Annotated in this window: 45 protein-coding genes; 27 read left to right on the top strand and 18 right to left on the bottom strand. The window is 45.3% G+C overall.

Features of this window, described 5'->3' with window-relative positions:
- Nucleotides 1–381 precede the first annotated feature (381 nt).
- Together DWU89_RS07260 and DWU89_RS07255 are read left to right on the top strand one after the other, a co-directional pair.
- Entirely contained in the window at nucleotides 382–1,293 is a 912-nt protein-coding gene (locus tag DWU89_RS07260) for a substrate-binding domain-containing protein (protein WP_115499027.1), read from the top strand.
- Between the two features lie 7 nt (nucleotides 1,294–1,300).
- The gene (locus DWU89_RS07255; protein ID WP_115498979.1) at nucleotides 1,301–2,680 is read left to right on the top strand and encodes an ATP-binding cassette domain-containing protein; all 1,380 of its coding nucleotides are present in this window, start codon (nucleotides 1,301–1,303) and stop codon (nucleotides 2,678–2,680) included.
- Here DWU89_RS07255 and DWU89_RS07250 read toward each other — a convergent pair.
- A complete protein-coding gene (locus DWU89_RS07250) occupies nucleotides 2,677–4,185 on the bottom strand; it encodes a PAS domain-containing sensor histidine kinase (RefSeq protein WP_115498978.1) in 1,509 nt (502 codons plus the stop codon). The two genes, DWU89_RS07255 and DWU89_RS07250, sit on opposite strands and share 4 nt — an antisense overlap.
- Nucleotides 4,186–4,344: 159 nt before the next feature.
- Between DWU89_RS07250 and DWU89_RS07245 the strand changes: the two genes are divergently transcribed.
- Entirely contained in the window at nucleotides 4,345–6,471 is a 2,127-nt protein-coding gene (locus DWU89_RS07245) for a Tex family protein (protein ID WP_115498977.1), read from the top strand.
- 3 nt (nucleotides 6,472–6,474) lie between these two features.
- On the top strand, nucleotides 6,475–6,990 hold the full coding sequence (ybaK, locus tag DWU89_RS07240) for a Cys-tRNA(Pro) deacylase (RefSeq protein ID WP_115498976.1): 516 nt from the start codon (nucleotides 6,475–6,477) through the stop codon (nucleotides 6,988–6,990).
- Here ybaK and DWU89_RS07235 read toward each other — a convergent pair.
- Nucleotides 6,947–7,330: a GtrA family protein gene (locus tag DWU89_RS07235; RefSeq protein ID WP_115498975.1), complete on the bottom strand. Its 384-nt coding sequence runs from the start codon at nucleotides 7,328–7,330 to the stop codon at nucleotides 6,947–6,949. The genes ybaK and DWU89_RS07235 overlap by 44 nt on opposite strands.
- Nucleotides 7,331–7,433: 103 nt before the next feature.
- On the opposite strand from DWU89_RS07235, the gene DWU89_RS07230 reads away from it, so the two are divergent.
- The 5 genes from DWU89_RS07230 to DWU89_RS07210 all read left to right on the top strand — a co-directional run bounded on the left by DWU89_RS07230 (nucleotide 7,434) and on the right by DWU89_RS07210 (nucleotide 11,809).
- Entirely contained in the window at nucleotides 7,434–7,928 is a 495-nt protein-coding gene (locus DWU89_RS07230; protein WP_115498974.1) for a TlpA family protein disulfide reductase, read from the top strand.
- Nucleotides 7,929–8,025: 97 nt separating this feature from the next.
- A complete protein-coding gene (locus DWU89_RS07225) occupies nucleotides 8,026–8,937 on the top strand; it encodes a DUF6268 family outer membrane beta-barrel protein (protein ID WP_115498973.1) in 912 nt (303 codons plus the stop codon).
- 42 nt (nucleotides 8,938–8,979) lie between these two features.
- Nucleotides 8,980–10,053, top strand: coding sequence for a sensor histidine kinase (locus tag DWU89_RS07220; RefSeq protein WP_115498972.1), 1,074 nt, complete (start codon nucleotides 8,980–8,982; stop codon nucleotides 10,051–10,053).
- Nucleotides 10,050–11,087: a sensor histidine kinase gene (locus tag DWU89_RS07215; protein ID WP_222940342.1), complete on the top strand. Its 1,038-nt coding sequence runs from the start codon at nucleotides 10,050–10,052 to the stop codon at nucleotides 11,085–11,087. Before DWU89_RS07220 ends, DWU89_RS07215 begins: the two co-directional genes overlap by 4 nt.
- Nucleotides 11,084–11,809, top strand: a complete 726-nt coding sequence (locus DWU89_RS07210; RefSeq protein ID WP_115498971.1) for a LytR/AlgR family response regulator transcription factor — start codon at nucleotides 11,084–11,086, stop codon at nucleotides 11,807–11,809. Before DWU89_RS07215 ends, DWU89_RS07210 begins: the two co-directional genes overlap by 4 nt.
- Before the next feature lie 297 nt (nucleotides 11,810–12,106).
- Here DWU89_RS07210 and DWU89_RS07205 read toward each other — a convergent pair whose 3' ends face one another.
- From DWU89_RS07205 to hypD, 7 genes are all read right to left on the bottom strand, one after another.
- On the bottom strand, nucleotides 12,107–13,450 hold the full coding sequence (locus DWU89_RS07205; RefSeq protein WP_115498970.1) for a citrate/2-methylcitrate synthase: 1,344 nt from the start codon (nucleotides 13,448–13,450) through the stop codon (nucleotides 12,107–12,109).
- A 294-nt stretch (nucleotides 13,451–13,744) separates the two neighbouring features.
- Nucleotides 13,745–15,004 carry an NADP-dependent isocitrate dehydrogenase gene (gene icd, locus DWU89_RS07200; RefSeq protein WP_115498969.1) on the bottom strand — a complete coding sequence of 420 codons (1,260 nt, stop codon included), beginning with the start codon at nucleotides 15,002–15,004 and terminating at the stop codon, nucleotides 13,745–13,747.
- On the bottom strand, nucleotides 15,001–17,259 hold the full coding sequence (locus DWU89_RS07195) for an aconitate hydratase (RefSeq protein WP_115498968.1): 2,259 nt from the start codon (nucleotides 17,257–17,259) through the stop codon (nucleotides 15,001–15,003). The genes icd and DWU89_RS07195 overlap by 4 nt, the downstream gene beginning before the upstream one ends.
- 169 nt (nucleotides 17,260–17,428) lie before the next feature.
- On the bottom strand, nucleotides 17,429–19,069 hold the full coding sequence (locus DWU89_RS07190) for a bifunctional aspartate transaminase/aspartate 4-decarboxylase (RefSeq protein WP_115498967.1): 1,641 nt from the start codon (nucleotides 19,067–19,069) through the stop codon (nucleotides 17,429–17,431).
- Nucleotides 19,070–19,141: 72 nt separating this feature from the next.
- Nucleotides 19,142–20,842 carry an aspartate-alanine antiporter gene (gene aspT / locus DWU89_RS07185; protein WP_115498966.1) on the bottom strand — a complete coding sequence of 567 codons (1,701 nt, stop codon included), beginning with the start codon at nucleotides 20,840–20,842 and terminating at the stop codon, nucleotides 19,142–19,144.
- A gap of 118 nt (nucleotides 20,843–20,960) precedes the next feature.
- Nucleotides 20,961–21,866, bottom strand: a complete 906-nt coding sequence (locus DWU89_RS07180) for a glycyl-radical enzyme activating protein (RefSeq protein WP_115498965.1) — start codon at nucleotides 21,864–21,866, stop codon at nucleotides 20,961–20,963.
- Nucleotides 21,867–21,900: 34 nt separating this feature from the next.
- The gene (gene hypD / locus DWU89_RS07175) at nucleotides 21,901–24,339 is read right to left on the bottom strand and encodes a trans-4-hydroxy-L-proline dehydratase (RefSeq protein ID WP_115499025.1); all 2,439 of its coding nucleotides are present in this window, start codon (nucleotides 24,337–24,339) and stop codon (nucleotides 21,901–21,903) included.
- Nucleotides 24,340–25,400: 1,061 nt separating this feature from the next.
- Here hypD and DWU89_RS07170 point away from each other — a divergent pair.
- Together DWU89_RS07170 and DWU89_RS07165 are read left to right on the top strand one after the other, a co-directional pair.
- Entirely contained in the window at nucleotides 25,401–26,249 is an 849-nt protein-coding gene (locus tag DWU89_RS07170; RefSeq protein ID WP_115498964.1) for a DUF3737 family protein, read from the top strand.
- Nucleotides 26,250–26,261: 12 nt separating this feature from the next.
- Entirely contained in the window at nucleotides 26,262–27,422 is a 1,161-nt protein-coding gene (locus DWU89_RS07165) for a MalY/PatB family protein (protein WP_115498963.1), read from the top strand.
- Nucleotides 27,423–27,426: 4 nt separating this feature from the next.
- Here the strand turns inward: DWU89_RS07165 and DWU89_RS07160 are convergent, their stop codons facing one another.
- Complete coding sequence (locus DWU89_RS07160; protein WP_115498962.1) at nucleotides 27,427–28,257, bottom strand: endonuclease VIII; 831 nt, start codon at nucleotides 28,255–28,257, stop codon at nucleotides 27,427–27,429.
- 122 nt (nucleotides 28,258–28,379) lie between these two features.
- Between DWU89_RS07160 and DWU89_RS07155 the strand changes: the two genes are divergently transcribed.
- The 4 genes from DWU89_RS07155 (at nucleotide 28,380) to DWU89_RS07140 (ending at nucleotide 33,596) form a co-directional block, all read left to right on the top strand.
- The gene (locus DWU89_RS07155; protein ID WP_115498961.1) at nucleotides 28,380–29,393 is read left to right on the top strand and encodes an N-acetylmuramoyl-L-alanine amidase family protein; all 1,014 of its coding nucleotides are present in this window, start codon (nucleotides 28,380–28,382) and stop codon (nucleotides 29,391–29,393) included.
- A gap of 74 nt (nucleotides 29,394–29,467) precedes the next feature.
- A complete protein-coding gene (locus DWU89_RS07150; RefSeq protein ID WP_115498960.1) occupies nucleotides 29,468–30,703 on the top strand; it encodes an anaerobic sulfatase-maturation protein in 1,236 nt (411 codons plus the stop codon).
- An 8-nt stretch (nucleotides 30,704–30,711) separates the two neighbouring features.
- Complete coding sequence (locus tag DWU89_RS07145; protein ID WP_115498959.1) at nucleotides 30,712–32,244, top strand: TldD/PmbA family protein; 1,533 nt, start codon at nucleotides 30,712–30,714, stop codon at nucleotides 32,242–32,244.
- A 32-nt stretch (nucleotides 32,245–32,276) separates the two neighbouring features.
- On the top strand, nucleotides 32,277–33,596 hold the full coding sequence (locus DWU89_RS07140; protein ID WP_115498958.1) for a TldD/PmbA family protein: 1,320 nt from the start codon (nucleotides 32,277–32,279) through the stop codon (nucleotides 33,594–33,596).
- A 179-nt stretch (nucleotides 33,597–33,775) separates the two neighbouring features.
- Here the strand turns inward: DWU89_RS07140 and trhA are convergent, their stop codons facing one another.
- Genes trhA through DWU89_RS07125 form a run of 3 tightly spaced genes read right to left on the bottom strand, consistent with a single transcriptional unit; the run spans nucleotide 33,776 to nucleotide 36,872 of the window.
- The gene (trhA, locus tag DWU89_RS07135; RefSeq protein WP_115498957.1) at nucleotides 33,776–34,429 is read right to left on the bottom strand and encodes a PAQR family membrane homeostasis protein TrhA; all 654 of its coding nucleotides are present in this window, start codon (nucleotides 34,427–34,429) and stop codon (nucleotides 33,776–33,778) included.
- A gap of 4 nt (nucleotides 34,430–34,433) precedes the next feature.
- Nucleotides 34,434–34,640 carry a heavy-metal-associated domain-containing protein gene (locus tag DWU89_RS07130; protein WP_115499024.1) on the bottom strand — a complete coding sequence of 69 codons (207 nt, stop codon included), beginning with the start codon at nucleotides 34,638–34,640 and terminating at the stop codon, nucleotides 34,434–34,436.
- Nucleotides 34,641–34,661: 21 nt separating this feature from the next.
- Nucleotides 34,662–36,872 carry a heavy metal translocating P-type ATPase gene (locus tag DWU89_RS07125; protein WP_115498956.1) on the bottom strand — a complete coding sequence of 737 codons (2,211 nt, stop codon included), beginning with the start codon at nucleotides 36,870–36,872 and terminating at the stop codon, nucleotides 34,662–34,664.
- Nucleotides 36,873–37,061: 189 nt separating this feature from the next.
- On the opposite strand from DWU89_RS07125, the gene DWU89_RS07120 reads away from it, so the two are divergent.
- The 11 genes from DWU89_RS07120 to DWU89_RS07070 all read left to right on the top strand — a co-directional run bounded on the left by DWU89_RS07120 (nucleotide 37,062) and on the right by DWU89_RS07070 (nucleotide 49,219).
- Nucleotides 37,062–37,514 (top strand): YhcH/YjgK/YiaL family protein, encoded by a 453-nt coding sequence (locus tag DWU89_RS07120; protein WP_115498955.1) that lies wholly within the window; start codon nucleotides 37,062–37,064, stop codon nucleotides 37,512–37,514.
- 361 nt (nucleotides 37,515–37,875) lie between these two features.
- A complete protein-coding gene (locus DWU89_RS07115) occupies nucleotides 37,876–38,238 on the top strand; it encodes a response regulator transcription factor (RefSeq protein WP_115498954.1) in 363 nt (120 codons plus the stop codon).
- A gap of 5 nt (nucleotides 38,239–38,243) precedes the next feature.
- On the top strand, nucleotides 38,244–39,407 hold the full coding sequence (locus DWU89_RS07110) for a sugar transferase (RefSeq protein WP_115498953.1): 1,164 nt from the start codon (nucleotides 38,244–38,246) through the stop codon (nucleotides 39,405–39,407).
- A gap of 18 nt (nucleotides 39,408–39,425) precedes the next feature.
- Nucleotides 39,426–40,229 (top strand): TolC family protein, encoded by an 804-nt coding sequence (locus DWU89_RS07105; RefSeq protein ID WP_115498952.1) that lies wholly within the window; start codon nucleotides 39,426–39,428, stop codon nucleotides 40,227–40,229.
- Nucleotides 40,229–42,391: a GumC family protein gene (locus DWU89_RS07100; RefSeq protein WP_115498951.1), complete on the top strand. Its 2,163-nt coding sequence runs from the start codon at nucleotides 40,229–40,231 to the stop codon at nucleotides 42,389–42,391. The genes DWU89_RS07105 and DWU89_RS07100 overlap by 1 nt, the downstream gene beginning before the upstream one ends.
- A 3-nt stretch (nucleotides 42,392–42,394) precedes the next feature.
- The gene (locus DWU89_RS07095; RefSeq protein WP_115498950.1) at nucleotides 42,395–43,843 is read left to right on the top strand and encodes an O-antigen ligase family protein; all 1,449 of its coding nucleotides are present in this window, start codon (nucleotides 42,395–42,397) and stop codon (nucleotides 43,841–43,843) included.
- A gap of 9 nt (nucleotides 43,844–43,852) precedes the next feature.
- Nucleotides 43,853–45,082, top strand: coding sequence for a glycosyltransferase (locus DWU89_RS07090; protein WP_115498949.1), 1,230 nt, complete (start codon nucleotides 43,853–43,855; stop codon nucleotides 45,080–45,082).
- 16 nt (nucleotides 45,083–45,098) lie between these two features.
- Entirely contained in the window at nucleotides 45,099–46,223 is a 1,125-nt protein-coding gene (locus DWU89_RS07085; protein ID WP_115498948.1) for a glycosyltransferase family 4 protein, read from the top strand.
- A 7-nt stretch (nucleotides 46,224–46,230) separates the two neighbouring features.
- Nucleotides 46,231–47,430: a glycosyltransferase gene (locus DWU89_RS07080; protein WP_115498947.1), complete on the top strand. Its 1,200-nt coding sequence runs from the start codon at nucleotides 46,231–46,233 to the stop codon at nucleotides 47,428–47,430.
- Nucleotides 47,427–48,287, top strand: coding sequence for a glycosyltransferase family 2 protein (locus tag DWU89_RS07075; RefSeq protein WP_115498946.1), 861 nt, complete (start codon nucleotides 47,427–47,429; stop codon nucleotides 48,285–48,287). Before DWU89_RS07080 ends, DWU89_RS07075 begins: the two co-directional genes overlap by 4 nt.
- Nucleotides 48,284–49,219 (top strand): phosphoribosyltransferase family protein, encoded by a 936-nt coding sequence (locus tag DWU89_RS07070; protein WP_115498945.1) that lies wholly within the window; start codon nucleotides 48,284–48,286, stop codon nucleotides 49,217–49,219. The genes DWU89_RS07075 and DWU89_RS07070 overlap by 4 nt, the downstream gene beginning before the upstream one ends.
- A gap of 75 nt (nucleotides 49,220–49,294) precedes the next feature.
- On the opposite strand, the gene DWU89_RS07065 is transcribed toward DWU89_RS07070, so the two are convergent.
- The 5 genes from DWU89_RS07065 to DWU89_RS07045 are packed head-to-tail and all read right to left on the bottom strand — an operon-like array spanning nucleotide 49,295 to nucleotide 55,899.
- Complete coding sequence (locus DWU89_RS07065; protein WP_147292099.1) at nucleotides 49,295–50,440, bottom strand: polysaccharide pyruvyl transferase family protein; 1,146 nt, start codon at nucleotides 50,438–50,440, stop codon at nucleotides 49,295–49,297.
- A gap of 9 nt (nucleotides 50,441–50,449) precedes the next feature.
- Nucleotides 50,450–51,970 carry an oligosaccharide flippase family protein gene (locus tag DWU89_RS07060; RefSeq protein ID WP_115498943.1) on the bottom strand — a complete coding sequence of 507 codons (1,521 nt, stop codon included), beginning with the start codon at nucleotides 51,968–51,970 and terminating at the stop codon, nucleotides 50,450–50,452.
- On the bottom strand, nucleotides 51,967–53,772 hold the full coding sequence (locus DWU89_RS07055; protein ID WP_115498942.1) for an asparagine synthetase B family protein: 1,806 nt from the start codon (nucleotides 53,770–53,772) through the stop codon (nucleotides 51,967–51,969). Before DWU89_RS07055 ends, DWU89_RS07060 begins: the two co-directional genes overlap by 4 nt.
- A 16-nt stretch (nucleotides 53,773–53,788) precedes the next feature.
- Entirely contained in the window at nucleotides 53,789–54,949 is a 1,161-nt protein-coding gene (locus DWU89_RS07050; RefSeq protein ID WP_115498941.1) for a glycosyltransferase, read from the bottom strand.
- Between the two features lie 11 nt (nucleotides 54,950–54,960).
- Nucleotides 54,961–55,899 carry a UDP-glucuronic acid decarboxylase family protein gene (locus DWU89_RS07045; protein WP_115498940.1) on the bottom strand — a complete coding sequence of 313 codons (939 nt, stop codon included), beginning with the start codon at nucleotides 55,897–55,899 and terminating at the stop codon, nucleotides 54,961–54,963.
- Between the two features lie 207 nt (nucleotides 55,900–56,106).
- Here DWU89_RS07045 and DWU89_RS07040 point away from each other — a divergent pair, with 207 nt between their 5' ends.
- On the top strand, nucleotides 56,107–57,291 hold the full coding sequence (locus DWU89_RS07040) for a glycosyltransferase family 2 protein (protein WP_392391923.1): 1,185 nt from the start codon (nucleotides 56,107–56,109) through the stop codon (nucleotides 57,289–57,291).
- The last annotated feature ends 380 nt before the right edge of the window (nucleotides 57,292–57,671 follow it).

The following is a 57,671-nucleotide window of genomic DNA, read 5'->3' as shown; positions in this document are numbered from 1 at the left end:
CAGAAAACGCCAATTTGGGACAAAAAAATAGCCGGGAGGCACTGTCCCCGGCTATTCTATAACAAGTAGGCATCAATAAGTTATGCCTTAAATCATAATATGTTAATAATCAGATTTGTACAGAAATAAATGGCAGTATATTTTGCTATATTCTAAATATTGCCTACATTTGTATATGAGTTATTTGAAACTATGCAAAGCAGTGTAACCCGAAGCAAGACTTCCATCACCAAATCGTTACCTGCATCTTTTAAACTCTCTATATTTACTTTATCTTCAGATAGTTACAACAAAATACATTGTTTCTCCTAAGTAGAAAAAGTTGAAACTTTTTTATCCATCGCAAGTTTTTGCTTAAGTTTGCCGGAAACTTATGAAGCGATGACATTTCTCAGATGCCTTTGTTTGCTGTTTATTTTATGCTGTTGTAACAGTCCGAAGAAAGAAGCCGAAGCGATACGCGTCTCCGTCCTTCGCGGCCCGTCTGCCATTGCTTTTGCGGAATGGATGGAAAATGCGCCGGAGATAGACGGCAAGCCGGTTGTTGTACGGCTGGTCGATTCTCCAGACTTGATGCAGGCTGAAATGATTAAGGGAGAAGCCGATATTGCCGTACTGCCTATGATCAGCGCCGCCAACCTGTATAATAAAGGTGTACAATACCATTTGGCCGGATGTCCGATATGGGGCACTCTTTACCTGGTCGGCAAACCCACCAAAGAAACTTCCGAAGAGAATAAGCCCGTTTTGCATATATTCGGTGCAGGAACTACGCCGGATATCCTCACACGTTATTATCTCGACAGGCATAAACTCGATTATTCCCGAAATTATACATTCACGACTGCGCGCGAAGTGATGCAAGGACTGCTGGCCGGAAAAGTGGACAACGCCGTCTTGGGGGAGCCATTCCTGAGTATGGCTTTGCGTAAGGACAGCACGCTGCAAATCCTGGCAGACCTTAACAGGCCGGATTCCGCCTTTTCCGGGTTCGCCCAGACAGCGGTGCTCTATGCTCCTGCCCTGAAAGAGAAACAGGCTGAAATAGACAGCCTGCTCCAATCTTCCTGCCGCTTTGCAACCAGACATCCGGAACAGGCGATCCGCATACTGGAAACAGAAGGTGTCTTCGCACTGGGAATGCTGACTCCCGAAAGCGTCGAACGGTGTAAGATCGATTATAAGCCTGCCTCCGAAGCAAAAGAAAGCATAGTCCGTTTCTTGCAATTGATAGAAGAATATGAACCGAAAGCCCTCGGCGGGAAACTCCCGGACGAAGGCTTTTATAAATAGCCGGATCATGAAGAAAAGCGTCTTTACACTCATATCGATTGGCCTTTTATTGCTCGCCTGGCAACTGCTGGCAATGCTTGTCGGCTTGCCGGATCTGGTGCCGTCCGTGCCCCGCCTGTTGGAGACACTTGTTATGCTTTTCACATCCGGATCGTTCTATCAGTCTGTTGCAGCCACTCTGTTACGGGGCATTACAGGCATGTTGATCTCTTTAATCGCTGCTACGGGAATCGCTTTCCTGTTCAATAAGCGGGAATGGATATACGAACTGTTTCGTCCCTTATTGGCAATCATGCGGTCTGTTCCGGTTATTTCCTTTATCCTTCTGGCACTGATTTTCCTCCGCCCGGAAAGTATTCCCCTGATGATTGCTTTCCTGACCATGTTTCCGCTCCTTACGGAAAACCTGACAAAAGGAATCCGCAACCAGCGGAAAGAACTTTCAACCATGGCCCGCCAATTCCGGATCGGACGGTGGAACAAGTTGACGCAAGTCATCTATCCACAATTGAAACCATTCCTGTATAGCGGTCTCGCTTCTGCATCCGGCTTTGGCTGGCGTGCCATTATTATGGGAGAAGTATTGGCGCAATGCAGCCCGGGTATCGGCGGAGAGATGAAACAGGCGCAAGTCTTCATTGCCGTTCCCGAACTGATGGCGTGGACGATTGTCGCGATACTGATCAGTTATCTTTTCGATAAAGGAATCAGTTGGTTGGGGAGACAACAATTTCCTATATGTTATAACAAGCATACCTCCGAATTGCCGGCACCGGAGGGTTGTTGCGAAATCCGGATGGACAATGTTTCATTCCAATACGGCACACAGCCTGTGTTGTCCCATTTCAGCTATACCTTTGAGAAAGGAGTTGTCTACGGAATCACAGCCCCTTCCGGAACCGGCAAGACAACATTGCTCAATCTTGCCGGTAGCATTTTGCAACCGGCACAAGGAGAGATCGAAAAGGCCTGTAAAGAAGGGATAGCCTGTGTATTCCAAGAGCCGGAACTGCTTGACCAACTGACAATAACAGAAAACATCGCTTTCCCTTTAGCGGCTCATTTAAAGAAAGAGACCGCTTTGCAGCAAGCCGTTTCCTTACTAAAAGAGATGGAATTAGAGGGGCTGGAAAACCGTTTTCCGTATGAATTGAGTTTCGGGCAACAACAACGGGTTGCAATCGCCCGCGCCCTCGCCTATCCTTCCCCGCTCCTGCTGATGGACGAACCGTTCAAAGGATTGGACGAAGCTTTGTGCAGCCGGATTATCGGACGTATTCGCCAGCGGCAGGCCATAAGCGGTCAAACAGTCCTTTTCTCCTCCCACAATCCGGAAGAACTGCGTTTACTGGCTGACCGGATCATCCGGCTGAACCAGCCGGATTAGGAAACTTTTATTGGCGTACAGGGAATCGCAAACCAGAAGGTAGACCCTTTTCCGACCTCCGACTCGACGCCTATTTCCCCTTTCAACATCGAAATAATGGTTTTGCAGATGGAAAGCCCGAGCCCTGTTCCCTGTTTAAACATATCCAGTTTGACAAAGCGGTCAAAGACAGATGACAGATGTTCTTTCGCGATACCGGTTCCCGTATCTGTGACATACGCATAAATTCCCGTTTCCGTAATCCTATATCCGAAGCGGATGGAACCGGAAGAGGTAAACTTTATCGCATTAGACAGGAAATTGGTAATCACCTGCGTTAACCGCGTCTTTTCCGATTCGATATAATAATCATTGCCATCGGTCTCGAAACAGACCTTCACATCCGGTTCGGCCCGAAGAGAAAAGGCCCGCTCCTGCGGTTGGAATATCTCATTCAGGCGGAAAGTAGTGTACACGAACTCCAATTTGCCGGATTCGATCTTGGAGATGTCCAGAATATCCCCGATCAGCTGCAATAGGAACTCGTTGCTCGACTGGATAATCTGCAGATACTCCTGCTTCTCTTCTTCCGTATCGGCCTGTGCCAGCAGAGTAGAGAAACCTACGATCGCATTCAACGGCGTACGGATTTCGTGGCTCATATTTGCGATAAAGGCCGATTTCATCCGGTCGCTTTCCTCTGCCAGATGTTTGGCCCGGACATCTTCCTCATGTTGCTTGTCCACTGTGATATCACGCAGAATACCAATTGCTTTGGATGGCTTGCCGTCCTTATCATATTCATAGACCTCCCCTATCTTTTCCAGCCACACATATTCGTCAGAGAAATAATGGCAACGGAAACTCAGGCGGAGCGAATCGGTTTCTCCCCGTGCAAAAGCATTCACCACATCCCGGTACATTTGTTGCTCATCCGGATGTATCTTTTCAGTAAAACTCTCATGGGTAATAAACGTATGAATAATCTCTCCGTCTTTGGCAAAAGAGAGCTCGGCTGTCTCATTGATCACATCCCAAATCCAGGGATATATCTTCCCGGCCTGACAGGAAAGAGCCAGACGCTTGTTGTTTTCCTGCTGCTCCTCTTCGATCTGTTGCTGACGGGTAATATCCCAGGACATTCCCAACAAATAAGGGGCTTTTCCTTCACGGGGAACCAACATCTTCATCGTATCGATCGAACGAAGGACACCCTCCCTATCTATCATTTGCTCAATAAACCGCTGTGTTTTCCGGCTTTTCAACACATCCAGATCCTTATCCCGGAAAGCTTGTGCCACTACAGGATCGTTAAATAGTTCAAAATCAGTTTTTCCGACAATATCTCCGTGATACTGCCCAAATAACTGTTCCATCATCGGACTGGCATAAACATAGCGGAAATCATTACCCGTATCCTTCACAAAGAGATACATCGGGACGGAACTAACGATATTTGAAAGCAAACCGGATAAATCCTTATATTCTTGTTCTAATACTTTTTCATCAGGAAAGACTGACATCATATATGCAAAATTTTATGAGATAAGAAAAACATTCGAGTGACAAATGTCTTGAAAATAAACGTCACTTGCAAATATTTAGAGAAAGAACTCGTGAGCGGAAGCTAAATAAACGCCAAACTATTATCTTTGCGACTTAAACATAAAGAATTTAAAAGCTATATGATCACATCATTCCATGCACTCATCTCACGCATCCTGAACATCCCCGCCGGACAGGTGGAGCGAACCATCGGATTGCTGAACGAAGGTGCAACCATCCCTTTCATCAGCCGTTACCGGAAAGAAGTGACCGGAGGACTGGATGAAGTACAGATCGGAAATATCAAGGACCAGCTGGATAAGCTGACCGAGCTGAAAAAGAGAAAAGAGACGATCCTCTCCTCTATAGAAGAACAAGGGAAGCTGACCCCCGAACTGAAAAAGCGTATCGAGGACTCGTGGGACAGTACGGAAATAGAAGACATCTACCTTCCCTATAAACCCAAGCGCGTCACTAAGGCGGAGATAGCCCGCAAGAAAGGTCTCGAACCGCTTGCCAAGGTCGTGATGATGCAAAACGAACCGAACCTGCTCGCACGGGTAAAAGCATTCATAAAGGGAGAAGTAAAAAACGCCGAGGAAGCCTTGCAGGGAGCCCGCGATATCATTGCCGAATGGGTGAACGAGAACGAAGAGGCCCGTAACGCCGTACGTAATTCCTTTTCGCACACAGCAATCATCACCTCCAAAGTGATCAAAGGAAAAGAGGAAGAAGGAGCCAAATATCGTGATTACTTCGACTTCAGCGAACCATTGAACCGGGCCAGTTCGCACCGTCTGCTGGCACTTCGACGGGGAGAGGCCGAAGGCATCCTGCGTGTCGGCATCTCACCGGATACGGATAACTGCCTGGACCGCCTGAAACGCCGTTTCGTACGGGGACGGAATGAAGCTTCCGAACAGGTAGCGACCGCCGTGGACGACTCGTTCAAACGTCTTCTGAAGCCTTCCATCGAAACCGAGTTTGCCAATCTCAGCAAGGCGAAAGCCGATGAAGAAGCGATCCGCGTGTTTGCCGAGAACCTGCGCCAACTGTTGCTGGCTCCCCCATTGGGACAGAAACGTGTGTTGGGAGTCGATCCCGGTTACCGGACCGGCTGTAAACTGGTCTGCCTCGACGCACAAGGGGCGTTGCTGCACAACGAAGCCATCTATCCGCATCCGCCCCAGAACGAAAAGGGCAAGGCTGCGGCAAAAGTGGCCCAGCTGGTTTCGACCTATGCCATCGACGCAATTGCTATCGGCAACGGGACGGCAAGCCGCGAGACGGAACAGTTCATTACCAACATCCGTTACGACCGTAAGGTGCAGGTGTTCGTTGTCAGCGAGAATGGCGCCTCCATCTATTCGGCGTCCAAGATAGCCCGCGACGAGTTTCCGCAATACGACGTGACGGTTCGCGGTGCCGTCAGTATCGGCCGCCGCCTGATGGACCCGCTTGCCGAATTGGTTAAGATCGATCCGAAAAGCATAGGTGTGGGCCAATACCAACACGACGTCGAACAAGGCGCGCTGAAAAAGAGCCTCGACCAGACCGTCGAAAGCTGTGTGAACCTGGTCGGTGTCAATGTCAATACGGCCAGTAAGCATCTGCTCACTTATATTTCCGGCCTCGGTCCAACGCTGGCGCAGAATATCGTGGATTACCGTACCGAGCACGGTCCTTTCCAATCCCGCCGCGAACTGATGAAAGTTCCCCGTATGGGTGAAAAGGCATTCGAACAGAGCGCCGGTTTCCTCCGTATCCAGGAAGGTAAGAATCCGCTGGATAATTCGGCTGTACACCCGGAGAGTTATCCGATCGTGGAACAGATGGCAAAAGATTTGAAATGTACGGTTGCCGAACTGATCTCCAACAAGGAGTTGAAGAAGAAGCTCGACCTGAAAAAATACGTCACGGACAAAGTCGGTATGCCGACACTGCTCGACATCATGGAAGAGCTCGACAAACCGGGACGCGATCCCCGCCAGGCCATCCAGGTGTTCTCTTTCGACCCGACGGTCAAGACGATCGAAGACCTGAAAGAGGGACAAGTCCTGCCGGGCATCGTCACGAACATCACAAACTTCGGCTGTTTCGTCGATGTAGGCATAAAGGAAAACGGGTTGGTGCACATCTCCGAGTTAGCTGACCGTTTCGTCAGCGATCCGACCCAGGTCGTCTCGATCCACCAGCATGTAAAAGTAAAGGTTTTAAGCGTTGATCTCGTCCGCAAGCGGGTTCAACTTTCTATGAAAGGAATATAAACAATGAAAATTAACAAGACAAACGTAGCACGCCTGCTGGATAAGGCCAAAGTAGCCTACCAGCTGGTTCCCTACGAAGTAGATGAAAACGATCTGAGCGCAACACACGTTGCCGCTCAGTTGGGCGAGAATGTAGCACAGGTTTTCAAAACGTTGATCCTGCATGGCGATAAAAACGGTTATTTCGTCTGTGTCATCCCCGGAGCCAACGAGGTCGATTTGAAGAAAGCCGCCAAAGTCTCCGGTAACAAAAGTTGCGAAATGATCCCCGTCAAAGAGCTGCTCCCGCTTACCGGTTATATTCGCGGCTGCTGCTCCCCCATCGGCATGAAGAAACATTTCCCGACTTACATCCACCACACAGCCGAACAATTCGACCATATCTATGTAAGCGCCGGACAACGGGGCTTGCAGATACAGCTTGCCCCTGCCGATCTAATCCGGGAGGCACGGGCGGAGGTGGCGGATATTATAGTTACCGGTGCAAGAACGTCACCCGTTTGTTCATCAGATAATTGACAGCTCCATACACGAAAAGCCCCAGGAACTGTGCCAGGTATTCATTCAGGTCGAGCACTTCGACCATCACGAGCAGGGCAAGGAATTGGGCGAAATAGGCACAACCGAAAGCGATCAGGAACAAGGGGACCTCGCGGCGGAATTTCCCTTCGCGGGAAGTAAATATCCAGTATTTGCTCCAGAAGAAGTTATTGATCTGGGCAATGATGTAGGCGGTGATATTCGTTGCAATATAATTGCAGTCGAATTCATCCATCATCAACCAGACTACAGTGACCGTAATCAGCGCATTCAATGTACCAATCAGCATAAACCGGACTACAGGTGTAACTTCTGCCATTTTACTATTCTTGTTAGAAATCGAGAGGCAAATATACAGGAAATATACAAATAACCATGCAACAAGATATGAAGTATAACGATTAAACTATATATTTGTCGCTATGAAACACCTTTTATTCTGCATAATCAGCCTGTTATCTTTCCAGGCTTGTGTCCGGGAAGATGTACCTTCTTCCGGCAACTTTGCCTTGAAGGAAGGCGACCTGTTACCCGCGTTCAGCATTGCCAACCGGCATGAAACGATATCGGTAAATGATTTGAAAGGCAAGACAGTTCTGATCATATTCTTCAGCACAAGCTGTCGGGATTGCCAGCAGGCTTTTCCGGATATAAACGCCCTATATAAAGAATATGAAGACAACCCGTCCGTCCGTGTCCTCCTGATTGCGCGCGACGAAACGGAGGAACAAGTCTCGGCCTATTTCCGGGAACACAGCTATGATATGGAATTTTTCATGGACCCGGAACGAAAAGTCTACTCCCTTTTTGCCGATAACACCATCCCCCGCGTCTTCCTTGCCGACCAGACCGGCACGATCATCCTGATACAAACAGAAAAGGTCGATGCCGGAGAAATCCGGGCGAAAGTATATTAAAACAGGTATTTCATCTATGTATTTCCCCTTTTCATCTCTTTAAAATAACAGCGTTGTAGACTTTTATAGTTTTGCAGACACGTTATAAAGAAAGAGTATGAAATATTTAGTAGGAAGTTTTATTCTTGCCGCCCTGACAGGCAGCCAACCGGTAATGGCACAGGCATTTCTGAAAGCAGAGTATATGTCTGCAACAAATTTCCGGGACGTAGACAACAATAAGACCGGAGGAAAAGGAGATGCCAAAGTCGTGCAGGCCGGCTTTAATATCCCGATCGTTGCGAAAACAGACGAGCATGATAAATTGATCTCTGCATGGGGCATTACGTGCGGAGGATCATATACGACGATGAATAACGACGGACTGGCCGCCGAAATAAACCTCTCTTCCATCCTCGATGTGCAAATCGGGCTGATGCATACGCGTCCGATCAGTGAAAAATGGTCGTTGATCGCCTCCGTCGGGATCGGGATTTATACGGATGCCGGCAAGTTCTCCAAATTCTCTTTCAAAGACTTGATGGGAAACGGAGGCGTTCTCTTTGTCTGCCACCTGAAGGAGAATCTCGATCTGGGCGGAGGGATCATGCTGAACAGTACGTTCGGTTATCCGATGGTTTTCCCGGCCTTTTACCTGAACTGGATACTTACGGGACGTTATACGGTGGAAATATCCATGGTGAGTGCAATCGAGATGTCGTGCGGCATGCGGCTCAACAAGTTGTTCAACCTGAAACTGATTGCCTCTATGGACGGGATGCTTGCCTTTACGGAACAAGACAATAAAAAGCAGATGTTCACCCAGCAATATATCGTAGCCGGGCTACAACCGGAATTTGTATTGGGTAAAAACCTGACGCTCCCTGTTACGCTCGGCGTCTCCCCTTACCGGACAGCGTTCTATACAGACCGTACTTTAAAAGCCTTCTTTAAGGATACGGGAAAAGATTTCGATCCGCATTTTTCGCTTTCCCCTTATATTAGTGCGGCAATCAAGTACGGGTTCTGAGAAAAATAACCATCTTTATCGGATATATAAGACAAGACAAATATGCTGACAAGACAAAAGATTTCAGACGATATACTGATGAACTTCCTGATGGCGCCACGCTACAGGATATACAGGCATCTGATCCTTATTTTCTTCGTAATGATGATCTCGATCAACCTGGCGCATTTCACATTCTATGAAGACAACGTCTTTTTCCGTCGCGCCATCCTGCTTGAAAGTGCCGGTTCCCTCATGCTCTTTCTTGCGGCGATCTACCTGAATATATATGTGCTGATCCCCCGGTTGATGCTGAAGAAAAAGTACGGGCTGTACGGGCTGACACTATTCTTAGTCGTTTCAGTCCTGCTATCGGCCGCTTTTCTATACGATTATTATACCTATACATCATACGGGGTGGAGTTCGGGCAATATTCCTATTTTTATAAGAACCGCTTCTTTCCGTTGGAGATTGTCTCGAACTTTCTGCTATTTCTGATTTGCTGCATCGGTCCTTCGATGATCACGTTGCTTCGTCACTGGCTGGACTACGGGCAACGGGCAAGCAAGCTGAAAAAAGAAAAGCTCCATTCAGAATTAGAACAGTTGAAGAACCAGGTCAGCCCGCAGTTTCTGCTGAATATGCTATCTAAGGCAACGGAATTGGCTGTCGTAGACCCGCGACAAACATCCGCTATCCTCGTCCAATTGGGAAAGCTGCTCCGCTATCAACTCTACGACAGCAGCCGGGAAAAGGTATTCTTTTCGGCCGACCTCTCTTTTTTGGAAAACTTCCTGAATCTGGAAAAGATGCTGAACCCGATGCTGTGTTTTACAATCACGAAAGAAGGACCGGTGAATTATTTGCTGGTCCCGCCCCTGCTTTTTATCCCGTTCGTCGAATATTTCATCTATCAAAGCGAACGGATAGAGAAAGAATACTACATCCATCTGGCCTTCCGGGTGGAAAAAGGAGAACTCCTCTTCAGCTGTGCCAGTTCCGTCCGGCATCGCGATATTTCCAAGCTCGATAATATCCGCCGCCGGTTAGAACTGTTGTACGAAACATACTCCTTAGAAGAAGTACAAGGCGATACGGAAAACAGGATTAATATGCACTTAACTTTAAGCCGATGAATGCAATCGTAGAACTTCTGATCAGCCGTAAATACCATATCCTCCGCCACTCTTTACTGTTGGCAGTGAGTCTTATTATGGCAATTGCAAATTTCTATAACGAATATCCCTTCGGAGATCATCCCATAGTCGGCTCCCTTTTGATGGCGGTATTTCTGATACCGATCTATGCAAACGTGTATATATTGGTTCCGCGCTTGTTGTTCAGGAATCGGTTCTTTTCCTATCTGATGATGATGGGGGCGGTGGTTTTTATGACCATCCTGTTGGTTATATGCCTGCAATTGATTTCGAACAATGATCTTCAAAAGAATTTACAGGAAGCGGATTGGTCGATTATTATCCTGAACTTCTTTTCTTCGGTCTTTTCGCTGGCGTTGACGATTGCCGGTACGACTTCCATTCTGCTTTTCCAGCATTGGGTCATTTATGAACAGGAGATACGGGAGTTGGAAGAAACCACGATGCAGTCGGAACTGGAACAACTGAAGAACCAGATCAACCCGCATTTTCTTTTTAATATGCTGAATAATGCCAATGTGCTGACGCAGGAAAATCCGGAGGAGGCGGCGAAAGTCCTTCGCAAGCTGAATGAACTGCTAAAATATCAGCTGAACGACCGGTACGCCGTGTCCGTCCGGCTGGAAGATGAGATTCATTTCCTGACCGATTTCCTCAATCTGGAAAAGTTGAGACGGGATAACTTCAATTTTATCATCACCCGCGAAGGTCCGGTCGAAGAAGTATCGCTCCCTCCGCTTCTGCTGATACCGTTTGTGGAGAACGCGGTGAAGCACAACAACGATAACTGCAATCTCTCGTATGTCCATCTCCTTTTTAGGGTGGAAAGAGGATGCCTGCAGTTTATATGCGTCAATTCAAAGCCCACTTTCAGTCAGGAGGAAAAACGGGACGGAGGCTTAGGGCTTGCCAATATCAAACGGCGTCTGCAACTCCTGTATGGGAAGGACCATACGCTGCGTATAGAAGAAAACAAGATAACATATACAATCGATTTACAAATAAAATTATGAATTGCATTATAGTAGATGATGAACCGTTAGGCCGCAAAGCCATCGAATTGCTGATACAGGAAACCCCTGCATTGCATCCGGCAGGCAGCTTCGGCGATGCCGCCACGGCAGGGCTGTTCCTGCAACAACATCCGGTCGACCTGGTCTTTCTGGATATTAAGATGCCGGGTATCAATGGACTGGATTTTGCCCGCACGATCCACCGCAACACGCTGGTGATCTTCACGACTGCCTACGTCGAATATGCGTTGGACAGTTATGAAGTGGATGCCATCGACTACCTCGTCAAACCGATCGAACAGGAACGTTTCCGGAAGGCGGTGGAAAAGGCCATTGCCTATCATCGCCTGCTGACAGTGGAGACGCCAAGCAGCAGTATCGAATCGGTAATAGACGACTGTATGTTCGTGAAAGCCGAACGGCGCTTCTTCAAAATCTTCTTCCGGAATATTCTTTTCGTTGAAGGGCTGAAAGATTATGTCGTGATACAGACTGTCGACCAACGCATCATTACCCGGATGAGCCTGAAGTCGATCAACGAGCTGCTCCCGCATAACACCTTTCTGAGGATAAACAAGTCTTATATCGTCAACACGACGCATATCGAGTCGTTCGATAATAATGATGTCTTTATCGGAAAATACGAAATTGCGATCGGCAACAGTTACCGGGAGGCGTTTATAGAGGAATACATAAAAAAGAACGGCATCAATCTCTTGTAATGCCGTTCCTTCTTAAAGATTAATTTTTATAGCATCAATACCATGACGGGATATGTCTAAAGTAAGTTTTAATGCTTTAGCATGTCATTGCGGGATGTGTCAAAAGTAAGTCCTAACGCTTTAGCGTGTCATTGCGGGCTTGACCCGCAACCTCATACTAATTACTGTAAGTCAGTTTAGTATGAGATGGCGGGTCAAGCCCGCCAGGACATAGACGCTATAAATGAAACTTTAACAAGCCCGCCAGGACACAGACGCTATAAATGAAACTTTAACATACGGTCGTACATACAGCGTTTACCTTTCGGCAATCGGCGTATAAGTCTGCTCTTCGAGTACATTCTTGTAGGCCGGGCGGATGATGCGCTTTCCTTCGAAGTTCAGTTCTTCGATGCGGTGGGCGGTCCAGCCGACGATACGGGCCATGGCGAACAACGGCGTGTAAATTTCCTGTGGAAGCCCAATCATTTCATAAACGAAGCCGGAATAGAAATCGACGTTCGAAGAGACGCGTTTCTTCGTTCCCTTATGCTTGGCGAAACATTCGATGGCACGTTCTTCGAGCAATTCGAGGAAGGCAAACTCTTCTTCGCGTCCTTTCTCCTTCGCCAGATCGCGTGCCAACTCTTTCAGGACGACGGCGCGGGGGTCGGAGATCGTATAGACGGCATGGCCGATACCGTAGATCAAGCCGGTCTTGTTATAAGCGTCTTTATTCAGCATCCGCATGAAGTAGGTATCTATCTCGTCGATGTTCTTCCAGTCGGCGATGTTTTCCTTCAAGTGGTGGAACATATCGACTACCTGGATATTGGCGCCTCCATGCAACGGGCCTTTCAACGAGCCGATACCGGCGGCAATGGATGAATAGGTGTCCGTACCGGTGGAACTGGTCACGCGGACAGTGAAAGTCGAGTTATTACCGCCGCCGTGTTCAGCCTGCAAGACAAGCAACAGGTCCAGTGTGCGTGCCTCCAGGTCGGTAAAGTCTTTCTTGAGCATATGGAGGAAGTTCTCGGCAATCGACAGATTCTCGTGCGGGTGGCGGATATGCAGCGAACGGCCCTGCTGGCTGTGACGGTAAATATTGTAGGCATAGGCGATGATGGTCGGGAAGCGCGAGATCAGTTCGATCGACTGACGCATCAGGTTGTCGCGCGACGTGTCGTCGGGGTTCGGATCGAAGGTGTACATTTCAAGCACGCTGCGTGCCAGTATGTTCATGATATTCTGTCCTTCGAGGTCGAGGATGTTCATCTTCGTTTTCTGTTCGAGCGGCATGCTGTCGCAGATTAGTTCCCTGAAACCCGCCAACTCTTCCTTGTCGGGAAGCTTTCCGGAGAGGAGCAGGTAGGCAACCTCTTCGAAACCAAAACGTTTTTCCTTGATCAGACCATGCGCGATGTCTTCCACGTCGTATCCGCGGTAAAAGAGTTTTCCGGGGATTGCTTTCAAGCCGCCTTCCGGTAAGCGTTCGTAGCCGACAACGTTACCTATTTTTGTCAGACCTACCAGTACGCCTGTACCGTCTTCGTTACGAAGCCCGCGCTTCACATTGTATTTTGGAAACAAATCGTTGTCTATTTTGCAAGCCTCTTTGGATGCGTCAGACAGTTTGTAAATGATATATTCCTTTTTCATCGTAGTAAATTTAAATTACATTCATATTATAAAAAACTTATTGCATTATCCGTAAAACACGTTTTATAGTGCTATGTCACGCGATTTAGTACTGTAAAACGTGTTTTATGGTATGAAAGCATATACTTTTGCTCTGTAAAACGTGTTTTATGGTATGAAAGCATATGCTTTTGCACTGTAAAACGTGTTTTATGGTATGAAAGCATATGCTTTTGCACTGTAAAACGTGTTTTACGGTATGAAAGCACGTACTTTTGCACTATAAAACGTGTTTTACGGAAATTACCGACAGCTTTATAGTATCGACATTACATATTCACCGAACTCTCTTGTTCCGAGTGAATGACCGTTCGGCATAAAACGTGCCAGATCGTGTGTTGCCCGTCCTTCGGTAAAAGCGTGTTCGAGTGCGGCGGTGATCAATCGTCCGGCTTCGTTCCAGCCCATATATTCCAGCATCATGACGGAGGAGAGCAGAAGTGAACAGGGGTTGACGATGTTCTTGCCGGCAATGTTAGGCGCTGTCCCGTGGGTTGCCTCGAAGATGGCGTAACCGCTGTCGTAATTAATATTGGCTCCCGGAGCGATGCCGATGCCGCCAACCATTGCCGCAAGCTGGTCGGAGACATAGTCGCCGTTCAGGTTCAACGTGGCGACGACGGAATATTCTTCCGGAATCAGCAGGGTGTTCTGCAGGAAAGCGTCGGCTATCACATCCTTGATGACAACCCGTCCGGCTGCTTCCGCCTCCAAAAGAGCGGCTGCGGCGGCGTCTTCTCCCCGCTCCTTCTTGATTTTCTCATATTGGGGCCAGGTAAATGTCTTGTCGGCAAACTCGCGTTCAGCCAACGCGTAGCCCCAGAGTTTGAAACCGCCTTCGGTAAACTTCATGATATTGCCTTTGTGTACTAACGTGACACTTGGCAGATGGTTCGTGATGGCAAACTCGATGGCGGCGCGGACCAGACGTTCCGTTCCTTCCACAGAAACCGGTTTTACACCGAACGAGGAGCTTTCGGGAAAACGGACCTTCGTCACCCCCATCTCTTCGGTCAGGAAGCGGAGGAATTTGCTGGCCTCGGGCGTCCCCTGCTGCCATTCGATACCGGCATAGATGTCTTCGGTGTTCTCGCGGAAGATATACATATCGACCTTTTCGGGCGCTTTGACAGGCGTCTCCACCCCGCGGAACCAGCGCACGGGACGCAGGCAGACGTATAGATCGAGCGTTTGCCTGAGGGCGACGTTGAGTGAACGGATACCACCACCGATAGGTGTCGTGAGCGGTCCCTTGATCCCGATCATGTACTGGCGGAAGGCGTCCATCGTCTCGTCGGGCAACCAGCTACCGGTTTGCTTGAAAGCTTTCTCACCTGCCAACACTTCCTTCCATTCGATTGCCCGCTGCCCGCCATAGGCACGGCCGATCGCTTCGTTGACAATACGCTGGCAGATCGGGGTGATCTCGGCGCCGACGCCGTCACCCTCGATAAAGGGAATCGTTACTTTATCGGGAACGACCAAGCGCCCGTTTTCTTTTGTTATTCTGTTCATATGCTTAACTGTTTATTTGTATTCAACGCCGAACCTGCTTTGAACCATTTTATTTGCAAGTCGTTATAGGTATGATTGACGGCGAAGGATTCTTCCGTGCCGTCGGCATGGTAGAGGATGGCGGTCAATGGGCGGCCGGGAGCAAAGTCTTTCAAGCCGATGATCGAGAGCTTGTCTTCTTCGCGTACCCTGTCATAATCACGCTTGTCGGCAAATGTAAGGGCGAGCATTCCCTGTTTCTTCAGATTCGTTTCATGTATGCGGGCGAAGCTTTTGGCAAGGATTGCTTTCACATTCAGGAAACGGGGTTCCATGGCGGCATGTTCGCGGGAAGAGCCTTCCCCATAATTTTCTTCCGCTACGACGATAGAGGAGATGCCTTTCGATTTATATAGTTTCGCAACGGCGGAGACGGCTTCATATTCACCGGTCAGCTGGTTCAGCACGCTGTTTGTCTTTCCTGTGAAAGCGTTCACGGCTCCCATCAGCATATTGTCCGAAATGTTTTCTAAATGTCCGCGGAAGCGAAGCCAGGGGCCGGCCATCGAGATATGGTCGGTCGTGCATTTGCCTTCGGCTTTCAGCAGGAGCGGCATATCGATCAGGTCCTTTCCGTCCCAGGCGACAAAAGGCTTCAAGGCCTGCAGGCGGTTTGATTCGGGATTGATTACGACTTCGATGTTCCCGCCTGTCGGAGCTAAATAGCCTTTGTCTTTCACGTCGAAGCCATTTGGCGGGAAGTCCGTTCCTTCCGGTTCTTTCAGCTTGACTTCGCGGCCGTCGGCAGTCTTTAAGGTATCGGTCAGCGGATTGAAACAAAGGTCTCCCGCGATGGTCAGCACCAGTGTCAGTTCCGGGGAAGCGACAAAAGCATGCGTGTTCGGATTGCCATCCGCACGTTTGGCGAAATTTCTGTTAAAGGAGGTAACGATGGAATTTTTGCGGGTGTTATCGTCGGTATGCCGTTTCCATTGTCCGATGCACGGACCGCAGGCGTTCGCCATGATCGTAGCGCCGATCTTCTCGAAATCTCCGATCAGCCCGTCGCGCTCGGCGGTATAGCGGATCTGTTCGGACCCGGGGTTGATGATAAGCGGGGCGGCCACCGGAATCTTATCGTCAGCTGCCTGACGGGCAATCGAAGCGGCGCGGCTAAGGTCCTGATAGGAAGAGTTCGTACAAGAACCGATCAGCCCCACTTCCATCCGGCGGGGCCAGCCGTTTTCTTTTACCTTTGCGGCAAACTCGGATATCGGCGTGGCGGCATCCGGCGTGAACGGGCCGTTGATATGCGGCTCCAACTCGGAGAGATTGATGACGATCACGCGGTCGTAGAAGGAGTCCGGCTGTGCCTTTACGTCCATATCGGCTTCCAGGTCATCGGAGATGGCGGTTGCCCATTCGGCTACGCTGTCGCGTCCCGTAGCACGCAGATAAGTGGCCATGTTCAGGTCGAAGGGGAAGAGGGAAGTCGTGGCTCCTACCTCGGCGCCCATATTGCAGATCGTCGCTTTTCCGGTTGCAGAGAGGGAGGCCGTTCCAGGACCGAAGTATTCGATGATAGCGTTCGTCCCGCCCTTCACAGTCAGAATCCCTGCTAATTTCAAAATCACGTCTTTCGGCGAGGCCCATCTGCTGAGACTGCCGGTGAGCTTGACGCCGATCAGTTTCGGCATCTTCAATTCCCACTCCATGCCGGTCATCACATCCACGGCGTCAGCGCCTCCCACTCCGATGGCGATCATTCCTAAGCCACCGGCATTCGGTGTGTGCGAGTCGGTTCCCACCATCATGCCTCCGGGGAATGCATAATTCTCCAACACGACCTGATGAATGATCCCGGCTCCGGGTTTCCAGAAGCCGATGCCGTATTTGTCGGAGACGGACTTCAGGAAGTCATAGACCTCGCTGTTGCTTTGTGTAGCGGTGGCAATATCGGTCTTAGCTCCCATATTTGCCTGGATCAGATGGTCGCAATGCACGGTCGCCGGAACGGCTGATTTTGCCTTTCCTGCATTCATAAACTGGAGCAATGCCATCTGTGCGGTAGCATCCTGCATCGCCACACGGTCCGGCCGGAAGTTCACATAGTCTTCACCGCGACGGTATGCGTGGATATCCGATTCATTATACAGATGTGCATATAGGATTTTTTCAGCCAGGGTCAACGGGCGGCCAAGGTGTTTACGGGCGGCATCCACCCGTTTCGGGAAATTAGAATAAAAGCTTCTCAGCATGTCAATGTCGTACACCATATCTATTCGTTTTAATTGTTAATCATGTAAGTGTTGTAAAAATAGTATATAAACAGATACCTTTCAGTCAATAATTTCTATGGTCTGATAAAGGATATCTATAAACAGGGATTCCCGCGACGTCTATTAATAGAACGTGGCGGGAATCTGTTTTGTTCAATGACTTCATTTATTTCTCCAACGACTCTTTCCATTTAGCCGCATAACTGTGCAGGATGGAGGCGATCCCCTGCCCGATACGTACGTAATCTTCCCGCTTCAGGTTGGCAAGCGAGCAACGGATGGACCATTCAGGCGCATCGAACCCGCCGCCGTTCAGCAGCACCAAAGAGGTTTCCTGCGCAAGCCGGAATACGACGTCGACCGGCTCGTAGTTCTCTTGCAGATACTCCACAAAGCCGTCTCCGTAGAACTTCTTCGCCCAGACCAACATATCGATCTCGCTGTAATAGCCTGCCCGGAGCGGATCGTCGAGCAAGACGAAGCCGGTGTTCTCCCAAAGCGTGTGCAGGCGGTCGTGTATGACCTGTTGCATCTTTTTCTTATAAGCGTTCTCATGATCTAACAAGGAGAACGAGGCGAACAGGGCCATCTGTGTTTGTTGCGGTAAAGAGAGTCCGGCTGTATGATTCAGCGCCACCTGGCGGCTGTCGGCAACCATGCGGTCGATGAAGCGTATCTTTTCCGGATGCAGGGAGAGGCTGCTGTAACGCTTCTTCAACTGTTCCTGGCGTTCTGCCGGCAACTCCTTGATCATCCGGTCGTAAATATTGTTCTCATGCAGGGCGATAACGGCCAGACGCCAACCTGTCGCTCCGAAATATTTGGAGAAGGAATAGACGCAAAGAGTGTTTTCGGGCAGTTCCGCCATAATGGAACGAAAGTCCGGGATGTATGTGGCGTAGACATCGTCCGTGATGATCATCAGATTGGGATTATCGTGGCGGACAATGTCGACAATACGCTGCATCAGCTCCGGCGTCAGTCCGTACGAAGGCGGATTGCTCGGATTGACGAGGAAGGCGGCCTTGACGGCGGGATCTTTCAGGACATCGAGGTCTTTTTCCAGATATTGCCAGGTGTGATAGCCTTCGTGAGTCATTTTACAGGCATGGATTTCGGTTACATCGAACAGGTAGCGGGCTTGTTCCGGAATCTCTATGTAGGGAGTGAATACCGGAGCAAACAAAACGATCTTATCTCCGCGGTTCAGCAGGAAATTTTGTTGGAGGGAATCGAAGATATAGCACATGGCTGCCGTCCCTCCTTCTGTCGCAAAAAGATCGAACCGGCCTTTCGGCGGGCGGTTATTGCATAGTTCCTGTTTCAGGTAGTCTTCGACAAGGACTTCTGTATATTTCAGGATGCGGTCGGGAACGGGATACTGGTCACCGATGACTCCCTCCGCCCATTCGTGCACCAAGTCGTTTTCATCAATTCCCTTTTCATTCACCAGGTAATCGTATGTATCTTTCAACAGCGCCATACCGGGAGAGCCGGCGTGTTTGACCAGGAATTGGGTGAAACGGGAAGCGATGCGTTTCTTATCGGGGACGCCGGCAATGCCGACCATCCCTTCGCTAAACTCAGTGCTACGGGCACATTCTTCCAACCCGAACTGCCCGAGCAGGAAGAAGGCTTCGCGGGGGACGGTGCTGATCCAGTTCGGGTTGCCGCGTCCGGCGTTCAGCATGATATGGGTACTTTTGCGGGCGCTCTCATCCGCCAGCTCTATCAGGATATTCTTCAGCTCGAACGGGCTGATCTCCGACATCTTCTTTTCGTATTCACGAGTGATTTTGTGTTGCATAAGGAATAAATTAATGAATATATTATGTATTTGGTAGAGACGCACGGCCGTGCGTCTCTACACACAGATAAATCAGGTCATCAAAAGGACAATAACAACACCCCAAATGATCAGAAGCGTATTGCCGACAGCATATGTGACCGTGTAGCCCAATGCCGGCGTCTGACTTTCGACTGCATCTTCGACGGCTCCTAAGGCAGCCGTTGTGGTACGGGCGCCGGAGGTGCAGCCTAACGTGATAGCGGGGTGGAACTTGAAAACATACTTTCCCAACAGTACACCGACAAGCAACGGAATAGCCGTAGCCAATGCCCCGATAAAGAAGAGGCTGATTCCAACTTCCTTCAACCCGGTGACAAAGCTGGGGCCGGCGGTAATCCCGACAACGGCAATGAACATATTCAACCCAACATTATTCAACACCCAAAGCGATGGCTCCGGAATACGGCCGAAGGTCGGATGCTTCGAACGCAGCCAGCCAAAGAACAGTCCGGCTATCAGCGCACCGCCGCTCGTACTCAAACTGATGGGCACTCCTCCGAAATGGATGGCTAACGAACCGACCACGCCTCCCAGGAAGATACCGAGCCCGACAAAGATCATATCCGTCTGGTTCGTCGGACGGTCGGCATAGCCTAACATATCGGCGGCGGCGTTTACCTCCAGTTTAGTACCGACCAGTTCCAGCATATCGCCCGGATCGATCCGGGTAGCAGGCAACACAGGGATGCTGACACCTGCCCTCTTGATGCTTTTGATACTGACGCCGTGCATAACAGGCTGTTTGCGGAGTTTGGCGACTGTCATGCCGGCGAATTTCTTGCGGGAGACCAACACAGGTAATGTCTCCGCCGGGAAATCTAACAGGTCGATATCGTTCACTTCGTCCCCAATCCAATTCTCCTCGCCAATCACAAACTCGCGACGGCCGCTCAACACGATCTCATTGCCTTCCAGAAGCATTTGATCCGGTTTTGCATCACGGATCACATGGTCTATGCGCACCCGTTCCACAAAAAGACGTCTGCCCTGTTCTTCCAGGTAATCTTCCAGTTCCTTGACTGTCTTACCGGCACCGAACCAATCGTTACTGATCTTGTAAGCCCGGAATGTGATCGGACGGGCGGCAGGCATAAAACCGGGTTGCTCGCTCTCGTCGTCAGTACCCATCTTCGCTTCCAGTTCGCGACAGGCCTTCTTGACCGATTCGATCCCGCCTAACAGACGGGGAGCCACATCGCTCATAATCCAGGCGGAACCTGCCGTACCGAAAATGTAAGAGACGGCATAGGCCACCGGCATCACATTTATCATACTCGTTTTGTCGGCATCCGGTATCCCTAATTGGTTAATCGTATCTTCCGCCACCCCTAACACTGCGGAGATCGTTTGCGAACCGGCCAACAGACCGGCTGCCTCGCCAGCCGAATAGCCCATGATCTTAGCCAGAACAAAAGGGGCGATCAGACAGAACAGACACATAACGACCGCAAACAGAACCTGCGGCAATCCCTCCTTCCTCAATCCCCGGAAGAATTGCGGGCCGACACTGTAGCCGACGGCGAACAGGAACAGCAGGAAGAAAACCGATTTCAACGGAGCACCTATCTCGATATGTAATTGTCCGATCAGGACACCGACCAGCAACACACTGGTGACCGTCCCCAACGTAAACTTTTTAATCTTAAACTTACCGATCCAGAAGCCGAAGGCCAAGGTGAGAAAGATAGCAAGCTCCGGATAATGTCGGAGCAAATTGGCAAACCATTCCATATATATCAATTTTTTGGCGTTAATAAAATTGATAATGAAACACAACAGGATAAAGAGTTGTTGTGTTAAACGGAATGAAACCTAAGTTAAAGCTTCTGGTGCACGCACAAATAATAAACTATCCTCCTATTGCCGTCTCGATCCCATAGTTGGCAAATATCCCGCGGCAACGTTCAACAGTCTCGTCCGATGGCGTAGCGAAAGCACAATGCCCGGGATTATAGATCGTTCCTAACTTCTCATGTTTCCCTTTCCCTATATCATGATATAGCAGCAGGTTCACCGTCCGGTATTTCCAGGGAAGGGACGCTAAAAACTCCGCGCTGCGGGTTATATTCTCTTCGTCCGCATTCACTCCTTCTATCAATGGGATACGCAGGTAAAAATCATGTCCCGCTTCGGCTATCATCCGGAGATTGGCGAGTATCGGCTCGTTCGGTACGCCGCAGAAATGCTTGTGCTTGGCCGAATCCATCTGTTTCAGGTCGACCAGGAAAAGCTCGCAGTTATCCATCACCTTCCGTACGATCTCGGGCCGGGCAAACAACGTCGTGTCGACAGCCCGGTGGATGCCCTGTTCGCCACAACGGCGCAACAGTTCGAGGAGTGGCTCCGGATGCAACAGCGGTTCTCCACCGCAAAACGTGACGCCCCCCTCCGAGCGGTCCATAAAGACCGTTTCTTTCTCTATCTCCTTCATCAACGCATCGGTTGAATACTCCGTGCCGGATATCTCCATTGCCAAAGCCGGACAGACTTCAGCACAGGTTCCGCAGAGCGTGCAACGCGTGCGATCCGTCACAATTCCATCCGGCGTCAATGTCAGCGCCTGTTCCGGACACGCCTTGACGCAAGTCTGGCAACCGATGCATTTCTTCTTCGTATAGAGCTTCTCTTTCCGGCTGGAAAGCCCTTCCGGATTATGGCACCACACACACGACAGGGGGCATCCTTTCATAAAGATCGTAATCCGGATGCCCGGCCCGTCGTTGATCGCATATCTCTTTATATCAAAAACCAGCATCTTTAATTATCAATTGTTAATTGTCAATTGTCAATTAAAACGCTTCCTGTTCCGTCCGCATAATCACATCCGCCTGCAGGTCGGCATTCATATCGTTAAAATAATCGCTGTATCCGGCAACGCGGACCAGCAAGTCACGGTAATCTTCCGGACATTTCTGAGCAGCATAAAGCGTCTCCGTATCAACAATATTAAACTGGATATGATGCCCGCCCAAAGCAAAATAACTGCGGATCAGGGAGGACAGCTTGGAAATGTCTTCTTCCCGCTTCAACAGGCTCGGAAGGAAACGCTGGTTGAGCAAGGTTCCGCCACTCTTCACCTGATCCAACTTGCCGAGCGATTTGATAACGGCAGACGGTCCGTGCGTGTCGGCACCATGCGACGGAGAAGTACCGTCCGAGATAGCCCGTCCGGCCAAACGTCCGTTCGGGGTAGCCCCCATCACCTTGCCAAAATACACATGGCAGGTCGTTGACAACATATTCAGGTGGAAACATTCGCCTTTCGTATTCGGCTTGCCCTCGATCGTATCATACAGGTCGTCGAAGACCTTAACCGCGATGCTGTCGGCATATTCATCGTCATTGCCGAAGAATGGCGTACGGTTCAAGATCATCTGCCGCATCGCTTCAGCCCCTTCGAAATTGTTTGCCATCGCTTTCAACAACTCGTCCATCGACCAGCGCTTATCTTCGAATATATGTTTCTTCAACGTAGACAGGCTGTCGGTAATCGTGCCGAGGCCGGTGCACTGGATATAGGTCGTGTTATAACGCGGACCACAGTTATAGTAATCACGTCCTTTCGCGATACAGTCATCAATAAAGAGGGACAGGAAAGTGGCAGGCGCATATTTGGCAAACATACGGTCTATATAGTTGCTGACGCGGACTTTCATATCCACGAAGTAACGGACCTGTTTCATAAAAGCGGCGTACAACTCGTCATAACCGGCAAAGCTGCGCGGATCGCCCGTCTCCAACCCGACCTTACGGCCGGAAACCGGATCGACGCCATTGTGCAACGTCACCTCTAAAATCTTCGGTACGTTCAGATACCCCGTCAGCACGTATGCCTCCTTACCGAACGCCCCGACTTCGATGCAGCCGCTGCAACCGCCTTCACGCGCGTCCTGCAGGGATTTCCCCTGGCGCATCAACTCCTGGATATACACATCCGGATTGAACACGGAAGGATAACCATGCCCCTGGCGGATCACCTTACATCCGGCACGCAGGAAACGTTCAGGCGTTCGGGCACTGATATGAATCGCACTGCCGGGTTGCAGGATATGCAGCTCTTCTATCGTCTCGAGCATGATGTAGGAGACTTCGCTCACACCGTCACTGCCATCGGATTTCACGCCACCGATATTCAGGTTCGTAAAGTCGTTATAAGTTCCGCTTTCCTTAGCCGTAATGCCTACTTTGGGAGGAGCCGTATGGTTGTTTACCTTAATAAAGAAGCAGGACATCAACTCTTTCGCCCTGTCACGCGTCAACGTGCCGTCGGCAATATCCTTTTCATAGAAAGGGGCCAGATGCTGGTCGAAATGACCTGGATTCATGGCATCCCAACCATTCAGCTCGGTAATCGTTCCCAGGTGGACAAACCAATACATCTGGATCGCTTCCCAATAATTACGCGGAGCATGAGCCGGTACCCATCGGCAAACTTCGGCGATACGGCGCAGTTCGGCGGCCCGTTTCGGGTCTGCCTCCGTCAGCGACATTTCGTCGGCCAGGTCTGCATGCCGTTCGGCTAACAGGATAGCGGCATCACAGGAGATAGACATAGCGGTCAACTCTTCCTGTTTGTCGGTTGCTTCGGGATCATTCATAAAGTCGAGGCTGTCGAGTTCCTTTTGGATACGCTCTTTCAAGTCCAGCAGGCCATATCGATAGACCTTGCCATCCAGAGCCGTATGCCCCGGAGCGCGTTGTTCCATAAATTCGGTGAACATGCCGACTTCATACGCATCTTTCCATTCTTGCGGGACATGGCTGAAGATACGTTCCCGTTGCGTACGCCCTTTCCAATAAGGGATCACTTCGCGTTCATAGGTATCGATATCTTCCTGGCTGATCGTATAACGTTGCAGTTCGCGGGTGTTCAGGACATGCAAATCCTCTACGCTATGGCAGGTCAGTTCGGGGAAAGTCGGTACACATTTAGGTTTCGGTCCGCGTTCCCCTACGATCAGTTCGTCCTTACCGATATAGATTGTCTTTTGCTTGCATATCTCATAAAAATTCATGGCCCGGAGAATCGGAATCGGATACTTTCCGTAGTTTTCCTGGTAGAAACGGGTTTCTATCAAGGCGCGTTCAATAGACAGGGAGGGCTCGGCATCGAACGTTTCCTGACGAAGACGTTTGATCCGGTCGTTCATTCCATAAGCGTTTGCCTCTACTGCAGGGGCAAAATTTGAGGCACTATGCGGTGCACGCTGAGCTGTGATTGTTGTCATATTTATATAAGGCTTTTCGCTGGCAACAGCCAACGACATTGTGTTTATTAAGTACATAAATAGAATTGATCTTCTACCGGGAAGTGGTAAAAGGGAAAAAAGAAAAACTGCCTGTTAAGCAATCAGGCAATTGAACAGCCGTCTATAAGATTTAACGAGCATATTACAATAGTTTAAAACCAACACCTTACATTAAGTGCATGGACTGCCGCAAATATATACATTTTTCGGAATAAGACAATAAAAGAGTCTAAAATTAATGATGAAAACCCAGAGTGTCAGTTCCACTCTTACAAAATTAAGAGAGAAGGGTGAGACGCGACACAGGGGGGCTTATTGTATAAAACGCATTTTTCAGCTCCAAAAGACCTCCGAAACCAAACAAATGTTAATCCGTTTTTTTGGCCTCAAAAAGAGACTTTTTCCTCTTTTTCGAGCATTTTCCGCCATTACGACCGTCCTAATCTCCATTACGACCGTGCTAATGTGTAGTGCACTCGGCACCTCGCGAAGATTAGGACGGTCATAATGGCGATTTGGACGGTCGTAATTGAAAAGAGGACCGTTTTCAGGGCAAAAAAGTACCTGAATTTCCTTGCGATATTTGGGACGCCGTCCGTTTTATTTTCAAATATTCGATTCTCCGGGAGTTAAGGTTTATCACTTTATCGGTGTTTATGCCTTCCGGCAATCAAAAAGAATGCTTTTCGGAACGGGCTGCGCACCTCACCCCGCCTATTGTCAGACAGGAAGGGATAAACATGGAAAAAAGTCAAACCAAAATCGATCAAGATTTCGGACGAAATAGAAAAACCGCCAAAAAGAGGGTTATTGTAAATTCCGTGTTAGAAACATTGCAATATCCTGTAATAAATACTATAATTTGTCTATCAAGAATACGTGCGACACAATCTCCTTCAACAATCAGTAATATAGGTAATAATACCTGTAATTTGTCTACAAAGCAAGAGAATGCTTTGGTGTACATTTGCAATGTAGAAAGCAGGATATCATTTTAAAGAATATCCGGAATAAATAAATTAATAATGAGTAATTGAATAATGGAACAGATTAAAAACAGGGAATACGGAGGTGAACGCCCCCTATTCGCCACCCATGATCTTCAACTGGAAAACGTAATAATCCATACGGGGGAATCCGCATTAAAGGAATGTAGTAATATCATCGCTGTAAACTGCCGTTTTGAAGGGAAATATCCTTTTTGGCACAATGACGGATTTGTCATCAAGAACTGCCTCTTTACGGAAGGCGCACGCGCCGCACTCTGGTATTCCCGAAACCTGCAAATGACAAATACGATAGTAGAAGCTCCGAAAATGTTTCGCGAGATGGACGGGATAAAGTTAGAAAACGTACAAATCCCCAATGCACTGGAAACTTTCTGGCACTGTCGTAACGTCGAACTGAAGAATGTGCAGATCGACAAAGCGGATTATCTGTTTATGCACGGCGAAAATATCCGTATCAAGAACTATTCCCAGAACGGGAACTATTCCTTCCAGTATTGTAAGAACGTAGAAATCCGGAACGCGGTCATCAACTCGAAAGATGCATTTTGGAACACAGAGAATGTGACGGTGTATGACTCCGAACTGAACGGTGAATATCTGGGGTGGCATTCGCACAACCTGCGCCTGGTTAATTGCAAGATTTCCGGCACGCAATCACTCTGTTATACACATAATCTGATTATGGAAAACTGCACAATGGCGGACGATGCCGACCTGTGTTTTGAATACAGCAGCGTGCAAGCAACCATAAACGGCCCCGTGCATAGTGTGAAAAATCCAAGTAGCGGCAGCATTACAGCCGAAAGTTATGGTGAAATCATCATCGACGAGAATATTAAAGCACCCGGAAACTGCGAATTGAAATTGTGGGATAATTAATACATTCGACAAATGAAATATAATTTTGACGAGATAATTCCCCGTCGCGGGACGAACTCTTATAAATGGGATATGGCAGAGGATCAAGATATCCTGCCAATGTGGGTGGCCGATATGGATTTCCGTACGGCTCCCGCTGTAATCGAAGCATTACGGAAACGGGTGGAACATGGTATTTTCGGGTACACGAAAGTTCCTCCCGCCTATTATGATGCAATCGGAAACTGGTTCAGACGGAGGCACGGCTGGAAAATAGAGAAAGAATGGATCATCTATACGACAGGTGTCGTCCCGGCCCTTTCGGCTGTTATCAAAGCACTGACAGTTCCCGGCGACCGGATATTGGTGCAGACGCCGGTCTATAATTGCTTCTTCTCCTCCATCCGAAATAACGAATGCGAAATAATCGCCAATCCGCTTATCTATGAGAATGAGACCTACAGGATCGATTTCGAGGACCTGGAGAGGAAAGCGGCCGATCCGAAAGTAAAACTGCTCCTGTTGTGTAACCCACATAATCCGGCAGGAAGAGTCTGGACACGGCGGGAGTTGACGCGCATCGGAGAAATCTGCCTCCGTCATCATGTGTGGGTCGTAGCAGATGAAATCCATTGCGAATTGGTCTTTCCCGGACATACATACACTCCTTTTGCTTCGATCTCGGAAGAATTCCTGATGCATTCCGTCACTTGCACTTCGCCGAGCAAAGCGTTCAACCTGGCAGGATTGCAGATTGCCAATATCTTTTCTGCCGATGCGGACGTACGTGCCAAGATAGACAAGGCGATCAACATCAACGAAGTTTGTGACGTAAATCCGTTCGGCGTCGAAGCGCTGATGGCCGCCTACAACGAAGGCGGAGAATGGCTGGAAGAGTTGAAACGCTACCTTCTCGACAATTATGATTACCTGAAAATGTATTTCAAAGCGCATCTTCCGCAATATCCCGTGACAGTGTTGGAAGGGACCTACTTAGTATGGGTCAATTGCTCGGTTCTGAAACAATCCTCCCAAGATATTGCACACGCATTGCTCGATAAAGAAAAGCTATGGGTGAACGAAGGCAGCCTATACGGTGAAGCGGGCGAGAATTTCATCCGCATCAATATCGCCTGCCCCCGAAAAACCCTGACTGATGGCTTGGATAGGCTGAAACTTGCATTAACAATATGAAGGTTCATACATGGAGCGGCTGGCAGTCCGGGCAGAAATAGACCGTGCCTCCTAAATAAGCCTCTTTGGATATGATTCCGCCGCAACATGGGCAGGGGGACATATATGTATTCTTGGACAGGACAGACCGGTAACGGCCTCTGTTTCCCAGGAAGTCTGTTTCCGTATCGCGTCCTCCCCCGTCGGTCATCGCCTGCAAGGTGTTTTTGAGGGAATGGAAAAGTGCTGTTTTATCCGTATCGGACAGGGAATGGATCTTACGCTTCGGATGCAGTTTCGCATTAAAGAGAATATCTTGCAAGACGCCATTTCCAAGTCCGGGAATCCGCTGTTCCGTCGCCAAGAATGCTTTTACGGATATGTTCTTCTGTTCGGCAGCCAGCTTCCCTTCGAAAAAGGATTCGTCAAACTGTTCACTCAAGGGAGAAACACTTTCAAGACTCAGCGTATGGTATTTATTGTCTAACGTATGGCGGAAAACAGAAATACTTCCGTACATACTTGTCGTAAAGCTTACGAATGACTCATCATCGAACGTAATCAGCAGTTGGTACTTCGACGGTACCGGATCGCCCGGACGCCCGTAGCGCATATTGATCCCGTCTGAAATACAGAGAAAGACATCTTCGTCCATACAAACGTCGACAAAAATACCCTTTCCTACGGCAGATATAACTGTCCTTCCAACTAAAGAATCCCTGATTTCCTCCGGAGTTCCACTGAAAAAAGTAAACTTGTGCAAATGGGTGGCACCATACACATTTGTTATACAGCGCCCGGCAAGAGTCTGTTCCACTTGGCGGCCAATCGTAATAGCTTCGGGTAATTCAATCATATTAATAATATATTTGCGATTACTACATACAGTCAGACAAATATAATGAAACAAAATCAAGCATATTTTATTATCCCGGGAAAAAATTCTATTTTTGTCTACATTTAGTAATTTATACACCAATGAAGGTCAAACTTAGTATTATACTATCGCTTTTAATCACCCTGCTTTGCGCCAACCAGTTACAAGCTCAGGAGAAGGCTTTCCCGAAAAAAGGGGAAGGCATCGCTCTTTTTCTGAAACGCCACAACCGCACCGGCGCAGACTATCAGAAGCAATTCATCGAGCTAAATAAAAGCAAATTAGGAAAAGGCAATACCCTGCGGATGGGAGTCAAATATACGCTTCCGCCTTTACAAGGTAAGGAAGCCGCCGTTGCTGCGGCCAAACGGGCGAACCACGAACCGTTGTTCGGCAAGGAACTTGCTTCCTACAAGGTAACCTCGTCCGAACTGAAAGGCGCCTGCTTCTATTTAGTCAGCGGGCATGGAGGGCCCGACCCCGGCGCAATCGGACGGATCGGTTCCGTTGAGCTGCACGAAGACGAATATGCCTACGACATTGTCCTGCGCCTGGCGCGCAACCTGATGATGAAAGGCGCCAAAGTGCACATCATCATACAGGATGCCAAAGACGGAATCAGGAACGACAAATACCTGAGCAACAGCAAGCGAGAAACTTGTATGGGAAGCCCGATCCCCTTCAACCAGGTACGCCGCCTGCAACAGCGGTGCGATAAGATAAACACCTTGTTCAAACAGGATAAATATGCTTACAAGCGGGCAATCTTCGTACATGTGGACAGCCGTAACAAAGGACATCAGACGGACGTGTTCTTCTACCACCAGGATAAAAACTCCGAAAGCAAGAACCTGGCCAAGACCATGCGATCGACTTTCACGCACAAATATAACAAGCACCAGCCTGGACGCGGGTTTACCGGGACAGTGGACGGACGCAACCTGTATGTCTTGCGCCACACGACACCGGCTTCCGTCTTTGTCGAATTAGGCAACATCCAGAACAGTTTCGACCAGCAACGGATCATCCTGAGCGACAACCGCCAGGCATTAGCAAACTGGTTATGCGAAGGCTTTGTTACCGATTATAACCGTTATAAGAAAAAAACACGGTAAAAAAGTAACACCCGTTCGTTAAAAAGACTACATTTGCAATTGAAACTAAATAAGAACATCGTTTTAAACATACCATGAGTAATCCTTATATATCCCCGTTCGCTAAACCCGTATATGTAATGCTGAAGCCCGTCGGATCGGTTTGTAACCTGGCGTGCGAATACTGCTATTACCTCGAGAAAGGAAAACTTTACCCCGAGGTGAAAAATCATATCATGAGCGAACAGCTGCTGGAGAAATTCATCAAGGACTATTTAGAATGCCAGACGATGCCGCAGGTTCTTTTTACCTGGCATGGCGGCGAAACGTTGATGCGCCCTATCAGTTTCTACAAGAAAGCGCTGGAGCTGCAACGCAAATACGGGCGCGGACGGCAGATAGACAACTGCATCCAGACTAACGGGACACTGCTGAACGACGACTGGTGCCGTTTCTTCAAAGAAAACAATTTCCTTGTAGGCGTTTCGATAGACGGCCCGCAGGAGTTTCACGACGAATACCGCCGGAATAAACAGGGGCTTCCCTCCTTTTATAAAGTGATGAAGGGAATCGAACTGCTGAAAAAGCACGGTGTGGAATATAATGCAATGGCGGTCGTAAACGATTATAATGTGGATTACCCGCTGGACTTCTACAACTTTTTCAAGGAAATAGACTGCCATTACATCCAGTTCGCCCCTATCGTAGAACGTCTCGGGTTCCATCAGGACGGGACGTTACTGACTTCACCGGAGCAGCAAGACGCCAACATCAAACTGGCGCCCTTTACGGTAGACGCCGGGAAATGGGGTGATTTCCTTTGCGCGATCTTTGACGAATGGCTGAAAGAAGATGTCGGCAACTATTATATCCAACTTTTCGACTCTACATTAGCAAACTGGGTGGGCGAACAGCCGGGCGTTTGTACGCTGGCACGCACCTGTGGACATGCCGGAGTGATGGAGTTCAACGGCGATGTATATGCCTGCGACCATTTTGTATTTCCCGAATATAAGTTAGGTAATATCTATACCCAGACACTTACCGAAATGATGTACAGCCAGCACCAACTGAAGTTTGGTGCCGATAAATACGAAAAGCTCCCTACGCAGTGTAAGGAGTGCGACTATTTGTTCGCCTGCAACGGCGAGTGCCCCAAGAACCGTTTCCTTCACACGGCAAACGGCGAACCCGGACTGAACTATCTTTGTAAAGGATATAAGAAATTCTTCAAACATGTGGCTCCTTATATGGACTTCATGAAAAAAGAACTGTTGGCACAACGCCCGCCTGCCAACGTGATGCAATGGGCAAAAGACAATAAACTATAATCGAATATATGAAATACAACAGACGTGATTTTATTAAAACAGGAGGTATGGTTATGCTCGGATCATTAGCGGTTCCCTCTTTCTTGGGAAGTTGTGCCGGTAATGAAGCAGACAAGGCAACCGGTATCTCATTCGCTCAGAACCATTTTGGTGTAAGTGAAAGCGACATGAAAAAAGTGCTGGCAGCAGCACTCGAAAAAGGCGGTGATTATGCCGACTTGTTCTTTGAACATTCTTACCGGAATAACATCGGATTGCAGGACGGGGCGGTAAACCGCGCTTCTTCCAATATCGACTTCGGTATGGGTGTACGTGTATTGGCCGGCGATCAGACCGGTTATGCCTATGTAGAAAACGTAACGCTCGACGAGATGCTGAAAGCAGCCCGGACGGCTGCCCGCATCGCAACAGGTTCGGCCGGCAAAGCTCCGGTAAACCTGACAGAGGAACCGATCATTAATAATTATTATGGCATACAGACTCCTTGGGATGAGATTGCCGTAAACGCAAAGACTCCTTACCTGCAGAAGCTGAACGACCAGATTTTTGCACTCGACAAACGGGTACATAAAGTAATGGCTTCATTAGGTGACACGACTTCACATATCCTGTTCTGCAACTCTGAGGGACAGACGTACTATGATTACCGTCCGATGGTAACACTCAGTGCAGTCTGCATCATGGAAGACAATGGCAAAATAGAAAACTCGTATGCTTCCCGCGCTTTCCGTATGGGAGCCGAGTTCCTGACAGACGATATCATCAGCGAAGTGGCAAAAGAAGCGGTGGAAAAAACTTCTATCCTCTTCCAGGCAATCAAGCCTAAAGGGGGTGAAATGCCTGTCGTAATGGGTGCCGGCGGTTCCGGTATCCTGCTCCACGAAGCAATCGGCCATGCTTTCGAGGCTGACTTCAACCGCAAGAATACTTCTATCTTCTCCGACCAGCTGAACAAGAAGGTCTGCAACGAGCATATCAACGTAGTGGACGACGGGACGATCCCCTTCAACCGTGGTTCTGTCAATATCGACGACGAAGGTATTCCCGGCCAGAAGACATATATCGTCAAAGAAGGTATCCTGACCAGCTATATGCACGACCGTATCAGTGCCAAACATTACGGTATCCCGTCAACGGGTAACGGCCGCCGCGAATCATTCCGCCAGATGCCGATCCCGCGTATGCGTGCTACCTATATGGAAGCCGGCAATGTAACGGAAGAAGAGATGATCTCGACGGTAAAGAAAGGTATTTATGCTTCCAGCTTCACCAACGGACAGGTACAGATCGGTGCAGGCGACTTCACGTTCTTTGTGAAAGACGGTTACCTGATCGAGAACGGCAAGCTGACACAGCCGATCAAGGATATCAATATCATCGGTAACGGTCCGCGTGCGTTGGCCGATATAACGATGGTCGGAAACAATTATAAGATGGATAACGGCACCTGGACATGCGGTAAGGACGGACAGTCCTGCCCGGTTACCTGTGGTATGCCATCTGCTTTGGTTAGTAAACTCACAGTGGGAGGAGAAAGCTAATTTCATAATTCTTAATTCATAATTAGAATAGCATGATAACGAACGAAAATAAAAAACTGGCTCAATGGGCGATGGAGTTTGCCCTGAAAAACGGTTGCCAGGCCTCACGCGTGAGTATCTATAACGGCTCAAGCAGTTCTTTCGAAATACGCGACATGAAAATGGATCGTTTGCAGCAGGCATCGGAAAACAGTCTGGTGATCCACCTGTATGTGGACGGACGTTTCGGTTCTTTCTCCACAAACCGTCTGGATAAAAAGGAGCTGGAAGGTTTTATCCGCAATGGCATCGATTCGACCCGGTTCCTGGCGGAAGACAAAGCCCGTACATTGCCCGACGCTTCTCTCTATTATAAAGGTGGCAGTGCAGACCTGCAGCTGATGGATCCGAAATTCGATTCGATACAGCCGGACGACAAAGTGGCACTCGCCATGAATGTCTGCAACGAAATGATGGGCAAAGACAATCGCATCATCTCCGCCAACTCATCCTACAGCGACGAGAAAGACTTCAAATATATGGTTGCCAGCAATGGTTTTGAAGGAGAAGCCTCCGGTTCTTCTTTCAGCCTGGTAGCCAGCGTAAGCATCAAGGGCGAAGGCGATGCCCGTCCGGAATCGTACTGGTTCGATTCTTCCCTTTATTACGATGCATTGATAAAAGAGGGATTAGGAGTAAAAGCCCTGGAACGGGTCCTACGTAAATTGGGACAGAAAAAAGTGGCTTCCGGCAAGTATCAGATGGTGGTAGACAATATGAACTCCGCCCGCCTGATCTCTCCGGTAATCGACGCTTTATACGGTTCTTCCATTCAGCAGAAAAACTCTTTCCTTCTGGATAAGATCGATCAGAAAGTATTGGGCGACAAGTTAACGATTATCGATGAGCCGCACATGGTGGGTGCATCCGGTGCCCGCTACTTCGATGGCGAAGGTGTAGCGACTAAACGTATGCCGGTTTTTGAAAACGGTATCCTGAAAACATACTATATCGATACCTATTCTGCCAACAAAATGGACATGAAGCAGACAATAGCCTCTCCTTCCATTCTGACGATGCAGATGGGTAATAAAGATACGGAAGGTTTGATCGCTTCTGTCGATAAAGGGATCTTGGTAACCGGCTTTAATGGCGGTAACAGCAACAGCACGACCGGCGACTTCTCTTATGGCGTGGAAGGCTTCCTGATCGAAAAAGGGAAACTGACACAACCGATCTCTGAAATGAATGCGACCGGCAACATGATTTCCCTGTGGAGCAACCTTGCCGAAATCGGAAACGACCCGCGCACCTATTCCAGCTGGCGCGTTCCTTCGTTAATATTCGACGGGGTGGATTTCAGCGGACTATAATGAATGAAAACGAAGAGGATGTGTCAAAAGTCCTAATTATAGCGTCTGTGTCTTGGCGGGCTTGACCCGCCATCCCATCCTAATCCATTGTAAATCAATTTAGGATAAGATTGCGGGGCAAGCCCGCAATGACACGCTAAAGCGTTAGAACTTACTTTTGACACATCCTCCTTTCGTTTTTATACCAACAGATAAACCGATATAAAGTGACAGACGCTTCCCCCGAGCACAAAGAGATGCCAGGCCGGATGCATATATTTGTATTTATCCAAGAAAAAGCACAGACTGCCGGCTGTATAGAAAAGACCGCCGCCGATCAACCAATATAACACATCCATCGAATCCGTTTCATGAAGAACATGGAGCAAAGGCTTAAAGGCGATAACAACCACCCAGCCCATTGCCAGATAGCAGACTGTTTTCAAATGGTCTTTCTTCCTCATCCTGCGAAAACTGAGCCAGACGCCAACCACAGCGGCAATCCATACAACTGCAAAAAGCGTCCATCCCCAATACCCTTCCTGCCGGAGAGCAACCAGGGTAAACGGCGTATATGTTCCTGCAATATGCAAATAGATGGCACTATGATCGAACCGGCGCAACAGTCTTTTCTGCCGCGCATTCGTCGAAGCATGGTAGAAAGTTGAAGTCACGTATGAAAGCGTCATGCAAACAGAGTAAACGGCAAAACTACCGACCGCCCAGGGATTACCGCTACGGATAGCCGCTGTCATTAAAACAATGATTGCGGCTATGCCAAAGAGCATCCCGGCACCGTGTGTCAGCACATTGGCGACTTCCTCGCCGTGAGTTTGTCTTTGTCGGGCAACCATCCGGTTAAAGCTGTTCGGCTTTGAAACCAGCTTCTTTTACGGTTGCGATCACGGTTGCAGGCGCAATATTCGTTTTTACTTCCAAGACCTTATTCGGATCGGCCAAGTTGATCGACCAGTCGTCTGAAGACATTATCGTATTAAGCTTTGCACCTATTGCAGATACACATCCGCCACATTTGGCATTTGTCTTAAATTTCATTGTTGCCATAATCATGCTAATTTTAAATTGTTATTTCATGAATTTTAATCGTAAACTATTCAATACTACCGATACGGAACTGAATGCCATCGCCGCACTCGCCAACATCGGATTTAACAACAGTCCGTTAACCGGGAACAAGACACCTGCTGCCAACGGAATACCTATTACGTTATATATAAACGCCCAGAACAGGTTCTGATAGATCAGCCGGACTGTCTGCTTCGACAGGCGGATAGCCTCGGGAAGCAACAACAGATCGGACGTAATGAGCGTAACCATTGCCACATCCATGGCGATATCCGTCCCTTTCCCCATCGCTATGCTGACATCTGCACGGGCAAGCGCCTGCGAGTCGTTGATACCGTCGCCGACCATTGCCACTTTCTTTCCCTGCTGCTGGAGGGAAACGATGTATGCTTCCTTATCGTTGGGCATCACTTCTGCCTTATAATAGTCGATTCCCAATGTTGCGGCCACCCGCTCGGCTGTCCGTACACCGTCGCCAGTCAAAAGATGGACTTCTATCCCCTGCTTTTTCAGCTCCTTAACAGCGGCAGCTGATGTGGGCTTGATGCGATCCGAGATAGCCAGGACAGCCAACAGTGTGGCATCCTGCCCGTAAAAGACAACGCTTTGCCCCTCTTCCTGCCACTTTTCGATCTGCTTCCGTACCTTTTCGGGAACATTTGCCTGGAATATTTCTAACAATCCCTGGCTACCGACCCAATACGTGACACCTTCCACCTGGATGCGAACGCCACGGCCTGTCAGACTTTCGAAGTTATCCGTGTCGCAAACCTTCGCCCCGGAATCATCCAACCAGCGGATGATGGCGAAAGCCAAAGGGTGTTCGGATTTCTGTTCCGCCGTATATAAGATATCCAGATAACGGGTGTTATCCTCTGAAATCCAGTAAGAATCCGTAACAACAGGAATGCCTTCCGTCAATGTCCCGGTCTTATCCATCACAACCGTATCGATCTTACATAAATTCTCCAGTGCAAAAGCATCCTTTATCAGGATATGACGTTCCGCCCCTTTTCCCATTCCGACCATCAAGGCTGTCGGAGTAGCTAACCCCAAAGCACACGGGCAGGCGATCACCAAGACCGAAACAGCCGATAGCAGTGCATACGAGAAGTATCCCTCGCCGCCGATCACCAGCCAACAGACAAATGTGATCAGCGATAACAAGACAACGACAGGTACAAATATACCGCTTATTTTATCAACAATACGCTGGACCGGCGCTTTACTCCCCTGCGCAGCCTGTACCATCTGTACGATCTGAGCCAGGACAGTTGTGTTGCCAACGCCTGTCGCTTCCATTGTAAAAGCGCCTTTTTGGTTGATGGTTCCCGCCAGGACACGGTCGCCTGCCACTTTCTCCACCGGGATCGGTTCACCACTCAACATACTTTCATCCACGGATGAATTTCCCTGCAACAGAGTCCCGTCCACCGGGATCTTTTCCCCGGGACGTACACTCACGACATTTCCCACCTGAAGCGTAGAGATCGGTACTTCTTCCTCTTTTCCATCCGTAACCAGCCGGGCAGTCTTAGGCTGCAACCCCATCAACCCTTTTATAGCCGAAGAAGTACTGTTCTTGGCCCGCTCTTCCATCAATTTCCCCAACAATACAAAGGCTATGATCACTCCGGATGCTTCATAATAGACATGAGGCTCCAAACCTTTATCCAGCCAAAAACCGGGACACAATGTATTGAAAAGACTGAACAGGAAAGCGATCGAAGTACTGAGCGCCACCAATGTATCCATATTGGCCTTTCCCTTTAACGCATGCCGCACTCCGCTCACATAGAACGAACGGCCGAAAAAGACCATGATAGCCAATGCCAACGCCATCATAATCCAGTTTCCGAACGGCATATGCATGAATACCATCCCTAACAGGGCTAAAGGAATGGATAACACCCATGCCCCTATCGTATTCCGTTTCAAGACCCTGTAATGCTCGCGAGCCATCTCTTCCTGCATGGCCACGGGGTCTTCCGCCTCGACGATCAAATCATATCCGGCAGCCTGTACGGCAGCTTGCATGGCTTGCAAAGTAATAACAGTAGGATGGTAGGTAACCGTCAACGTATTAGCTGCAAAATTCACAGCCGCCTTCTCTACGCCTGGTAAAGCCTGTACCGTGCTCTCCACATTACCTGCACAAACAGCACAACTCATTTCAAGGACAGGCAATATTTTAGTTTCTATTTCTCTCATATCGCGTTTAGATGTCAAAATTGTTTCCAATAGTATAACAAAGATACGGTTTATTCGGTTATCCCGGAATTAAAAAAAGATTCTGTGAATTTAATAGAATTATTTGCAGAAAGGGGCTATTATTTAACATTCGAATATGCGACCTTTGTCCAATAATCAAACGAATGAACGAATTAAAATTTAAGACGTATGATACTTGATTCATTGAACAACACAGAAAAAATCGAATGCCTGCATCCTCTATTCAAAAAAGCATTCGATTATGTAAAATCCACCGACTTCTCTAAAATGGAAGATGGGAAATATGAACTGGATGGTTCCCGTTTATATGTAAGCATCGCCAGTATCTTCGGCAAAGAGAAACAAGATGCCGCTATCGAAACGCATAAAAAATACATTGACATCCAGATGCCTTTGTTAGGCGTTGAAAAAATCGGTTGGAAACCCGGATGCGAGTTACAGGAAGAATCAGCTCCCTACAATGAACAGAAAGACATTACATTTTATGTCGACCGTCCGACTGCCTACACAAAAATCTACCCGGGACAGTTTGCCATCTATTTCCCGGAAGACGGCCATGCACCCGGTATCGGCCAGGGGAACATCCGTAAAGTAATCGTGAAGGTACAAGTAGAAGAATAAAAACATATATGCTTCGTTTTTAAGACGCCCCTGTTTTGAAAACGAAGCATATATGTTTTGTGTCGAAAACAGAGTCACCAAGCCTAACACCAGACTGAAAAAACCATAAATTCCTCCAAAACAGTACAGAATACACATTTTCCGTAAATTTACGGCTTAATATTCTTTGATTTTCAAAAGTTTTATCTAATTTTGCAAAGACTTGTTCGCGTAGACACTATTATTCCAATGAAATTATAAACGACTAACCCTATCCTAAAAACTTTTAGGTTAGGGATTTTTATTTATGAATATCTGTGTCCAGACATGAAAAGTCAGTCAATTTATAACAGAGTTGCAGGGAAATGTTAAATAGCCAAAGATGAAGTCGATTCTAATTGTTGATGATAAACCGGAGATAGCAAAGATCATTATGATCTACTTATCCAGTTCGTATCAGGTAGTGTACATGGAGAATCCGGTAAAGGCCATATCGTGGATGAACGAAGGTAATATCCCGGACGGTATTATATCTGATCTGAACATGCCGGAAATGAGTGGTGAAGAATTTGTCTGTTATTTGAAAGGGAATGACCTTTTCAATCATATTCCTATTCTGGTCCTATCAAGCGAGGAAGGCAGTGCGACAAGAATACGTTTATTAGAACACGGAGCTGAAGATTTCATCGTAAAACCATTCAATCCTGAAGAATTAAGAATAAGGGTAAAAAGAATTGTAAAATAATAGATATGGAATATATCTTTTTAGGAAATCACTCTTCATTACCGCAACGGTTGGAGAGAGCCTTAAATCAAAGTGTATTGGAATGCCTGACATTGACAAATTTTTGTCAGGTAATGGAGCATCTTAACTCTTCCAGTATTTGTGTATTCTTGGAAAAGAATGATGTTCATGCAGATCAGGATACAATTCGGAAATTACGCCAACTTTATTCAAATGCATATATTATTTTGTTTGGCCGTTCATTGAGCAAAGAAGACAAAATTGCATATATAAAGGCCGGAGTCAACTGTGTCATAACGGAAGAGATTACCAAAGAAGACTTACTCCGTTTACTTGCCATAGCCGAAGATTTCTCAAATAAAAAAGCCATAAACGAAAAACCAAATGAAGTTATTGGCGGATTATCATTTTTCCGCCTCCCCCTTTGGAAACGGGCTTTCGATATTGTTGCATCATTAGGAGCGATAATATGCCTGTCTCCTGTTTTCATCCTAACCGCTATTGCGATAGAACTGGAAAGCAAGGGGTCGGTCGTTTACAAATCAAAGCGTGTCGGCAGTAATTACAAAATATTCGATTTTTATAAATTCCGCTCCATGTATCCTGATGCAGATAAAAGGCTGGCTGAATACAGGACGCAAAACCAATATGTCATGGAAGCCGAAGAGTTAAGCTCTTCGGCTCCTGCAGCACTGCAGGTAGCTACGGTAAATGGCCAAATGCCAAGTGCTGTTTTATTTTCTGATAACTTTAGTACAAATGAGCAAGATTATCTGAAAAATAAATCGACAGAACGGGCCAATACTTTCTTTAAAATGGAAAACGATCCGCGCATTACCCGCGTAGGTCAATTTATCCGCAAATACAGTATTGACGAACTCCCGCAACTATTCAACATACTAAAAGGCGATATGTCTGTTGTTGGTAACCGTCCTCTCCCCATCTACGAAGCGGAGCAACTTACTTCTGACAGTTACATAGAACGTTTTATGGCCCCTTCAGGGTTAACCGGCCTTTGGCAGGTGGAAAAGCGGGGAAGCTCCGGCAAATTGTCACCTGAAGAGCGCAAACAACTGGATATTAAATATGCCCGTACATTTTCTTTCGCGCTGGATATGAAAATCATCTTACGCACTTTTACTGCTTTTATCCAGGAGGAGAATGTTTAAACCCGAAGGAGGAACACCATGAAAACAACATTTATATTATTATTGATATTCAGTTCCATACATTGCATAGCACAAAAAAAGAAAAGCTATACAGACAATGCTACTGTCGTGGAAGTCAGTGCCAATTCCGAATCTGATTCCATACAGGCAATGTTGGATGATTACGAGCGCATTCAATTACCCCCTCTATCTGTATTCCTTCAATCCGTCTACGAGCATCCATCTGTAAAGATCTATGAAGCAAGGCGGGACGAGGCAAATGCGGAACGGGAAATCACGCATCGCGAATGGCTCAATTATTTGAGATTGCAAGGAACATATCAATACGGACGAAATAACCTCTATTCGACTTCTATCACAGAGGGAACCCCTGTAGACCCTATAATCAGTAACGTAGGAAACAATCAGAATTTATATAATGTTGGGGTGTCTGTCAGTATCCCAATAGGGGATTTGACAAGTAGGAAACAAAAAAACAGAGTAAAGAAAGCACAATATATTCAGCTGCAATCTGAATATGAGATGTCGGTAGAAGAACGGAAATTAATGATTTTACAAGCCTACAACAATGTACTCCAGCAATTAGCGACGTTAAAAGCAAAATCTGATGCAGCCGCTTTATACAATGCCCAAATGAAAATATCAGAACAAGATTTCATTAATGGGAAAATCGACATTACATCACTTTCCCTTGAAAGAGGCCGCCGTTCAAGTGCTGTAATCACCTATCAGGAAGGCCGTGCCGCTCTACATAATGCCGTTACATTGCTCGAGATGCTTACAAACGTAAAGATTATCAACAGAAGCAACCAGGAAGAATAATGAATATAACATTATATATAATACGTTTTCTTTACCGGATTCGATATCAACTGATATTTGGCTCTGTCATCGTTACGGGGTTAGTCATTTATTTTTCCCGCTTTATACCTAAAACATATACCGTAAAAACGACAATCTATACAGGTATTGTCACAGATACAGGCTTAAATAGCGATCAACAGCCGACTAACTGGAAATCGGTAGAGAATATGTTCGATAATTTGGTTAAACTAACCAAAGAAAAAGGTGTGCAAAAGAATATCGCGATTAAGTTACTGGCTATAAATCTTGTTCATGGAAATCTCGATGAAGACAATCTTTACATAAGGGCAAAAAACTATAAGGATCTGATAAAAACAATTCCGGCAGACTTATTACAGTTGGTCGACAGGAGCTCTGAAGAAAAAACAATTGAGAACTTCATGAAATACATGAAAAATGATCCGGAAAATTACTTGTATGGATTACTAAATAACGATGGTCCATTTTATAGTTATAAGACACTATCCACTCTTGTAGCCAAAAGGCTGGACAACAGTGACCTGATAGAGATATCTTATCAAACGACAGATCCGGGTATCACATTAAGCACAGTCAAACTAATATACGACGAGTTGCGCTCTGCCTATGAGGATATACGATATAAAACAACAAACGACATTGTGGCTTATTATGAAAAAGAGCTAAAAAAGCAACAAATAAAATTATCTGGTCTGGAAGACAAATTGGTTAATTACAATGTAGAAAACAGCGTGATTAACTATCCAGAACAAACAAAAGCCATCGCTAATTCATTTTCTGATTTTGAAGACCGCTACGAAGCAACCCGAAGAGCTTACGAAAGTGCGGACAAAATCATTCTGGAGATGGAACAATATATGAATACCCGAACAAAGTTGGTGAAAGCCAATGAAGAATTCATTCAAGCTTTGAATGAAATTTCTTCCATCAATGGAAAAATAACTGAAATCGAGACGTTCAACTCGGAAGAGATGCAAGCTAAAGATACTGAACTTCAAGAATACAAGACGCAACTAAAAAATGCCGAACAAAAGATCTCTTCTTTGACAACGATGATAAATAGTTACAAAGAAAGTAAAGAAGGCGTTGCTGTTGACGGGCTTGTTGACGAATGGCTTAAGCAAACCATTGCGAAAACAAAAGCTAAAGCCGAGTTGGATGTTTTAGAACAAAGAAAAAAGGTTTACAATGAACAATATAAGATTTATTCTCCTATTGGAACACAATTAGATCGGCAACAACGCGAAATTAAAATATTAGAACAATCCTATTTACAGATGTTGCACGCGCTTAATATGGCTAAAATGAAGCAAAAAGATATACAACTTACTTCTGCCACGTTAAGAATGATTTCCGAACCGACGTTTCCTATTATGAGTGACAAAAGTAAGCGTATGTTGTTGGTAATAGGTGCTTTTATGGGTAGCTTGTTGCTTATTATCGGCTTTAACCTGTTGATAGAATTACTGGATCGTACACTACGGGATGCAGACCGTGCCAAACGGCTTACCGGACTGCCGGTTCTGGCTGCATTTACCGGACACATAAATCTGAAATACCGAGGGTTTACAAAAGCATCAAACAGGGTTGTTGCGGCCTATTGCTGTAATCAATTAAATGTATTTTTACGATTAGGCCAGACTGCAATCATTAATCTGATCAGTTTTGGAGAACAAGAGGGAAAAAGCTTTATCGCTTCTTACTTGCAGGAATACTGGGAAGACCTGGGATTCAATGTCAAAATCATAACCTATGGTAAAGACTATAATTCCCAATCGATGGTGTATGCTCAGGCCCAGAGTATTTTTAATATTTACGAACCGCCATACGGACAAGATAGTCCGGATATCCTTATAGTCGAATATCCCCCATTAAGAGAATATACCATCTCTACAGACTTATTGCAGGAAGCGCAAGTCAATCTGTTAGTGGCAGATGCTTGCCGGGTCTGGGCTACCAGCGATACCCAACTTCTGGACCATTTTAGAAAACAGATAAAAGAAAAACCTCTTTATTTACTGTTGAACCGTACAGAACGTGAATTTGTAGAAGATTTCACCGGCCAGCTTCCTCCCTACTCCGGATTGAAGAATCTGATATTCCGACTAAATCAATTTGGTATTACAGCTAATAAAGCCTGATTAATGGATAACACAAAAAACAACACAATGCTTTTCAGTCCCTATTTCTTTCTGGTGATAGGACTTACGCTGTTAGTTTACACCTTGCTTCGGGAAGCATGGTTAATGGCTGCTGCTGTTGTTATTATACCATTTTTAGCGCTTTACATATTTACGGTACTGAACAAACCCTACTTAGGCTTTATCACATTGTTCACAATGAATTATTTTTTCATCGGGGTACTACGTTATATAAATATCCAAAATAGTAGTGTCATCATGGATATTTTCATTTTTTTCCTTTTAACTTGCATCTTTCTTTATTCATTGTGCGGAGGTAAAATACCCTGGCATAGAGCCAATAATAAATTATTATATATTTCACTTATTTGGATGACGTATGTATTTCTGGAACTGTTTAATCCTTCAGGAATGGTGGAAGCTTGGATATTCACTCGTACTCATTTCTATAATTTCACATTGTTGGTTGTATTAACTTCATTGCTATTAAACAGAGTTCAGGATATAAAAAACATTCTTTTATTACTATCCATATTTACCCTGATAGCCATAGGTAAAGTTCTTATACAACGTTACATCGGTTTCGATGCCGGAGAAAAAATCTGGTTAATACAAAGCGGCAGTTACAAAACCCATCTTCTGGCAAGCGGAACACGCTATTTCTCAATTTTTTCAGATGCCGGAAATTTCGGTTCAAATATGGGAATGGCTTCTGTCATTTATATGATTCTATCTTTTTATACTCCCAGAAAAGGACTCCGCTATTATTACAGATTCGTATCATTATTTGCCATTTACGCATTGATGTTATCCGGTACACGTGGCGCTATGATTGTTCCCCTTGGAGGATTAGGTATGTTTATCATTCTGAATAAGAATATTCGCTACATTGTCACAGGTGGTATATGCTTAATTTTTATATACGTCTTTTTCGCCCATACTTATATCTTAAATTCAAACCAACAGATACGCCGTATGCGTACAGCATTCCATCCGGAAAAAGACGCTTCCTACCTTGTGAGAAAAGCAAACCAGCAACGACTGGCTGAATACATGGTTCACAAGCCGTTCGGTGAAGGCGTCGGTCTGGCTGGCGGAGAAAACAGGCGTTTTTCTGTACGTTTTACGACTCAAATTCCAACAGACTCTCATTTTGTCAGTATTTGGGTACAATACGGAGTTGTTGGACTATGCCTGCATATAGCCATTCTACTTTTTGTTATTATATACAGTGCCTACCTGATTATGTTCCGCATCCGAAATAGAGAATTGAAAGGCATGTTGATAGCCATGAATTGCGGCCTGTGGGGTATTATGCTCAGTGCATACGGCAATAACTTTTTCTGGCAATACCCAACAGGATATCTCGTGTACATATTTCAGACTTTTCTTGTTTTAGGAGAGTCGTATGACAAGGAATTAACAAAACAAACAAAATTAGAACCAATATAAAAACAGAATATGGATTTTGAATATGAAATAAACAAATGGTGGCTCTCCTACGGAGATAAACTGATAGAATATGCAGATGCAATTATATTTCTTCTGTTTCTAATAGCAGTATTGTATATTTTCATTTTCTCGTTGGCTTCATTGAAGAAAATAAAAAATAAATATCCTCCTGCCAGGAAAAAGCATCGCTTCGTCGTCCTTTTCCCCGCTTATCAAGAAGATGCGGTTATCATTAATTCTGTCTGTTCATTTATGGAACAGGATTATCCGTCTTATATGTATGAACTGATCGTTATAGCCGATAAGATGCAGGAAAGGACGATGCAAACACTAAAAGCACTACCATCTATTACAGTATTAGAAGTACAATACGCTCAAAGCACAAAGACAAATGCACTTCGCCTTGCCATGGATTACCTGAGTACAAAAGAAGAAAAGTGCGATATGGTTGTAATCATGGATGCAGATAATATAGTAAACTCCTCTTTCCTGAATAAATTGAATGATGCCTATTACTCCGGGTGCCTGGCCATCCAGACACACCGGGTGGCAAAAAACAGGAATACAAATACAGCTGTTTTGGATGCAGTCAGTGAAGAAATCAATAATTCTATTTTCCGTTCGGGACATACCCGCCTGGGATTCTCTTCGGCATTGATAGGCTCCGGCATGGCGTTCGATTATGACTGGCTTAGGCAATATATTTATAAAGCAGCTCATGTCGGGGTGGACAAGCAACTGGAAGCGATGTTGCTTTCGCAAAATATATATATTGAATTTTTGGAAGATGTATATACTTACGATGAAAAAATTCAAAAGAAGGGGCAGTTTTATGAGCAGCGGCGCAGATGGATTGCGACACAATTTACAAATTTGTTCTCCGGCCTGTGGAAACTACCCAGAGCTTTCTTCTCGGGTAATTGGGATTATTGCGATAAACTTTTGCAATGGATGATGCCTCCGCGAGTTATTCTATTGGGCTTTCTGATAATATTTTCATTTATAACAACCTGGTACGATTGGGCTTTATCCCTTAAATGGTGGGGAATCACGTTTGTTCTAATTTTTTCTTTTTTCATGGCAATCCCGGATTATCTTGTGGACAAAAGATTTCGGAAAGCTATCTTCAGCTTACCGATACTATTCCTGTTGATGTTTTTCAACCTTTTCCGGTTGAGAGGAGCTAACAAAGAATTTATTCATACGGCACATAGTGATCATTCATCCGATACAAATTAAAATAAAACCCGACAAAATGAAAATCGCCATAGAAGCACAACGTATTTTCCGCCCGAATAAGCATGGAATGGATTTTGTAGTTCTTGAAACCGTACGCGAATTGCAGAGGATAGATAAAGAAAATGAATATTTCATCTTTGTAAGCCCAGGACCGGACCATTGCCTGAGAGAAACGGATAATGTACATATCATCGAGGTACAATGCCCAACCTATCCACTTTGGGAGCAATGGGCATTGCCACGTGCAGTAAACAAAATCAAGCCTGATTTGCTTCATTGCACAAGTAATACAGCGCCTTTACGTACCCAAGTACCTTTGGTTCTGACTCTCCATGACATTATTTTCCTGGAAAACAGGCAGAATAGTAGCAAATCGTTGTATCAAAATATGGGATGGCATTATAGACGCTTGGTTGTACCGCGCATTTTGCCTAAGTGTCGGAAAATCATCACCGTCTCCCATTTCGAATGTAACCGGATACGGGAAACGCTTCATTTGCCGGAAAATAAGATCATGGCTATCTATAATGGTTTTAGCAATCATTTTCATCCGTTGGATAATATAAAATCAGTCACGCAAAAATATATCTCAACAACCGGTTATCTGTTTTTCCTGGGGAATACGGATCCGAAGAAAAATACACCTCGTACGTTAAAAGCCTATCATTTGTACCTGCAACACTCCCAAGAGAAACGTCCTCTGTTGATCGCAGACCTAAAACCGGAATATGTAGATGATATTTTGAAAGAGACAGGCTTGGAAGATATTCGTCCTTATCTCCATCTGCCGGGTTACATTCCGAATACAGATTTACCCTTCCTTTATAATGGAGCTTTTGCTTTCCTTTACACCTCTTTACGGGAAAGCTTCGGTATTCCTTTATTGGAAGCCATGGCTTGTGGAACCCCGGTTATAACATCCAATACATCATCCATGCCGGAAGTCGGGGGTGAAGGCGCTATCCTGACAGACCCGACAGACGAGCAATCAATAGCGAATCAACTCCTTTTATTGGAACGAGATAAGGAGTTTTATCAAAAACAATCAGCTTACGGACTCGCACGTTCCAAACATTTTTCATGGGAGCATACAGCCCATGAACTATTAAAATTATATCAATCGATTATCAAATCTAAATAAAGACATCATGGAAAACCGCGACTTCATCATTACCAGTTTACAGCCTTGGGATATCGAGATAGGCAGTACGATCAAAAATACAGCATTAGAGATATCGAAAAAGAATCGGGTTTTGTATCTCAATACCCCGATGGATTATTCCACCCGATTCCGAGGTAACAAAAATAAAGCTTGGATTCGCAGGATGGATGTGATAAAAAAACTGGTCTCTCCTATTCGTCAACTTAACGAAAATATGTGGATTGCGGATTGTCCGTTTTGCATATTGCCGGTCGGGAAATTACCGACAAGTTTTTTATTTGATTGGGTGAATAAACTAAATAACCGAAAGATTGCAAACCATATCCGCCAAATTGCAACGCAGTTAGGTTTCAACAATTATATCCATCTAATAGATACGGATATCTTTCGCAGTCAGTATTTAAAGGAGTATCTAAAACCGTCTCTCTCTATTTATTACTGCAGAGATTTTGTTATAGGCGAGTCCTATTGGAAAAAGAACGGAACAAGGCTTGAACCGCTATTGGCAGCCAAGTCCGATATCGTATTGGCAAACTCTACACATTTTGCCGAGCGTTTCCGGAAATATAATCGTCATACTTATCCCATCGAAACCGGAGTCAATCTGTCTCTGTACGACGGTAGAAAGAGCTGGCCTGTACCAGAAGATATGAAACCGGTTCCACACCCTGTAATCGGCTATGTGGGAACTGTTAACAGTACCCGCCTGGATAGCGATTTACTGCTGCGAATTGCAAAAAAACGTCCTACATACAGCTTTGTTTTTACAGGTCCGGAAGACGAAGTATTCAGCAAACATCCGATACACCAGCTTTCCAATGTCTATTTTTTAGGAAAAAAACCGGTCGAAACATTACCTGCCTATATTAGCAGTTACGATGTCTGTATCAATCCGCAAATGGTCAACGATATTACAAATGGGAATTATCCTTTAAAAATAGACGAATACCTGGCAATGGGGAAACCAACAGTAGCTACCAGTACTCATACCATGCAGGACATTTTTGCGGCGCATACATATCTTCCGGCAAATGAAGACGAATATCTCCAAGCCTTAGATAATGCGTTGGAAGAAATAAATAATCCCATGCGGAAAGAAGAACGCATCTGTTTTGCAGAAACACATAGTTGGGGACATAGTGTCCGAAAAATTTATACTATCATTGATAAATATTATAAGAAATGAAGTGGTACAACAAATATTTGTCACTATACGGGAAACCTTTTAATAATATTCCTATAAATATTATCAAGGAAATACGTGCAAATATAAAAGCAAAACAGAGCGATCATCCTTTAGTTTCTATCGTGATAATTGCACACAATGAAGAATATCATTTAGCTGCAAATATCTGGTCACTAAGTGAAACTATATCAAAATATCCAATAGAGTTTATTGGTATTGACAATAATTCTTCAGACAGAACTGCCGAAATTTTTGAAACATTGGGAGTTCCCTTTTTTCAGGAAAAGAGACAAGGTCATGGCTATGCACGTAACTGTGGTCTCGATCATGCTAAAGGAGATTATTACATTTGCATCGATTCTGACACTTTATACCCTCCACATTATGTGGAACATCTTGTAAAACATTTAGCAAAACCCGGAATCTCCGGAGTATACTCCCTTTGGAGCTATATACCTGATGAGACACATTCTGCCATAGGGCTTTTCTTTTATGAATTATGCCGCGACATATACTTATACATCAATTCCATTAATCGTCCGGAATTAAGTGTAAGAGGAATGGTTTTTGCATTTAAAACAGAATATGGGAAAAAGATTCGTTTCCGTACAAATATTAAACGTGGAGAAGATGGCATGATGGCCAATGGCTTGAAAGATTACGGAAAGATAAAATACATATATGATAGGAATGCACGTCCCGTAACAGGCTATCGCACTATCGGCAATTCGCTGTTCCACAGTTTCCGAGAAAGAGCTCTTAAAGCATTCAAACGCATTCCTTTATTATTTACAAAACAAAAAGAATATAAAGATATCGATTCTAACATAATAAACAAAAACACTAAAAACGTATGAACTATAGAACCATATCAGACTTGAATCAAGTCATATTAAAACGTTTATATATCATCCCCAGAGATATAGATCTGATTGTTGGTATTCCCCGCAGTGGTATGTTTCCTGCAAATCTTTTAGCTCTATATCTGAACAGACCTGTCACAGACCTTGGTTCGTTTATCAACGGACATATCTATAAAGCCGGAGAAAGAGGCCAGTTTTTCGATAGCCGGCAGTATAAAAAAATATTGATTGTAGATGATAGCATTTCATCCGGTTCGGCTATGCAAAAATGTAAAGAGCAAGTCAAACATTTGGAAAACGATTTTAATATTCAATATTGTGTTGTGTATGCGATTCCAGGCACTGAAAATATGGTAGATTACGCTCTGGATATAGTTCCTCTCCCCCGGTATTTCCAATGGAATATTTTAAATCATACTGTCTTGGAAAAAGCCTGTATGGACATAGACGGCGTTTTATGCGTGGACCCCACGCCCGAACAGAATGATGACGGAGAGCGATATAGAAATTTTGTATTGCATGCTCAACCACTGTTTATCCCGGGCTCCAAAATTGGAACGCTGGTAACTTCCCGCCTGGAAAAATATAGAAAAGAAACAGAAACTTGGTTAGAAAATAATAATGTTAAATACAATAAACTGGTTATGTTAGATTTGCCCAATAAAGAAGCCCGGCAAAAAGCAAATTGCCATGCCGCCTATAAAGCAAGCGAATATAAACTTAATCAGTATAAATTATTTATAGAAAGCTCCTTATCACAAGCACTTGAAATCAATAAAATAACAGGAAAGCCAGTTCTATGTACAGAAAACTTTGAGATGATATTCAATTCGCAATCTATACTGTACAATATAAAAAACGGTCAGTCTTTACCTTTTATTCGAAAGGTTCTATTAAGGCTAAGAAATTCAATTAAGAAAATATGATTATTCAATAATAACATGTTAATCCGTTTTTTACAACAAGTTGATTTAAATTTGATGCCAGTTCAAAAGCAAGCTTTACTCCATTTTACAAAGAGCTCCTTGCAAAAATTGAATTGATTTATTGATTTCTTTTTCACGGAGGGCATTTACCCTACTATAATCGATATCGCAATTTACAACATCAGGCTTCAAGTCATCTACAGAATGTATTAAGCGATCTTCAAGCTCCAATAATTTCAGCAAAGAAGTAAATCGAGCCATTCCGCGAGTTTTATTTCCAATGCAAATGAAAGGCTTTTCAAAAACGATAGAAAAAGCCATTCCATGAAAAGAATCTGTAACTACAAACCCTGCATTCATAAATCCCTCTATCCATTCCGAGATAGGGGGAACAATGCAATCTTTTATTCCGGAAGAACCAACATTCCAATATTTATTTTTAGCCATTACTTTATGAACCGGCAAGTTTTTAAGTTCGGATATTTCTTGTATGATTCTATCTTTATTTATATTGCTATCTAAAATATAAACCATCAAATGTTTTTCTTTGCCGGCTGGGATCAAATCACAGACCTTCATATAGTCTGTTTTATCCAATAAAAGAGTAGGATCTAATAGCCAACTTGCATTGATACCCCAATAAGTCCGGCATAGAGTAACAGCAGAATCCTCCCGAACTGAAACAGCATCAAATTTTCGTATTAGTTCACCTAAGGCTTGAGTTTGCTTTTTTGTAAAAACCCAATAATCACGACCCAATGAAGCTGCATACGATATTTTTTTTATATCTTCCTCCCGCTTTAAGAAATCTAAAAAGTAGGTCGAGACGGATGTAGAATAACCAGGACGCCAAACTTGATCGCTCCCCACTATAAGAGCTTTAACCTTTTCTTTTTTCACTAAGTTTAAAAGCTGTTTTTCGCAAGTGCATTCTACAACTTGTAAGTATTTATGGATAAATGGAGCAATATGTTGAGCAATATTTTTTCTTTCTCTATCAGTGGGCCATGCTCGCAATGGCACAGACTTAAAAAGTAAAAACCTTTTAACCAAACGTTTGGCAAACTCTTTTACTTTTTCGACTTTAGATACTTTCGCAACCGGCAAATTAATTAATATCACTTCGTGTCCCATACGCGTCATTACCTCTTGTAAAGCATAAGCCTGTAAGATTCCACCATAATTCGTATGTAGAGGCAAAGTCAGTATAGCTATTTTCATAATAAGCAATTATATATTTTTTTTTTGCATTTTCTGAATAGGTTTCATAAATAAATCTCTTTCATACTGATTCATTCCTTTAAACCAGAATAGAAATATATATACAACCGAAAATACGAATACGATCAAAACAAACATCCCCCAAGAATCTAACTGTACATAATATAGTAATAGACAGCCAAGCAAACTCAAGACAATCGGAATAACAGACATTTTCCCTATCTCTTTCCAAAAAGCAATCATATCAAGACCGACTCTCTTGTGATAATAGATATTCATAATTATAATCTGGCCAATAACCAAGGCAAAAGCCGTACCCAATGCACAACCGATGCCTCCATACAATTTAGCTAATGGAACCGATATGCCCAAGCTACATATTGACACTACTAAATATAAAATTGAACGGAATTTCATCTTGTTTTTAGCCTGCAAAACTGTAATTCCTATATTTTGTATCAAAGGTATAAGCAATGGTATAAAAAGCAATAATGCGATATAATAGGATTGAGCATAATCCGGACCAGCCCAAAAACGGATAAAAACGCGACCAAAAACAATGAATCCAGATAATATAAAGGCTAATATTATATATTGAATCCGACCAATCCGAATAAATAATTCGGAGATTTTATCATTTCCTTCATTATTTGTAACCATCGCAGTTACTCTTGGAAGAAACAAACCGGATATAGCAGTAGAAAATCCTTTATAGATATTGACCAGCTGTAAGGCTACTGCATAAACAGCAATTACACTAACGCCTGTAAACATTCCCAAAATAAATTGGCCCGAATCCCAGTAGATCCTATCTATAATTGCATTTAGAAAAATCCAGAATGAATAAATAGATATTTCCTTCAAAAATGGCCAATCAAAGCTTGATTTTCTCAGTCTGATCTTGATCTTTAGTTTATAAAAACAGAACCAGGCATTCATCAATAATGTTAACACATTAAATATTGTCACAACTACAACCATACCGATGGCCCGATAGCCTATCAGCAACATGATAATCATTACAACAGGATTCAATATGATACGAACTAAATTCACCAATTTCTGAAACACGAAATTTTCATATGCAGTAATAATAGAACCGAATATACTCATAGGAAATGTAAATGCTAAATTGCATATCATCAACATCAACATGATACGAACTTTATCCATCTCTTCGACAGACATTGTCACCTTAAAAAGCGTATTGACATGCCCGATTATAATAAAACCTATGCAGAATGTAATAAAACCAATAAATGAATATAGCAACAAGAAGATTCCAAACATCTCATATTGCTTTTCTTTATTATTTTCCGCCCGCATTTTTGCCGTATATCGAACAATTGCATTACCAAATCCAAGATCAAAAACAGTTAGATATGCAACAACAGAAACTACTAACGAATATAAACCATATTCGGTCTGCCCCATCATCCTTAACATAAAAGGAGTATAAAGTAACCCGATTATATTATTTAATCCGATTATTAAATAACTGAGGAATGCGCCTACCTTTATCTGATTCATTCCGTTATCTTGCTATATGTTTTTCCCTCTCTCACAAACCTCTCCCACCAAACAGACAATGCCAGTAAATTGAAATACTGTATGGCCCTGTTCTGTTTGTACCAAAACCAATTGCCGGCTTCATGCGATTCTTTATCGTACTCTGCTATAAACTTTTCCACGTAGTCCCTGTTCAGAAAGTCGGAAACAACAGACGAGCTAAGGATATAGTCGGCAATGCGCGCACGTTGTTTGTCATTCTGGAAAAAGATGGGCATGGGGGCAAATCCTCCCTGCTTTTTCTTTGCGGTGATTGCATCCGGGAGCATCGGTTTATAGTGGTATTTCAACAAATACTTGGCCGTTGTTTCTCCTTTTGCTATTCGGAACGGGCTATCTCCCTTACATTTATAGCAAACAGGAAGCCGCATCAGAAACCTATATAAATCCAGGTCCATATAAGGAAAAACAAGATGATTGTCAAACATATCAGCTATCTTAGAGGCCTTAAACAGAATAACCTGATTAATGATCTTCTCTAAATCACTCTTATATGCATGTTGCGTATACAGATGCTCGAAACTTCGCATATCGGGATGCAACAACGGAGAATGGCGGAAAGAAGAAGGATCTTTCAGCAACTTCTTCTGCTGAAACGCCGGAAAGCCAAACAGATCCCCATCCAAAATATGCAATACCTTATCCAGATGAAAACGCAGCCGATAAAAGCTTGTATCCTTATCGAAGGCAGGCCGGCTCAATATCGTATATAAAAGATTCATTACAGGCTTCATGCCATAGCGGGATATCAGATAATGCAAGGCTACCTCGCGTCCGGATGTCCCAAAATATTGATCGCTGCCATCGCCTCCGAGTATCACATCCGGCTTATCATTTCCTATCAGACGCATAACAGCATAATTTACCATCAATCCGCCTTCCACAAAAGGATCACCCAATTGTTCGACCAAGCCGGGCAGGGCCTCTATCTCACTTCCGTCTATCTCATATTCGGTATGAATAGTCCGGAATGTTTCAGACATACATCGCGCTAAAGGCAACTCCGTCCAGTTATCCCCCCTAAATCCTATTGAGTAAGAACGAATATCTCCATTATACAAAGAGCGCAAAGCAGCCAGATTACACCCGGAATCATAGCCTCCACTTAGAAGAATACCTACATTCGTACTTTTCCCGATACGTTTCCTTATCGCACCGGCATGTAAGGCTGCATATTCGTCGGCATACTCATCCAACGTTTTTTCTTTCAATGGAACCGGGGTTATAGTATCAGTTGGGAACAAATAATCGGACTCGATCCGCCCATCCTTATACATTAGAACTTCGCCGGCGCCTAATTTTTGCACTCCCGAAAAGGCCGAAGAAGGTGTTGCGATATAGCCGATAGATAAGAAGGAACTCAATGCCTGGTAATTTGGAGTCGCATCAAATCCGTTTGTCAATTTCAGCAGAGCAAGGGAAGAGGCAAAATATGTATTCGTATAATACACCTGATCGGAAAGGCCATGCCGGTCCCGAACGACCAACACAGAATCCGGTGTTCTCAGGATACAGGTAAAAGCGCCATCCAAACCAGCAAATCCCTGGATTCCTTTTTGAGTATATACAGAAAAAAGCGTTTCTGCATCATCAATCAGACCATATCCTAATTCTTCCTTATTATATAGTTCCCCAAAAAAACAAAGCTGTGTATTATTCCGCTGGTAACACCGGCAAGTTCCTTTATGAACAATGCCTCCCTCCTGCTTAGCTTGTGGTATTTCCGGGAGTTCACCTTTTCTATTCCAACATCCGACAAACATATCTATTTCTTTCTTATTATTTCACCCCATGTTCCGTATGGATAAACTTCTTGTTAGCTCCCCTCAGGCGGAAAAGATTCAGAAACATGCTGAAAAAAGTTTCCGGCAATTTCACAACGGCTATGAACAATTGTCTTGTATATAAACGTTTAGGGACGGCCAAGAGTAAAGAGACGATCAGTATACAGAATAATATCCACCACTTCAAAGAGATAGGCCAGGATATACAAGTTATAACCAATGCTATAATAAACGTCTCACCCAACAGAAGCAACCGCGGAATACTCATTTGCTGGAACATCTTATCACAAAAATCCCAATTCTTATCTAATATGGCTTGCGGCATATCGCCGATAAACTCTTTCAGATAATGGATCTGCGCCGACAGCCAACGTCTCCTTTGGCGGGCAAAATCCCGGCGGTTTTGTATCTTTTCATCCAGGACATACGCATCCGGTAAATAATCGATACGCTTGCCCGCCTTAAACAAAGTGAGTTCCAAAGCACGGTCAAAGCCTCCAATTGCATGGATGCCAGCCAACTCCTTTTTTATCAATTCGAAATCGAAGGCCATGCCGGAACCGATCAGAGCGGCCGACAAACCCATATTCACATGTCCTTGCCGGAAAATGCTATTATTGATTTCTTCGCTTGCAGCATCCAAATAGGCCAGACTCGTATTCTTATTTTTAGCTGTCCGGTGCGTCTGATAACCAACGATATTATCGGTAAAGGGGGCGGCATTAATCTGGTTGAGATAGTCAGGACCTATTGTATTATCGGCATCCAGAATCAGTGCGATGTCGTAATCAGCCAAATGGCTCATCGCTAAATTCAACGCTTTCGCCTTCGTGCTGTTCTCGAAACGGACAATCTCCAGGATAACAGGCATTGCAGCCAATCGTCCGTTCGTCTCTGCTCCCATCTGATCGGAGATAACAACGATATCGTACCGGTCACGCGGATAGTCCTGCTGCAAACAAGATTCTACGCATTCCATAATCACCAAGTCTTCCTTATAAGCCGGTATCAATATGGCTATGCGACGAAAAGCAGCGGAGTCCTTCCCTCTTTTCTTGTTCTTATGCATAGAAGCTATACTAAAAACGAACAAATAAAGTATATTAATGGAGAAGCTCAAAAACAGGACGATCTCCAAGACCTTTAGCGCTATCATATCCTCAATTTTTACAAACTCTGAAAATACCGGATTGTTCTCTTAAGCCCTTCTTCAAGAGGGACGGAAGGATACCAGCCACCGAGCTTCTCCCGGGCAAGCGTGATGTCCGGTTTCCGCTGTTTCGGATCATCGGAGGGCAACGGGCGGAATACGATTTCAGAACGGGAGCCGGTAAGACGAATGATATGTTCAGCCAATTCCACCATCGTAAATTCACCAGGATTACCGAGGTTAACCGGACCTGTAAAACTGTCTTCCGTCGCCATCATGCGGACCATTCCTTCGACCAGGTCATCCACATACTGAAAACTGCGGGTCTGGCGTCCATCGCCGTAAACTGTAATATTTTCATTCCGAAGGGCTTGAATAATAAAGTTTGAGACAACCCGTCCGTCGTGGACCGTCATATTGGGACCATACGTATTAAATATGCGGATAATTTTGATTTTGAGTTTATTCTGCCGGTGGTAGTCCATGAAGAGTGTTTCCGCAGCCCGCTTCCCTTCATCGTAACAACTGCGGATACCGATTGTGTTCACATTCCCCCAATAAGATTCCGGCTGGGGATGAATGAACGGGTCTCCATAGACTTCACTTGTCGAAGCTTGCAGAATCCGGGCATCATGGGCCTGTGCCAGTTCCAGCATATTAATGGCTCCTAAGATAGAAGTTTTAATCGTTTTAATGGGATCATACTGGTAATGGATCGGCGAAGCCGGACATGCCAGATTGTAAATTTCATCAATAGCCGATGTTGTTTTATATGGAATGGTCACATCATGTTCTACCGACTGAAAGTTCGGATACACAAGCAATTCGCGCATAAGACTTTCAGAACCCGTAAAATAATTATCCAAACAGATTACCCGATTTCCTTCCCCTAATAACCGTTTACACAGATGAGAACCGATAAACCCCGCTCCACCGGTCACCAAAATAGACTTCATGTTTTTTTACCCTTAGATTCGTTGATTAATATTATTCTTTTTAACAGTTGACAAATGTAATGATTTGTTTTGGACAAAATCATGAAAGTCTTGATTATTATGCATTATTTGAAATAATAATATTGTTTCCATGCTGAAGGATGAAAAAATAATTATATTTGCGTCGCTTGGCATAATATTAAGTTACGCAAAAACAATATGGAACAAATGCACACTCTCTTTATTATCCTCTTTTGGTTAGGATTGGCTGTTGTCTTTTACACATATATAGGGTATGGAATCCTGTTATATCTATTGGTACGCATCAAAGAGTTGTTCAAAAAAAGAGAGGCTTTGCACCTGCCCGAACCGCTTCCGGAAGTTACTCTTTTCATAGCTGCTTATAATGAAGAAGATATTATAGCGACAAAAATGGAAAACTGCCGGAACCTATCCTATCCTGACGGCAAACTACGGATTGTATGGGTAACAGACGGATCAAACGACCACACAAATGAGCGATTAGCAGCATATGAAGACGTCACAGTCCTGTTTAATCCGGAAAGGAAAGGCAAAACAGCAGCCTTAAACCGGGGTATGCAGTACATTTCTACTCCTTACGTCATTTTCACCGATGCCAATACAATGCTGAATACGGATGCCATAAAAGAGATTGTCCGTTGTTTCAGCGATCCCAAAGTAGGCTGTGTAGCCGGTGAAAAAAGAGTCGACACACAATCAGCCCGGGGAGCTACTGCCGGTGAAGGAATTTACTGGAAATACGAATCGGCCTTAAAAAACCTGGATGACCGCCTTTATTCGGCTGTCGGTGCTGCCGGAGAATTATTTGCCATACAGACCGGGCTGTTCGAGCAGATGCCTTCGGACACTTTGCTCGACGATTTTATCCTTTCACTCCGTATTGCCGCCAAAGGATATAAAATTGCCTACTGTAAAGAAGCCTATGCCACAGAAACGGCTTCACTGAATATGAAAGAAGAAGAAAAAAGGAAAATACGAATAGCTGCGGGCGGCCTGCAATCTGTCTGGCGGCTTAAAGGACTGCTCAATATTTTCCGTTACGGTACGCTCAGCTTCCAATATGTCAGCCATCGCGTGTTGCGCTGGACACTGACTCCGCTAATGCTTTTTCTTTTATTGCCCGTAAACGCGGTATTAGCCATTTCCGGAAATCCCTTTTATGCCGGATTACTGTTCCTGCAGCTACTTTTTTATATCGCTGCCTATGCCGGCTACCGGATGGAACAACGAAACCTGCGGAACAAACTGTTGTTCGTCCCTTACTATTTCCTCTTTATGAATATAAATGTAATCAGGGGATTCTTTTATCTGATCCGGAATAAGGGAAACGGGGCATGGAGCAAGGCAAAGAGAAGTCCGTCTTCCTTATAGCTCTTCAAGAACTACGATAATACTCTCCCTCTTAACTTTCAATTTTCAACTCTTAACTTTCAACTGTCCCGGGGGGGCTTATTGTATAAAACGCATTTTTCAAGCCCGAAAGACTTCCAATATCAAACAAATGTTAATCCGCTTTTTTGACCTCAAAAAGGGACTTTTTCGCCTTTTTCGAGCGTTTTCAACATTTACGACCGTCCTCTTTGCCATTACGACCGTGCTAATGTGTAGTGCACTCGGCACCTCGCGAAGATTAGGACGGTCGTAATGGAGATTAGAACGGTCACAATTGGAAAAAGGACCGTTTTCATGGCAAAAAAGCCCCTGAATTTCCTTGCGATATTTGGGACGCCGTCCGTTTTATTTTCAAATAT

The sequence above is a fragment of the Parabacteroides acidifaciens genome (assembly GCF_003363715.1).
Lineage (GTDB): Bacteria > Bacteroidota > Bacteroidia > Bacteroidales > Tannerellaceae > Parabacteroides > Parabacteroides acidifaciens.
The sequence above is the reverse complement of the archived record's forward strand: the minus strand, read 5'-3'. Positions and strand labels throughout refer to the sequence as shown.

Bases quoted from the DNA above. Each gene is read 5' to 3' on its own strand.
- DWU89_RS07260 (WP_115499027.1), top strand. From the start codon at position 382: ATGACATTTCTCAGATGCCTTTGTTTGCTGTTTATTTTATGCTGTTGT.
- DWU89_RS07255 (WP_115498979.1), top strand. From the start codon at position 1,301: ATGAAGAAAAGCGTCTTTACACTCATATCGATTGGCCTTTTATTGCTC.
- DWU89_RS07250 (WP_115498978.1), bottom strand. From the start codon at position 4,185: ATGATGTCAGTCTTTCCTGATGAAAAAGTATTAGAACAAGAATATAAG.
- DWU89_RS07245 (WP_115498977.1), top strand. From the start codon at position 4,345: ATGATCACATCATTCCATGCACTCATCTCACGCATCCTGAACATCCCC.
- ybaK (WP_115498976.1), top strand. From the start codon at position 6,475: ATGAAAATTAACAAGACAAACGTAGCACGCCTGCTGGATAAGGCCAAA.
- DWU89_RS07235 (WP_115498975.1), bottom strand. From the start codon at position 7,330: ATGGCAGAAGTTACACCTGTAGTCCGGTTTATGCTGATTGGTACATTG.
- DWU89_RS07230 (WP_115498974.1), top strand. From the start codon at position 7,434: ATGAAACACCTTTTATTCTGCATAATCAGCCTGTTATCTTTCCAGGCT.
- DWU89_RS07225 (WP_115498973.1), top strand. From the start codon at position 8,026: ATGAAATATTTAGTAGGAAGTTTTATTCTTGCCGCCCTGACAGGCAGC.
- DWU89_RS07220 (WP_115498972.1), top strand. From the start codon at position 8,980: ATGCTGACAAGACAAAAGATTTCAGACGATATACTGATGAACTTCCTG.
- DWU89_RS07215 (WP_222940342.1), top strand. From the start codon at position 10,050: ATGAATGCAATCGTAGAACTTCTGATCAGCCGTAAATACCATATCCTC.
- DWU89_RS07210 (WP_115498971.1), top strand. From the start codon at position 11,084: ATGAATTGCATTATAGTAGATGATGAACCGTTAGGCCGCAAAGCCATC.
- DWU89_RS07205 (WP_115498970.1), bottom strand. From the start codon at position 13,450: ATGAAAAAGGAATATATCATTTACAAACTGTCTGACGCATCCAAAGAG.
- icd (WP_115498969.1), bottom strand. From the start codon at position 15,004: ATGAACAGAATAACAAAAGAAAACGGGCGCTTGGTCGTTCCCGATAAA.
- DWU89_RS07195 (WP_115498968.1), bottom strand. From the start codon at position 17,259: ATGGTGTACGACATTGACATGCTGAGAAGCTTTTATTCTAATTTCCCG.
- DWU89_RS07190 (WP_115498967.1), bottom strand. From the start codon at position 19,069: ATGCAACACAAAATCACTCGTGAATACGAAAAGAAGATGTCGGAGATC.
- aspT (WP_115498966.1), bottom strand. From the start codon at position 20,842: ATGGAATGGTTTGCCAATTTGCTCCGACATTATCCGGAGCTTGCTATC.
- DWU89_RS07180 (WP_115498965.1), bottom strand. From the start codon at position 21,866: ATGCTGGTTTTTGATATAAAGAGATATGCGATCAACGACGGGCCGGGC.
- hypD (WP_115499025.1), bottom strand. From the start codon at position 24,339: ATGACAACAATCACAGCTCAGCGTGCACCGCATAGTGCCTCAAATTTT.
- DWU89_RS07170 (WP_115498964.1), top strand. From the start codon at position 25,401: ATGGAACAGATTAAAAACAGGGAATACGGAGGTGAACGCCCCCTATTC.
- DWU89_RS07165 (WP_115498963.1), top strand. From the start codon at position 26,262: ATGAAATATAATTTTGACGAGATAATTCCCCGTCGCGGGACGAACTCT.
- DWU89_RS07160 (WP_115498962.1), bottom strand. From the start codon at position 28,257: ATGATTGAATTACCCGAAGCTATTACGATTGGCCGCCAAGTGGAACAG.
- DWU89_RS07155 (WP_115498961.1), top strand. From the start codon at position 28,380: ATGAAGGTCAAACTTAGTATTATACTATCGCTTTTAATCACCCTGCTT.
- DWU89_RS07150 (WP_115498960.1), top strand. From the start codon at position 29,468: ATGAGTAATCCTTATATATCCCCGTTCGCTAAACCCGTATATGTAATG.
- DWU89_RS07145 (WP_115498959.1), top strand. From the start codon at position 30,712: ATGAAATACAACAGACGTGATTTTATTAAAACAGGAGGTATGGTTATG.
- DWU89_RS07140 (WP_115498958.1), top strand. From the start codon at position 32,277: ATGATAACGAACGAAAATAAAAAACTGGCTCAATGGGCGATGGAGTTT.
- trhA (WP_115498957.1), bottom strand. From the start codon at position 34,429: ATGGTTGCCCGACAAAGACAAACTCACGGCGAGGAAGTCGCCAATGTG.
- DWU89_RS07130 (WP_115499024.1), bottom strand. From the start codon at position 34,640: ATGGCAACAATGAAATTTAAGACAAATGCCAAATGTGGCGGATGTGTA.
- DWU89_RS07125 (WP_115498956.1), bottom strand. From the start codon at position 36,872: ATGAGAGAAATAGAAACTAAAATATTGCCTGTCCTTGAAATGAGTTGT.
- DWU89_RS07120 (WP_115498955.1), top strand. From the start codon at position 37,062: ATGATACTTGATTCATTGAACAACACAGAAAAAATCGAATGCCTGCAT.
- DWU89_RS07115 (WP_115498954.1), top strand. From the start codon at position 37,876: ATGAAGTCGATTCTAATTGTTGATGATAAACCGGAGATAGCAAAGATC.
- DWU89_RS07110 (WP_115498953.1), top strand. From the start codon at position 38,244: ATGGAATATATCTTTTTAGGAAATCACTCTTCATTACCGCAACGGTTG.
- DWU89_RS07105 (WP_115498952.1), top strand. From the start codon at position 39,426: ATGAAAACAACATTTATATTATTATTGATATTCAGTTCCATACATTGC.
- DWU89_RS07100 (WP_115498951.1), top strand. From the start codon at position 40,229: ATGAATATAACATTATATATAATACGTTTTCTTTACCGGATTCGATAT.
- DWU89_RS07095 (WP_115498950.1), top strand. From the start codon at position 42,395: ATGGATAACACAAAAAACAACACAATGCTTTTCAGTCCCTATTTCTTT.
- DWU89_RS07090 (WP_115498949.1), top strand. From the start codon at position 43,853: ATGGATTTTGAATATGAAATAAACAAATGGTGGCTCTCCTACGGAGAT.
- DWU89_RS07085 (WP_115498948.1), top strand. From the start codon at position 45,099: ATGAAAATCGCCATAGAAGCACAACGTATTTTCCGCCCGAATAAGCAT.
- DWU89_RS07080 (WP_115498947.1), top strand. From the start codon at position 46,231: ATGGAAAACCGCGACTTCATCATTACCAGTTTACAGCCTTGGGATATC.
- DWU89_RS07075 (WP_115498946.1), top strand. From the start codon at position 47,427: ATGAAGTGGTACAACAAATATTTGTCACTATACGGGAAACCTTTTAAT.
- DWU89_RS07070 (WP_115498945.1), top strand. From the start codon at position 48,284: ATGAACTATAGAACCATATCAGACTTGAATCAAGTCATATTAAAACGT.
- DWU89_RS07065 (WP_147292099.1), bottom strand. From the start codon at position 50,440: ATGAAAATAGCTATACTGACTTTGCCTCTACATACGAATTATGGTGGA.
- DWU89_RS07060 (WP_115498943.1), bottom strand. From the start codon at position 51,970: ATGAATCAGATAAAGGTAGGCGCATTCCTCAGTTATTTAATAATCGGA.
- DWU89_RS07055 (WP_115498942.1), bottom strand. From the start codon at position 53,772: ATGTTTGTCGGATGTTGGAATAGAAAAGGTGAACTCCCGGAAATACCA.
- DWU89_RS07050 (WP_115498941.1), bottom strand. From the start codon at position 54,949: ATGATAGCGCTAAAGGTCTTGGAGATCGTCCTGTTTTTGAGCTTCTCC.
- DWU89_RS07045 (WP_115498940.1), bottom strand. From the start codon at position 55,899: ATGAAGTCTATTTTGGTGACCGGTGGAGCGGGGTTTATCGGTTCTCAT.
- DWU89_RS07040 (WP_392391923.1), top strand. From the start codon at position 56,107: ATGCACACTCTCTTTATTATCCTCTTTTGGTTAGGATTGGCTGTTGTC.